52 protein-coding genes, 3 tRNA genes and 1 pseudogene (1 of these 56 running past the window's edge) are annotated in these 50,833 nt (G+C 64.7%); 32 read left to right on the forward strand and 24 right to left on the reverse strand.

Annotated elements, in window-relative coordinates; translation table 11 throughout:
• Nucleotides 1–428: the 5' end (the start) of an NAD(P)/FAD-dependent oxidoreductase gene (locus BH683_RS11490; protein WP_094647428.1), read on the reverse strand. The gene continues 1,108 nt to the left of window position 1, outside the view; the window shows 428 of its 1,536 coding nt (coding positions 1–428); its start codon is at nt 426–428; its stop codon lies beyond the left edge, outside the window.
• 185 nt (nt 429–613) lie between these two features.
• On the opposite strand from BH683_RS11490, the gene BH683_RS11495 reads away from it, so the two are divergent.
• Complete coding sequence (locus BH683_RS11495) at nt 614–1,051, forward strand: DUF4259 domain-containing protein (protein WP_168187023.1); 438 nt, start codon at nt 614–616, stop codon at nt 1,049–1,051.
• Between the two features lie 97 nt (nt 1,052–1,148).
• Here the strand turns inward: BH683_RS11495 and BH683_RS11500 are convergent, their stop codons facing one another.
• On the reverse strand, nt 1,149–2,111 hold the full coding sequence (locus BH683_RS11500) for an LLM class F420-dependent oxidoreductase (RefSeq protein ID WP_084836404.1): 963 nt from the start codon (nt 2,109–2,111) through the stop codon (nt 1,149–1,151).
• A 146-nt stretch (nt 2,112–2,257) separates the two neighbouring features.
• On the opposite strand from BH683_RS11500, the gene BH683_RS11505 reads away from it, so the two are divergent.
• The 4 genes from BH683_RS11505 (at nt 2,258) to BH683_RS11520 (ending at nt 6,610) form a co-directional block, all read left to right on the forward strand.
• Nucleotides 2,258–3,640, forward strand: coding sequence for a wax ester/triacylglycerol synthase family O-acyltransferase (locus BH683_RS11505; RefSeq protein ID WP_084836405.1), 1,383 nt, complete (start codon nt 2,258–2,260; stop codon nt 3,638–3,640).
• Between the two features lie 63 nt (nt 3,641–3,703).
• The gene (locus BH683_RS11510) at nt 3,704–4,522 is read left to right on the forward strand and encodes a cyclase family protein (protein ID WP_084836406.1); all 819 of its coding nucleotides are present in this window, start codon (nt 3,704–3,706) and stop codon (nt 4,520–4,522) included.
• A complete protein-coding gene (locus tag BH683_RS11515) occupies nt 4,519–6,186 on the forward strand; it encodes a thiamine pyrophosphate-binding protein (protein WP_084836407.1) in 1,668 nt (555 codons plus the stop codon). Before BH683_RS11510 ends, BH683_RS11515 begins: the two co-directional genes overlap by 4 nt.
• A gap of 73 nt (nt 6,187–6,259) precedes the next feature.
• Nucleotides 6,260–6,610 (forward strand): DUF2200 domain-containing protein, encoded by a 351-nt coding sequence (locus BH683_RS11520; protein ID WP_084836408.1) that lies wholly within the window; start codon nt 6,260–6,262, stop codon nt 6,608–6,610.
• Nucleotides 6,611–6,654: 44 nt separating this feature from the next.
• Here the strand turns inward: BH683_RS11520 and BH683_RS11525 are convergent, their stop codons facing one another.
• The 4 genes from BH683_RS11525 to BH683_RS11540 all read right to left on the reverse strand — a co-directional run bounded on the left by BH683_RS11525 (nt 6,655) and on the right by BH683_RS11540 (nt 11,930).
• On the reverse strand, nt 6,655–7,932 hold the full coding sequence (locus BH683_RS11525; protein ID WP_084836409.1) for a SidA/IucD/PvdA family monooxygenase: 1,278 nt from the start codon (nt 7,930–7,932) through the stop codon (nt 6,655–6,657).
• Between the two features lie 52 nt (nt 7,933–7,984).
• A complete protein-coding gene (locus BH683_RS11530) occupies nt 7,985–8,791 on the reverse strand; it encodes a GNAT family N-acyltransferase (RefSeq protein ID WP_084836410.1) in 807 nt (268 codons plus the stop codon).
• Complete coding sequence (locus tag BH683_RS11535) at nt 8,757–10,409, reverse strand: MFS transporter (RefSeq protein ID WP_094647416.1); 1,653 nt, start codon at nt 10,407–10,409, stop codon at nt 8,757–8,759. The genes BH683_RS11530 and BH683_RS11535 overlap by 35 nt, the downstream gene beginning before the upstream one ends.
• A gap of 327 nt (nt 10,410–10,736) precedes the next feature.
• Nucleotides 10,737–11,930: a lipase family protein gene (locus BH683_RS11540; protein WP_084836411.1), complete on the reverse strand. Its 1,194-nt coding sequence runs from the start codon at nt 11,928–11,930 to the stop codon at nt 10,737–10,739.
• Nucleotides 11,931–12,059: 129 nt separating this feature from the next.
• Here BH683_RS11540 and BH683_RS11545 point away from each other — a divergent pair, with 129 nt between their 5' ends.
• Nucleotides 12,060–12,491, forward strand: a complete 432-nt coding sequence (locus BH683_RS11545; RefSeq protein WP_084836412.1) for a GtrA family protein — start codon at nt 12,060–12,062, stop codon at nt 12,489–12,491.
• A 103-nt stretch (nt 12,492–12,594) separates the two neighbouring features.
• On the opposite strand, the gene BH683_RS11550 is transcribed toward BH683_RS11545, so the two are convergent.
• The gene (locus BH683_RS11550) at nt 12,595–13,245 is read right to left on the reverse strand and encodes a DUF4352 domain-containing protein (RefSeq protein ID WP_084836413.1); all 651 of its coding nucleotides are present in this window, start codon (nt 13,243–13,245) and stop codon (nt 12,595–12,597) included.
• Nucleotides 13,246–13,419: 174 nt separating this feature from the next.
• Between BH683_RS11550 and BH683_RS11555 the strand changes: the two genes are divergently transcribed.
• The gene (locus tag BH683_RS11555) at nt 13,420–14,631 is read left to right on the forward strand and encodes a histidine kinase (RefSeq protein ID WP_246833324.1); all 1,212 of its coding nucleotides are present in this window, start codon (nt 13,420–13,422) and stop codon (nt 14,629–14,631) included.
• Nucleotides 14,632–14,676: 45 nt separating this feature from the next.
• Complete coding sequence (locus BH683_RS11560; RefSeq protein WP_084836414.1) at nt 14,677–15,330, forward strand: response regulator transcription factor; 654 nt, start codon at nt 14,677–14,679, stop codon at nt 15,328–15,330.
• Between the two features lie 70 nt (nt 15,331–15,400).
• Here the strand turns inward: BH683_RS11560 and BH683_RS11565 are convergent, their stop codons facing one another.
• The 6 genes from BH683_RS11565 to BH683_RS11590 form a co-directional block, all read right to left on the reverse strand.
• Nucleotides 15,401–16,279 (reverse strand): LLM class flavin-dependent oxidoreductase, encoded by an 879-nt coding sequence (locus BH683_RS11565; RefSeq protein ID WP_084836415.1) that lies wholly within the window; start codon nt 16,277–16,279, stop codon nt 15,401–15,403.
• Between the two features lie 69 nt (nt 16,280–16,348).
• Nucleotides 16,349–17,590 (reverse strand): M23 family metallopeptidase, encoded by a 1,242-nt coding sequence (locus BH683_RS11570; RefSeq protein ID WP_084836416.1) that lies wholly within the window; start codon nt 17,588–17,590, stop codon nt 16,349–16,351.
• Nucleotides 17,591–17,634: 44 nt separating this feature from the next.
• Nucleotides 17,635–18,561: a glycosyltransferase family 2 protein gene (locus BH683_RS11575; RefSeq protein ID WP_084836417.1), complete on the reverse strand. Its 927-nt coding sequence runs from the start codon at nt 18,559–18,561 to the stop codon at nt 17,635–17,637.
• Nucleotides 18,554–19,351: an ABC transporter ATP-binding protein gene (locus BH683_RS11580; protein ID WP_084836451.1), complete on the reverse strand. Its 798-nt coding sequence runs from the start codon at nt 19,349–19,351 to the stop codon at nt 18,554–18,556. Before BH683_RS11580 ends, BH683_RS11575 begins: the two co-directional genes overlap by 8 nt.
• A 4-nt stretch (nt 19,352–19,355) precedes the next feature.
• The gene (locus BH683_RS11585) at nt 19,356–20,219 is read right to left on the reverse strand and encodes an ABC transporter permease (protein ID WP_084836452.1); all 864 of its coding nucleotides are present in this window, start codon (nt 20,217–20,219) and stop codon (nt 19,356–19,358) included.
• 31 nt (nt 20,220–20,250) lie between these two features.
• On the reverse strand, nt 20,251–20,787 hold the full coding sequence (locus BH683_RS11590; protein WP_084836418.1) for a bacterial proteasome activator family protein: 537 nt from the start codon (nt 20,785–20,787) through the stop codon (nt 20,251–20,253).
• 89 nt (nt 20,788–20,876) lie between these two features.
• Between BH683_RS11590 and BH683_RS11595 the strand changes: the two genes are divergently transcribed.
• Nucleotides 20,877–22,073 (forward strand): cysteine desulfurase-like protein, encoded by a 1,197-nt coding sequence (locus BH683_RS11595; protein ID WP_084836419.1) that lies wholly within the window; start codon nt 20,877–20,879, stop codon nt 22,071–22,073.
• Nucleotides 22,074–22,141: 68 nt separating this feature from the next.
• Here BH683_RS11595 and BH683_RS11600 read toward each other — a convergent pair whose 3' ends face one another.
• Nucleotides 22,142–23,110, reverse strand: coding sequence for an NAD(P)H-quinone oxidoreductase (locus tag BH683_RS11600; protein ID WP_084836453.1), 969 nt, complete (start codon nt 23,108–23,110; stop codon nt 22,142–22,144).
• Nucleotides 23,111–23,232: 122 nt separating this feature from the next.
• Here BH683_RS11600 and BH683_RS11605 point away from each other — a divergent pair, with 122 nt between their 5' ends.
• Together BH683_RS11605 and BH683_RS11610 are read left to right on the forward strand one after the other, a co-directional pair.
• Entirely contained in the window at nt 23,233–23,718 is a 486-nt protein-coding gene (locus tag BH683_RS11605) for a MarR family transcriptional regulator (RefSeq protein WP_084836420.1), read from the forward strand.
• 39 nt (nt 23,719–23,757) lie between these two features.
• Nucleotides 23,758–23,845: transfer RNA gene (locus BH683_RS11610), tRNA-Ser, on the forward strand.
• Between the two features lie 340 nt (nt 23,846–24,185).
• Here BH683_RS11610 and BH683_RS11615 read toward each other — a convergent pair.
• Nucleotides 24,186–25,277, reverse strand: a complete 1,092-nt coding sequence (locus BH683_RS11615) for a Fic family protein (protein ID WP_084836421.1) — start codon at nt 25,275–25,277, stop codon at nt 24,186–24,188.
• 266 nt (nt 25,278–25,543) lie between these two features.
• Here BH683_RS11615 and BH683_RS11620 point away from each other — a divergent pair, with 266 nt between their 5' ends.
• Together BH683_RS11620 and BH683_RS11625 are read left to right on the forward strand one after the other, a co-directional pair.
• Nucleotides 25,544–26,059: a MarR family winged helix-turn-helix transcriptional regulator gene (locus BH683_RS11620; RefSeq protein WP_084836454.1), complete on the forward strand. Its 516-nt coding sequence runs from the start codon at nt 25,544–25,546 to the stop codon at nt 26,057–26,059.
• Nucleotides 26,060–26,133: 74 nt separating this feature from the next.
• Complete coding sequence (locus BH683_RS11625; protein WP_084836422.1) at nt 26,134–26,487, forward strand: nuclear transport factor 2 family protein; 354 nt, start codon at nt 26,134–26,136, stop codon at nt 26,485–26,487.
• A gap of 85 nt (nt 26,488–26,572) precedes the next feature.
• Here BH683_RS11625 and BH683_RS11630 read toward each other — a convergent pair whose 3' ends face one another.
• Nucleotides 26,573–27,310, reverse strand: a complete 738-nt coding sequence (locus BH683_RS11630) for a LysR family transcriptional regulator substrate-binding protein (protein ID WP_084836423.1) — start codon at nt 27,308–27,310, stop codon at nt 26,573–26,575.
• Nucleotides 27,311–27,351: 41 nt separating this feature from the next.
• On the opposite strand from BH683_RS11630, the gene BH683_RS11635 reads away from it, so the two are divergent.
• A complete protein-coding gene (locus BH683_RS11635) occupies nt 27,352–27,726 on the forward strand; it encodes a DUF5997 family protein (protein ID WP_084836455.1) in 375 nt (124 codons plus the stop codon).
• A gap of 72 nt (nt 27,727–27,798) precedes the next feature.
• On the opposite strand, the gene BH683_RS11640 is transcribed toward BH683_RS11635, so the two are convergent.
• Nucleotides 27,799–28,854, reverse strand: coding sequence for a beta-ketoacyl-ACP synthase 3 (locus BH683_RS11640; RefSeq protein WP_084836424.1), 1,056 nt, complete (start codon nt 28,852–28,854; stop codon nt 27,799–27,801).
• A 177-nt stretch (nt 28,855–29,031) separates the two neighbouring features.
• On the opposite strand from BH683_RS11640, the gene BH683_RS11645 reads away from it, so the two are divergent.
• The 3 genes from BH683_RS11645 to BH683_RS11655 all read left to right on the forward strand — a co-directional run bounded on the left by BH683_RS11645 (nt 29,032) and on the right by BH683_RS11655 (nt 32,560).
• On the forward strand, nt 29,032–30,048 hold the full coding sequence (locus tag BH683_RS11645) for an alpha/beta hydrolase family protein (RefSeq protein ID WP_084836425.1): 1,017 nt from the start codon (nt 29,032–29,034) through the stop codon (nt 30,046–30,048).
• A gap of 72 nt (nt 30,049–30,120) precedes the next feature.
• Nucleotides 30,121–31,521 (forward strand): amidohydrolase family protein, encoded by a 1,401-nt coding sequence (locus BH683_RS11650; RefSeq protein WP_084836426.1) that lies wholly within the window; start codon nt 30,121–30,123, stop codon nt 31,519–31,521.
• An 82-nt stretch (nt 31,522–31,603) separates the two neighbouring features.
• Nucleotides 31,604–32,560 (forward strand): hypothetical protein, encoded by a 957-nt coding sequence (locus BH683_RS11655; RefSeq protein WP_084836427.1) that lies wholly within the window; start codon nt 31,604–31,606, stop codon nt 32,558–32,560.
• Between the two features lie 39 nt (nt 32,561–32,599).
• Here BH683_RS11655 and BH683_RS11660 read toward each other — a convergent pair.
• Both BH683_RS11660 and BH683_RS11665 read right to left on the reverse strand, forming a co-directional pair.
• Nucleotides 32,600–32,887 (reverse strand): annotated as a pseudogene (locus BH683_RS11660) (hypothetical protein); the annotation flags it as partial.
• A gap of 40 nt (nt 32,888–32,927) precedes the next feature.
• Nucleotides 32,928–33,236 (reverse strand): DUF3263 domain-containing protein, encoded by a 309-nt coding sequence (locus BH683_RS11665; protein ID WP_084836428.1) that lies wholly within the window; start codon nt 33,234–33,236, stop codon nt 32,928–32,930.
• 382 nt (nt 33,237–33,618) lie between these two features.
• Here BH683_RS11665 and BH683_RS11670 point away from each other — a divergent pair, with 382 nt between their 5' ends.
• Together BH683_RS11670 and BH683_RS11675 are read left to right on the forward strand one after the other, a co-directional pair.
• A complete protein-coding gene (locus BH683_RS11670) occupies nt 33,619–34,053 on the forward strand; it encodes an STAS domain-containing protein (RefSeq protein WP_084836429.1) in 435 nt (144 codons plus the stop codon).
• A 31-nt stretch (nt 34,054–34,084) separates the two neighbouring features.
• Nucleotides 34,085–34,810 carry a GAF and ANTAR domain-containing protein gene (locus BH683_RS11675; RefSeq protein ID WP_246833325.1) on the forward strand — a complete coding sequence of 242 codons (726 nt, stop codon included), beginning with the start codon at nt 34,085–34,087 and terminating at the stop codon, nt 34,808–34,810.
• On the opposite strand, the gene phoU is transcribed toward BH683_RS11675, so the two are convergent.
• Nucleotides 34,792–35,472 (reverse strand): phosphate signaling complex protein PhoU, encoded by a 681-nt coding sequence (phoU, locus tag BH683_RS11680; RefSeq protein WP_084836431.1) that lies wholly within the window; start codon nt 35,470–35,472, stop codon nt 34,792–34,794. The two genes, BH683_RS11675 and phoU, sit on opposite strands and share 19 nt — an antisense overlap.
• A 133-nt stretch (nt 35,473–35,605) precedes the next feature.
• Between phoU and BH683_RS11685 the strand changes: the two genes are divergently transcribed.
• Together BH683_RS11685 and BH683_RS11690 are read left to right on the forward strand one after the other, a co-directional pair.
• Nucleotides 35,606–36,550: an alpha/beta hydrolase gene (locus BH683_RS11685; protein ID WP_084836432.1), complete on the forward strand. Its 945-nt coding sequence runs from the start codon at nt 35,606–35,608 to the stop codon at nt 36,548–36,550.
• Between the two features lie 73 nt (nt 36,551–36,623).
• Nucleotides 36,624–37,673: a 2-oxoglutarate and iron-dependent oxygenase domain-containing protein gene (locus BH683_RS11690; RefSeq protein ID WP_084836433.1), complete on the forward strand. Its 1,050-nt coding sequence runs from the start codon at nt 36,624–36,626 to the stop codon at nt 37,671–37,673.
• Nucleotides 37,674–37,677: 4 nt separating this feature from the next.
• On the opposite strand, the gene BH683_RS11695 is transcribed toward BH683_RS11690, so the two are convergent.
• Nucleotides 37,678–38,673 (reverse strand): magnesium transporter CorA family protein, encoded by a 996-nt coding sequence (locus tag BH683_RS11695; protein WP_246833326.1) that lies wholly within the window; start codon nt 38,671–38,673, stop codon nt 37,678–37,680.
• 589 nt (nt 38,674–39,262) lie between these two features.
• Between BH683_RS11695 and BH683_RS28420 the strand changes: the two genes are divergently transcribed.
• Together BH683_RS28420 and BH683_RS11710 are read left to right on the forward strand one after the other, a co-directional pair.
• Entirely contained in the window at nt 39,263–40,477 is a 1,215-nt protein-coding gene (locus BH683_RS28420; RefSeq protein ID WP_084836456.1) for an ice-binding family protein, read from the forward strand.
• Nucleotides 40,477–41,148, forward strand: a complete 672-nt coding sequence (locus tag BH683_RS11710; RefSeq protein WP_210405195.1) for a class F sortase — start codon at nt 40,477–40,479, stop codon at nt 41,146–41,148. Before BH683_RS28420 ends, BH683_RS11710 begins: the two co-directional genes overlap by 1 nt.
• A 26-nt stretch (nt 41,149–41,174) precedes the next feature.
• Here the strand turns inward: BH683_RS11710 and BH683_RS11715 are convergent, their stop codons facing one another.
• Nucleotides 41,175–42,263: a D-alanine--D-alanine ligase family protein gene (locus BH683_RS11715; RefSeq protein WP_084836457.1), complete on the reverse strand. Its 1,089-nt coding sequence runs from the start codon at nt 42,261–42,263 to the stop codon at nt 41,175–41,177.
• Between the two features lie 117 nt (nt 42,264–42,380).
• Here BH683_RS11715 and murF point away from each other — a divergent pair, with 117 nt between their 5' ends.
• Genes murF through BH683_RS11730 form a run of 3 tightly spaced genes read left to right on the forward strand, consistent with a single transcriptional unit; the run spans nt 42,381 to nt 46,128 of the window.
• Nucleotides 42,381–43,706 carry a UDP-N-acetylmuramoyl-tripeptide--D-alanyl-D-alanine ligase gene (murF, locus tag BH683_RS11720; protein WP_084836436.1) on the forward strand — a complete coding sequence of 442 codons (1,326 nt, stop codon included), beginning with the start codon at nt 42,381–42,383 and terminating at the stop codon, nt 43,704–43,706.
• Between the two features lie 7 nt (nt 43,707–43,713).
• Nucleotides 43,714–44,850 carry an acyltransferase gene (locus BH683_RS11725; protein ID WP_084836458.1) on the forward strand — a complete coding sequence of 379 codons (1,137 nt, stop codon included), beginning with the start codon at nt 43,714–43,716 and terminating at the stop codon, nt 44,848–44,850.
• Nucleotides 44,851–44,883: 33 nt separating this feature from the next.
• Complete coding sequence (locus BH683_RS11730) at nt 44,884–46,128, forward strand: hypothetical protein (RefSeq protein ID WP_084836437.1); 1,245 nt, start codon at nt 44,884–44,886, stop codon at nt 46,126–46,128.
• A 6-nt stretch (nt 46,129–46,134) separates the two neighbouring features.
• Here the strand turns inward: BH683_RS11730 and BH683_RS11735 are convergent, their stop codons facing one another.
• Nucleotides 46,135–46,581 (reverse strand): thioesterase family protein, encoded by a 447-nt coding sequence (locus BH683_RS11735; RefSeq protein WP_084836438.1) that lies wholly within the window; start codon nt 46,579–46,581, stop codon nt 46,135–46,137.
• 211 nt (nt 46,582–46,792) lie between these two features.
• On the opposite strand from BH683_RS11735, the gene BH683_RS11740 reads away from it, so the two are divergent.
• The gene (locus BH683_RS11740) at nt 46,793–47,782 is read left to right on the forward strand and encodes an alpha/beta hydrolase family protein (protein ID WP_084836439.1); all 990 of its coding nucleotides are present in this window, start codon (nt 46,793–46,795) and stop codon (nt 47,780–47,782) included.
• A gap of 73 nt (nt 47,783–47,855) precedes the next feature.
• Nucleotides 47,856–48,839, forward strand: coding sequence for an alpha/beta hydrolase family protein (locus BH683_RS11745; RefSeq protein ID WP_246833327.1), 984 nt, complete (start codon nt 47,856–47,858; stop codon nt 48,837–48,839).
• A 34-nt stretch (nt 48,840–48,873) separates the two neighbouring features.
• Here the strand turns inward: BH683_RS11745 and hisC are convergent, their stop codons facing one another.
• A complete protein-coding gene (hisC, locus tag BH683_RS11750; protein WP_084836440.1) occupies nt 48,874–49,935 on the reverse strand; it encodes a histidinol-phosphate transaminase in 1,062 nt (353 codons plus the stop codon).
• Between the two features lie 105 nt (nt 49,936–50,040).
• On the opposite strand from hisC, the gene BH683_RS11755 reads away from it, so the two are divergent.
• From BH683_RS11755 to BH683_RS11765, 4 genes are all read left to right on the forward strand, one after another.
• A tRNA-Ser gene (locus BH683_RS11755) sits at nt 50,041–50,132 on the forward strand.
• A gap of 31 nt (nt 50,133–50,163) precedes the next feature.
• Nucleotides 50,164–50,236: transfer RNA gene (locus tag BH683_RS11760), tRNA-Arg, on the forward strand.
• A gap of 87 nt (nt 50,237–50,323) precedes the next feature.
• Nucleotides 50,324–50,455 (forward strand): hypothetical protein, encoded by a 132-nt coding sequence (locus BH683_RS29150; protein WP_272874196.1) that lies wholly within the window; start codon nt 50,324–50,326, stop codon nt 50,453–50,455.
• Between the two features lie 159 nt (nt 50,456–50,614).
• Nucleotides 50,615–50,833, forward strand: a 219-nt coding sequence (locus tag BH683_RS11765) for a Na+/H+ antiporter NhaA (RefSeq protein WP_210405196.1), incomplete at its 3' end; no start/stop codon positions are given.

Genomic DNA, 50,833 nt, shown 5'->3' on the forward strand with positions numbered 1-50,833 from the left:
ATGGTCGGGAAGACGCCTTCGGCGATCGTCGTCATGGAAGCGTAGAACCTCTGCCAGGCAGTGAAGTCCGAATCAGATCCTGTCGCGGCGTGAAAAGACGCCGCGGTCGCGGAGTCATCGGCGGTGTCGACGAGCAGCCCGCGCGTGGGATCTCCCGGGAGTGGGGTGTACGAGGAATACCGGCGCCGGATCAGGGTGATGTCGAGGCCGAGATCGGTGATGATCTGACGTGGCATCAGGGATACGAGGTACGAGTACCGCGACAGGCGGGCGTCCATGCCGGGAAACGGCCTCGCCGACACCGTCGCGCCCCCGAGATGATCGGACCGCTCCAGCACCAGCACCCTGCGACCTGCTTGTGCCAGATAGGCCGCGGCGGTCAGCCCGTTGTGGCCCGCGCCGATCACGATGTCGTCATAGGACTGCATGGTGATCATGATGCCGTCAACGGTGGCTCGATGGATCGGGTCCTGGCGGCAACGGCGATGTGGGGGCTCCGATGTCGCGATGTTCATTCTTATTCTGGTGACGTTTATTTACGAACGTCACGTTCATTTATTGCGGTGGCGTATCGTATTCATGAATGCATTGTGTCGATAAGGAGGATTGCCGAATGAGTACCTGGGGATTCGGGGCCTTCGACAACGATGACGCTGCCCGATGGGCCGCAGAGTTCGACGCATCCTCTTCTGCCGAGCGCGCGAACGTGGTGCGGGCGGCACTGCACACCGTCGTGGAGCATGATCGCACCGCCGACCAATTCGCGGCCATCGCGGCGGCGACGACGGTGGCGTCCAGTCTGCCGGGTGGGCCCCTGCTGGCCCCCGGCTATGGTCCGAATCCGCAGCTGATCGAGAACATGCACGTGGCCGATGACCTGCCTGAGCTGGCAGTTCGCGCACTGAACCGGGTCAGGGTCGCGGAGTCGGGGTGGTCGGGTCTGTGGGATCGGGCAGGGGCACTCGACGACGCGATCGCGGTGATCGATGCCATCGTCGACGAACTCGAGCTGCGGACGACACTGCCGGAGTACGCCGCGCTCAGTGCGTGACCGCGCACGCGGAAGATCGACGTCTCGGACTTTGTGGATCAGTGCGTGAGATAGTTTCGTGATATGCGGCGCGGCAGCCCCGAATGCGTAGCCTGGGTCACAGAGCGCGCAATTTATCAAGTAGCGGTTCGGCGGCCTTGGCCAGGAATTCTTCCTGACTGTCGCCGCCGATTTGAACCAGCGCGACGTCGGTGAAGCCGGCATCGAGAAAAGGCCGCACGTTCTCGGCCAGTTCGTCGAGGTCGGGTCCGCAGGCGATCGACGACTCCACGTCTTCTGGGCGGACGAACTGCGTAGCCCCGGCGAATGATGCCGTCGTCGGCAGGTCCGCGTTGACCGACCAGCCCCCGGCGAACCAGCGGAACTGATCGTGCGCGCGAGCGACCGCCGTCTTCTTGTCGGTGTCCCAGCAGATCGGGATCTGGCCGATCTTTCGCGAGGGACCCTCGTGATGGTCATCCCAGAGTGAGACCAGTGAACCCTTCGGATCGGTGGCGATCAGATGATCGGCCAACGGTGCGAGTTGCTTGACGGACTTGTCGCCCGACACCGCGATACCGATCGGGACCCCTCCGTCCGGCAGGTCCCAGATGCGAGATGAGTCGACGCGAAAGTGGTTGCCGCTGTACGTGACCAGATCCCCCGAGTGCAGAGCCCGGATGATCTCGACCGCCTCGACGAACATGTCGTGGCGTTCGTCCACCGAGGGCCACCCCTGACCGACGGTGTGCTCGTTCAGGTTTTCTCCCGACCCGAGGCCGAGGATGAAGCGGCCGTCCGCGAGGAGTTGTACGGTCGCTGCCTTCTGGGCGACCACCGCGGGGTGGTACCGGATGGTCGGTGCGGTCACATATGTCGCGAGTTCGACCCGCTCGGTGGCATGGGCAACCGCGCCGAGCACACTCCAGGCGTACGGGGCGTGGCCTTGGGACACCAGCCACGGCGAGTAGTGGTCACTCATCACCTCGAAATCGAAGCCGGACTTCTCGGCGGCCGTGGCGTAACGGACCAGATCCTTGGGCCCGCTCTGTTCCGTCATCAATGTGTATCCGAAGCGCATGTCCGGTGGAGTTCCCCGTCGGTGCCCACCCAAACCATCCGAATCCGAGGCCACCCGGCCACCGCGGGGCAAAGCTTGTAACGTGTGTCACATTGCTTCGAGACACGGGCATCCCTGCACCGACCGAGAACCCCACAGGAGTGCGCATGCCGTATATGCCGATCACCGAATCGATGTTCTTGCTGGCTGAATCGCGTGAGCATCCGATGCATGTCGGGGGACTCCAACTGTTCGAGCCGGCGGAGGGCTCGGACGATCTCGGTGAGCAGATGTTCGAGGCGTTCCAGGCACAGACCGATGTGCACAAGCTCTTCCGGAAACGACCCGCGTCGCCCGTGGGGTTGATGGGCACCGTGCGGTGGAGTTACGACTCCGACGTCGACTTCGAGTACCACGTGCGACGTACGGTGCTGCCGCGACCCGGCCGGGTCAGGGAACTGCTCCGCTATGTCTCCGCGAACCACGGCGCGATGCTGGACCGGCATCGACCCATGTGGGAGCTCCACCTCATCGAGGGGCTGGCCGACGGTCGCATCGCGCTGTACACGAAGATCCACCACTCGCTGGTTGACGGGGTGTCTGCGCTGAAGCTGCTCGAGAAGACCCTGTCCCCGGACGCTGCGGCGCGATCCGGCCGCGCCCCTTGGGATCCCGAGCTGTTCATCAGGCGCCCCAGGCTGGAGTCCGAAGCCGACGAGGTGTCGCGGAGCATCCTCTCCGAGGGCTGGAAGATCGCCGGCGAGCTTGCCGGTTTTGCTCCCGCCACCGCCCGGGTCGGGATCCGGGCCGTGCGTGACCACAATCTGAAACTGCCGCTGCAAGCGCCACGCACCATGTTCAACGTGCCGATCGGCGGGGCCCGCCGCTTTGCCGCGGAGCAGTGGTCGGTGACGCGATTGAAGGCGGTCGCCGCAGGACTCGACATCACGATGAACGACGTGGTGATGGCGATGTGCGCGGGTGCGCTGCGGTCTTACCTCATCGATCAGAATGCGCTGCCGGAGCAGCCGTTGATCGCGATGATGCCGGTGTCGATGCACGCCAAGGACAGCGATTCGTCCGAGGGCAACGCAGTGACCGCGATCCTGGCGAATCTGGCCACAGATCAGCCAGACCCCGAACGCAGACTGGCAACGCTCGTCGATTCGACGCGATCGAGTAAACAGGTCATCCGCGAACTCAGCCCGTTGCAGGCGCTCGGCTTCGGTGCCATGGTCGCGGCACCGCTGGCGCTGTCGACGGTGCCGGGGTTCGTCCGCTACACCCCACCACCGTTCAACGTCATCATCTCCAATGTTCCTGGCCCGCAGAAAGACATGTACTGGAACGGCGCCAAACTCGACGGCGTGTATCCCGCATCGATCGCGTTGGACGGTCAGGCGCTGAACATCACTGTCGCCACCAACGGAGACATGGTGAACTTCGGGCTCACCGGTGCTCGTGCCGAGGTGCCGAGCCTGCAGCGACTGCTGACCCACCTCGACACCGCCCTCGAGGAGCTCGAAAAGCTTTGCGACATCGGGGCCTAACCGGACGCTGTCTGACTCGAACGTGCACGATGGGGGACGTTCGAGTACCAACGAGAGGACTTCATGGCCACCCCGACCATCTCCGCTTTCCTCGACGCCCTGAGTTCAGGTGATCTCGAGGTCATCGACCTGACCACCCCGCTCAGTGCCGACACCCCGGCGTTGCGGTTGCCCGAGCCCTTCGTCAACCTCATCGACTTCAGCCTGGAAGAGGTGAGCGCCTACAACGAACCCGGTCCGTTCTGGCGCCACAACAACATCCACACCGGCGAGCACATCGGCACCCACATCGACGCACCGGTCCACTGGATCACGGGCCGCGACGGCGACGACGTCTCGCAGATCCCCGTCTCGCGGCTCATCGGCCCGGCGGCAGTCCTCGACCTCACCGAGAAGGTGGCCGCCGACCCCGACTACCTCCTCACCGTTGCCGACGTCGAGGAATGGGAGAACAGTTTCGGACCTCTCGCCGTCGGCGCCTGGCTGCTGCTGCGAACCGGATGGGAATCGCGCGGCCATTCGCAGGACGCGTTCCTGGGCATCGACGACACCGGCTCGCACACCCCCGGCGTCGCCGTCGAGTGCGCCGAGTGGCTGGCAGGCCGACGCGAGGTCACCGGCCTCGGCGTCGAGACCGTCGGCGTCGATGCGGGATTGGCGGGTGGTTTCGACCCCGCCTTTCCGGTGCACAACTACTTCCTCGGCAACGACAAGTACGGGCTCACCTCACTGCGCAATCTCGGCCGACTGCCTGCCACCGGCGCGATGATCGTGGTGAGCCCGCTCCCCATCGTCGGCGGCACAGGAAGTCCGTCGCGGGTGCTCGCGATCGTCGACAGCGCGCCGCCCGAAGAGATCGGCGCCGACCAGGCCGGGGTGTGAGCACCTACGGACCCACTGTCGCCGACGTCGTCGGTCGAGTCCTCGCGGATCTCGGCGCGGGCCACTGCTTCGGCGTGGTCGGCAGCGGCAACTTCGTCATGACCAATGCCCTGCGCGCGGGCGGGGTCCCGTTCACCGCCGCCCGCCACGAGGGCGGCGCCGCGACCATGGCCGATGCCTACTCGCGGATGTCGGCGCGCGTGGGGGTGGTGTCCCTGCACCAGGGCTGCGGACTCACCAACGCGATGACCGGGATCACCGAGGCCGCCAAGAGCCGCACTCCGATGGTGGTGCTCACCGCCGACAGCCCCGCCGCCGCGCTGCGCTCCAACTTCCGTATCGACCAGGACATGCTCGCGCATGGTGTCGGCGCCGTCAGTGACCGGGTCTTCTCGCCCGACACGGTGGTCGCCGACGTCACCCGCGCCTACCGCACCGCAATCACCGGGCGGCGCACCGTGGTCCTCAACGTGTCCATCGACGTGGCTGCGATGCCGGCGTCGGTGGAGGGACCCATCGTGGCGTCCTTCGAACATCCGCGGGTGCGCCCATCTGCACCGGCGGTCGACGAACTCGCCACCGCGATCACCGCGGCTCGGCGACCCGTCTTCATCGCCGGGCGGGGTGCCCGTGACGCGCGCTCGGTTCTCGTCGAACTCGCCGAGGCCGCAGGCGCTTTGGTGGCGACCTCGGCGGTGGCGAACGGACTGTTCGTCGGCGATCCGTTCAACCTCGGCATATCGGGTGGCTTCTCGTCGCCGACGACCGCGGAGCTGATCTCCGACGCCGACCTCATCGTCGGCTGGGGATGCGCGCTCAATCAGTGGACGATGCGCCACGGCCGGTTGATCGGTTCGGACACCTGCGTGGTGCAGGTCGACGACGAGGTGGATGCGATCGGCGCGCACCGGCCGGTGTCGCTCGGGGTGGTGGGTGACTGCGCGTCGACCGCGGCTGACGTACTCGCCGAGATCCGGAACCGCGGATCGGGGGATCAGGCTCGGTACCGCACCGACGAGGTGCGCGCTCGAATAGCGGAAACATCACGCTGGCAGGATGTTCCGGTCGACGACATCTCGACCGGCCGGCGCATCGACCCACGTGCGTTGTCGATCGAGCTCGACGCAATCCTGCCTGCCGACCGCGTGGTGTCGATCGACTCCGGCAATTTCATGGGCTATCCGTCGACCCACCTGGCGGTGCCCGACGAAAACGGGTTCTGCTTCACCCAGGCTTACCAATCGATCGGCCTCGGCTTGTACACCGCCATCGGAGCGGGGATTGCTCAACCGGACCGGCTCCCGGTGCTCGGGACGGGCGACGGGGGGTTCCTGATGAGCATCTCCGAACTCGACACCGCGGTGCGCCTGGGTCTGCCGTTGGTGGTGATCGTCTACAACGACTCCGCCTACGGCGCGGAGGTCCATCACTTCGTCGAGGGTGATCACGACACCGTCACCTTCCCGGACACGGACATCGCCGCCGTCGCAAGAGGATTCGGTGCCGTCGGCGTCACTGTTCGCACCATGGCAGATCTGGAGGCGGTACGCGGGTGGATCGACGACCATGGCCGGTCCGGTGCTGCGCGGCCGTTGGTGATCGACGCGAAGATTGCCGACGACGGTGGCTCCTGGTGGTTGGCGGAGGCGTTCGCCGGTCACTGATCCATGACGGGCGGCGCCTGATCCGACCCCGAGCTGGCAAGATGGCCACCAACCCGTCGAGGAGGGGAATCAGATGGCAGGACATCGGATCTTCAGCACCAGCTTGGCCAGTATCTACCCGCACTACGTGGCCAAGGCCGAGCGCAAAGACCACACGAGGGACGAAGTCGACCAGGTCGTCTGTTGGCTGACCGGCTACGACGCCGACGGGATACAGCAGGCGATCGACGAAGAGATCGATCTGCAGACCTTCTTCGCGCAAGCACCTGCTTTCAACCCCAGCGCAGAACTCATCAGGGGTGTGATCTGCGGACACCGCGTCGAGGACATCGAGGACCCGCTGATGCAGAAGATCCGCTACATGGACAAACTCGTCGACGACGTCGCCAGGGGCAAGAAGATGAGCTCGATCCTGCGGGGCTGACGTCGGCGCGGCTGCGGGACCGATGTCACCGAACGCCGCGTCGGTCAGTCCTGTGGAGCCCCGACGATCGAATCGACGATGTCGGCAGATCGGATCGCCAGGTTCGACAGCAGTGTCGCGGTGAGTCCGTGCGAATGTTCCACACCGCCGTTCAGGTACACGTTGCCCTCGTGGGCGGTGGGTCGCCGGATGCGATAGTCCCGCGCGACCTGGGGCAGTCCTGAGTCGTCGAAGCAGTATTCCTTCTCGGGTTCGGCCAGTAGGTCACGCAGGTCGATCGAACGAAAGCCCGTGGCGTACACCACCGCATCCGCGGTGAGGGTCTGGGTGGTGGTCGTCGGAAGGTGATTGATCGTGACCCGGACGCCGTCGCTGGTCTCTTCGGTTTTCTCCGAATCCAGACGCGAGGCACCGTGGACGAACAACCGGCGGTTGCCCTGAACCTTCTCCTGGTATTCGCGGGCATACAACTCGGCGATGACCTCGGAGTCGACGGCGGAGTAGTTGGTGCTCCGGTGGTAGTCCAGCAACCGCTGGCGGACCTCGATGGGGGCCTCGTGGAAGTCGTCGACCGCCTCAGGGTCGAACACCCGGTTCGCGTAGGGGCTGTCGTCGGCGGGCGTGTACCCGTATTTACCGAAGACCGCATGCACCTGTGCGTCGGGGTAGGCGTCGTGCAGGTACGTGGTGATCTCCGCGGCGCTCTGCCCAGCACCGACGACCACGAATCGATGATGGGTCAGTTCGGGGAGCTCCTCGAGCTTTCCGAGCAGACCATGGCTGTGCCACTGCCGAACCGATGGTGAGACCTGTTCGGGTAGCACGGCACTGATGCCCCCACCCACCACCACGTTGCGCGCACGGACGGTGCTCTCGGATCCCGACTGGTCTCTGGTGTGGACGAGGAACTCGTCGCCGACGGCTTCGACCTGCGTCACCGAGGTGTCGTAGGTGACCTTGTCCTCGACCTGCCCGGCCGCCCAGCCCAGATAGTCCGAGAACTCGGCCCGCGATGGGAAGAACGTCTGGTGGTTGATGAAGTCGACCAGTCGGCCCCGCGTGCACAGGTAGTTGATGAAGGTGAAACGACTCTGCGGGTTTCGCAGGGTGACAAGATCTTTGAGGAAGGAAACCTGCATCTGGGCACCCGGGAGCAGCATGTCAGGATGCCACGCGAATGAGTCCTTGTTGTCGTAGAAGTGTGCGCGGAGTGGTTCCGCGGGGTGCGTCTCGTTGTGCTCGGCGACTGTGATGGCCAGGGCGAGATTGCTGGGGCCGAAACCGATCCCGAGGAGGTCTACGGGTGAAGTGTCGAGCGACATGCTGTTCAGCCCTTCGGAGAAAGAACGAGTGGGGAGTGCGCTGATGTGTCGGTCAGCGTGCGAGCGCGGCCTCGGTCATCCGCTGCAGATAGCGGTGATTGAGCCTGGCCCTCGAGATGAGCACCACGAAGTCAGCCATGTCGAAGTCCGAGTCGTAGGACGGTGGACCGCACACAGCAGCCCCGATGCGCATGCAGCCCTGCACCATCGGGGGGATCTTCACGCGACCTGGATCGGCGATGTCATCGAGCCCTCGACCATCGACGCTGACGGGGTTCTTCGGAGTCATGCGCAGGTCGGGATCGGAAAGGTTGAGGCCGTAGGCAAAGTCCCGGACCCTGCGGACCAGTGAGCCGCGGGGCCCGCCGTCCTCCATACGGACCGAGGCACATCCGATGGCGTGCTCATGACCGGTGAGCTCCTGGTACTTCAGGACTCCGGCCCAGAGCAAACCCATCACCGCTCCGCTGCGGTGTTCGGAATGGACGGCGGCGCGGCCCAACTCGACGAGGTTGGGCCTCATGGCGTCGAAACCCTCACTGAACTCGAAGATCGTATCGGTGAAGTAACCACCCGCTGCCACGGCGCCGTGCGGAGGCAGGAGCCGGAAGGTGCCGACCACCTCCCCCGAGGACTCCGCGCGGGCCACCATGTGGTCGCAGTGACTGTCGAATTGGTCGATGTCGATCATCTCGCCGGTGTGTTCGCCGCGCACCGCGTTGGGCAGGGTGGCCCCCATCTCGTCGGCAAACAGTTTGTAGCGCAGACGTTCTGCGTGTTCGATGTCGACGGGGTCGGTGGTCAGGCTGATGGAATACCCGTTTTCAGTGGCTGCGGGAATGAGCGGGGTGATCGTCATGGATGTGCACTCCTTCGGGGGCTGTGGCTGCGGATCGTTGGCGATCGGCACGGATGAGGCCGTAGACGGCGAACGTGAACACGGTCGCGGCAGCGGCTGCCGCGAGCAGAGCCGCCTGCAATCCCGCCGCGGACGCATCGCGGACCAGTCGGGTGATCTCGGACAGTGCGGCGTTGTACTGGTCCGGGATGAACGAGAGGATCTGGAGGCCGGCGCCGGAACCCAGACCGTCGGTGATGGCGGCAGACTCCGCGGGCGGGACGTCGACGGGAACGCCCCCGACCGTCAGTGAGGCCAGATCATCCTTGGCGCTCGACGTGGCGAAGTGGGTGAACAAGGCTCCCATGCCCGCTATCCCGATGACGGTGCCGATCTGCCTCGCGGTACTGACGACGCCGGTCGCCATCCCGGCGTCGGCTTCGCGGACGAACGTCAGGGCCGCGTCCGAGGCGATGGCGCTCATCATTCCGACTCCCAGGCCGGCGACGACCATCCCCGTGATGAAGTGTGTCCACCCGGTGTCGGCGGAGATTCCCGTCATGGCCCAGAGTCCCGCCGCGATGAGCGCGGTCGAGAGCGGCACCACCTGATGCATCGGTAGCTTGCGTGTGACGATCATCCCCACCGGCGCACCGACCACACATGCGATCGTCAGCGGCAGCGCCCGGACCCCGGCCTCGAACGGGGTGAACTCCAACGTGTTCATGAAGTACAGGGCCAGGTAATTGGTTGCGGCGATGAGGGTGCCGGAGGTGATGAATGCCGCGAGCGAGACGCCCGCGAATCCCGGCCTGCGCACCACCGACAGGTCCATCAGCGGATCACTCACGCGCAGTTCCCACAGCACGAATGCAACGGCAAACAACGCGGCGAGGGCGAACAACCCGAGGATCAGCGGCGAGGTCCAGCCTTTGGCGTTTCCTTCGATGATTGCGTACACCGCGGTCACCAAGGTGATGCTGAGGGTGACGGTACCCAGGACGTCCACCCGGCGGGTCGTGTCGCCCAGTGATTCCTCGACCCGCACGAGCGCGACCACCAGTGCAACCGCGCCGATCGGGATGTTCACGAAGAAGATCGATGGCCAGCCGAACGCGTCCACGAGTGCGCCGCCGAGGAGTGGCCCGGCGGCGCTGCCTGCGCCCATCACGGCTCCGTAGACGGCGATCGCGGTGGAGCGTCCCTTGCCCACGGGGTAGACGGCCGCGATCATCGGCAGCGAGACACCCAGCATGATGGCACCGCCGAGGCCCTGCACCACGCGCACCGCGTCGAGGGTGGTGATGTTGCCCGCCATTGCACAACCGATCGAGGCGGCCACGAAGAGTGCGAGACCACTGACGTACATTCGCTTGCGGCCCAAGCGATCTCCGAGAGTCGCCGCGGTGAGCAGGAACGCGGCCATGGGTAGGGCGTAGCCGTCGACCACCCACTGCAGACCGCTGAGGTCCGCCGACAGGTCGGACTGGATGTCGGCGAGCGCCGCCGAGACGATGGTCATGTCGAGGAGCAACATGAAGACGCCGAGGCACACCACGGTCAGGGTGGTGCGGGCGTGTGGAGCGCGGGCGCCCAGCGTGGTTGCCGACGTGGTCTGTTCCGGGGCGCGGTGACTCACCGGCCGCTCGTTCCCGCGGCTACCGCCCGGTCATCAAGCGTCGGGTCGTAGATCTCGAAGAAATCGGTCAATTCGGCCACCCCCCACTTGAATTGGCGTCGGTCGCACGGTGCGTACTTCGTGGTGCTAGGAATATCCGGTCCTGAGGCATTCGAAACCCTGGAGATATCAGATGGGTCGGCAGCGGAAGTTGCCGTGAATTACTTACCGGTCATCCGTACGAGTGCGTCGTGCACCGGCGTGAACTGCGAAGATGGCGAACGGCTTCCGTGCGAGGAGTTTTCCGAACTCGCGAAATAGAGGTCGATTTTTCGCATTTTCCGGAAACTAACGCATGATCCTGTTCATGAACCTGGTGGCGTCGTCGACAGATGTCGCCATCGTCGTGAAGTGGTCGTCTTCCGGATAGACGTGGACTTCCACCGGTTCGCGGTTGGCCACCATTTCGGAGACCAACGAGGCGGGGAACGGGATCGGCACATCGATGTCTTGCAGCCCGTGCCCCAGGAACACCGGCCGGTCGTAGCCGCTTGCGGGCGTCTCCATGTGCCGGCGCAGGACGCCGTAGGCATCGGGCAGCGATGACACCGGCTTCATGAACGCCGCCCGCAGGTCGCGGCCGTCCATGAGGTTCTTGAACGAGGTAAGGCACATCGTCTCCGCGGTATCGACGAGCTGGCGGCCGAGCGGGGTGAGCAGACCGTCCACATCCAGATCTCGCCGCGCGTCGCGTAGGCCGGCCACGATGTACATCGCGTAGGTGGTCAGACCGGCGGGGAGGATCACCGGCGGAAACCCGGGTCCGCCGAACTGCACGAGCCACTCGATGTTCGCGGGGGTCCCTGTTCCTACGACGCCGCGGTAGTCGAGTCCCGATCCGGCATCGAGTTCGGTGGCGCGCCTGCCCGCGTTCAGCGCCGCTCCGGCACCCTGGGACTGACCGGTGATGGCATATTTCGGTGACAGGGGCAGCCCCATCTGATGGGCGGCCTTGACCGAGTCGATGACCGAACTCGCCTGCACCCGTGAGTTCAGGTAACTCATCAGCCCGGGTGTGCCCTGGCCCGCGTAGTCGGTGCCCACGATGGCGTATCCCTGGGCGAGCCAGTGCTCGAGCAACGCCAACACTCGCGGTCCGAGTCGGTTCGCGGACGGCGTGCAGTCGTCGCCCAGTCCGACGGTGCCGTGGGCCCACGCGATGACCGGCCAGCCCCCTGGCGGCGCCTGACCCCGGGGGACATAGACGAAAGCGGTGCTGGTCGCCCGATCGGTGTGCTGGTTGGGCGTGGAGTAGAGGATTCGGAAAGCGTCCCCGACCGGTGCCTGCACCAACTCTGGATCCAGAGGCACCGATCGGATCAGGGTGCCGGGCACATCGGGGATCGGGCCGTCGTACTGTCGGGCGTCGAGTCCGGACCACCGTGGCTGATCGTCGACAACGGGTGCGGGCGCGGCCAGAGCGGTGACAGGCACCGTCAGCAGTAACAGCGCCAGTGCGAGAACGAGAGCCCGGGCACCCACATCTCGACGTTAGGCGATCGAAGCACCGTACGTAAGGCCTCCGAGTGCAGAAGCTAGGGTGTCGGGGTGTCAGATGAGCCGGCGGAGGAACGCCGAACGCATGAGCAGTTCGGGTCGGCCCATGCGCCGATGCCGATCGAACTGCCGCTCGACGATCAAGAGGCCTCCACCGACGTCGACTTGAAGACCCAGCTCATCCGGTTCGTCATCACCGGAGCCGGTTCGGGCATTCTCGACTTCGGGCTGACGCTGCTGCTGCAATACGTCTTCGGCGCCCCTGAATGGGCAGCCAAGGCGGTTGGTTTCGTCTGCGGAACGACGATGGCCTACCTCATCAATCGGCGCTGGACGTTCCGTGCGGAGCCGAGCGCCGCACGTTTCTTCGCTGTCGCACTGCTCTATCTGGTGACGTTTGCGGTGCAGGTCGGCATCTACACGGGCCTGTCGCGGCTCTGGGATGAGCAGATCCACTGGAGCCTGCTCGCCTTTGTGATCGCTCAGGGTACTGCGACGGTCATCAATTTCGTGGTCCAGCGAGCGGTCATCTTCAAGATCCGGTAGTCCGGTCTTGGTGGGTTCTGGTGAGGGCGACCTGGCGGAGACGAAGCCGGAGGCGAAGCTCGACCAGTGTGTCGGGTCTCCAGAACCCACCATCTTCGGGGTGTCAGAGGGTGTTGACCCACGCGAGACGGTCGGACGACAGCGAGAAGGTGTCCTCGAACAGGACGACGTAGGTTCCCGCCGGTGAGCCCTGCCGGGAGTCGAAGCACACGTCGCCCGCGGTCTGCCCGCCTGGCGCGATCTCCCCGGAGTTCAGCGGCTCCCGTTCCGGGGCGAAGGTCGCATCGCGGATGGTCCCCGTCGCGTCCTGCAGACTCCAATCGATGTAGCTGTTGAAGTCGTTCTGCTTGTCGCCGACGTTCTTGATGGTGACCGTGCTGCAGAGATAATTGCCGAACGTGGTGTTGACGGGAGTCAATGGCGCGACGGTGTATTCGAGATTGTCGCGGGTGATGGTGTCGCCGCCGACCGCGACCGTGTCGTCGTCGAGCTTGCCGGGGAACTCTGGTCCGGTGGCCTCGGGAGCAGCGCTTCCGGCTTGCGATGTCTGAGATGCCTTGGTGACACTGGTGTCGCTGTCGCCACCGACGCTGGTGGCGACGATCGCGGTGCAGGCTCCGATGAGGAGTACCGGGACCCCGACGACGATCCACGGCCAGACCTTGCGCTTCTTCTTCGGGGGCGGCGAGTAGGGGCCGGCGCCGTACGGCTGGTTGTAGGGCTGATGGTCTCCGGGCTGACCTGGATTGGTCATGGCAGATCCTCCTGTTTGCGAGGTGTTCGGGGTCGAGAAACAGCACATCGCAGACCGGCACCCGGGCGCCTCGGCCGAACGGTCGGGCCGGGTCATCCTTTGGGCCGGAAGTTGCAGCGGGTCGGACCTTTCGGCCGATCACGGACCGTCGGAGTCACCCCGTAGCCTCCTACCGTGACCGCAACTTCCGGGGAGATCGTCCGCCGCCGCCTCTGGACCACCGGAGCGGTGTGCCTGAGCGTGTTCGGGTCGTTGCTCGGGGTCTCGCTCACCCAGGCGTCGGAGACGATCCCGGAGTGGAACTCCTGGGTCGGATTCCTGCTCAACCTGGGTGCGGCCGCCACGCTCGTCTGGCGGCACCGGGCACCGACCGTGGTAGTCGCTGCATGTGTTATTGCGCCATTGTTCTTCGCGACCGACGCGACTGCGGCGCTGATCGCGCTGTATGCCCTCGCGCAGTCGGAACGCGGCCTGCGGCTGGCAGCGGGAACGATTGCGGTGTATCTGGCCTCTGCGGTGTCGCTGACCTACGATGCCCATCGCACCCGCGACAACTCGCTGCTCACGATCGGATCACCCCGGGCCGAAGAAGGGATGCCCAAACCGAACTGGGATATCCCGCTGTGGATCCCGTGGATCGTTGCGGCCGTGGTGGTCGGGATCGTGTTGACGGTTGCGCTGCTACGGCACACCCAATTCCAGCTCGCCCGCGCAGAAATGAGCCGCGATCGGGCGACCAAGCAGACCGACGTGATGCGCGACGAGATGATCAGGACCGAAGAGCGGACCCGCATCGCCCGGGACATGCACGACACACTCGCGGCGAGCCTGAGCCGGATCTCATTGCTGGCGGGCGCTGTTCAAGTGGGCGGCACGGACAATCCGGAGAAGATCGTCACCAATGCCTCGATGATCCGGTCCACCGCCCATGAGGCGCTCGACGAACTCAAGAACATCGTCGGGGTGCTGCGCGGATCGTCGCCGGCCGGGCGCGGTGGCCATCAGGGGATCGACGGGGTAGCGGACCTGGTGCAATCGGCACGCGCCGCCGGGGTGCACGCCACTCTGTTCACCGACCTCGCACCCGGAACGGTCGGCACCGTGTCCGGCCACGTGACGTACCGAGTGGTGCAGGAATCCCTCACCAACGCACAGAAATACGCAAGTGATCAGACCGTCCGGATCGCAATTACCGGTGCCGACGTCCACGGCATCCGGATCAACGTCCGCAACACGTTGAGCGCCCGGCCACCGGCGGTACCCGGCGGTTCGCGCGCCGGCCTGCGCGGCCTCGCGGAGCAGGCCCACAACATCGGCGGCACGTTCCAGGGTGGCGTTCTGGGCAACGAGTTCGTCCTGGATTGCTGGCTGCCCTGGTACGCCTGATCCCGCGCAGTCGATGTCGCAGGGGCGGACTACTCTGATCCCATCATGACCGGAACCAGTGTGATCACCGTGCTGATCGCCGACGACGATCCCTTTGTGCGGCGCGGGGTCTCGGACATCTTCGCCGCCACCGATGACATCACGGTCGTCGCTGATGTCGACGACGGTGATCAAGTCGTCGGCGCCGTCCACGTCCATCGGCCGCACGTGGTGCTGATGGATTTGAAGATGAAACGAACCGGCGGCCTCGAGGCGACCCGTCAGCTGATGACCTACCCGTCGCCGCCCAGGGTGATCGCGATGACGGCCATGGATGTCGATGACCTGGTGGTGCAGGCAGTTTCGGCCGGTGCGCACAGCTTCCTGAGCAAGGACGAGGCGCCGGAGACCTTTCAGCAGTCCGTGCGGGCCGTCGCGGCAGGCAACACGTTGTTCAGTCAGGAATCGCTACGTCGGATCGTCGCGGCCGGGTCGCCGCACGCGCCTGCCCCGCCGGCGGATCTGTCCATGCTCAGTCCGCGCGAACTCGACGTCCTACGGGCGGTGGCCTGTGGGATGTCCAACGCGAACATCGCCACCGAGCTCTTTCTCAGCGAGACCACCGTCAAGACCCACATCTCGGCGGTCTTCACGAAACTCGGCACCCAGAATCGCGTGCAGGCAGCGCTTGTCGCCTTCCGCGCCGGCCTCGTCAGCTAGCCCGATCTTGGTGGGTTCTGGCGAGGCCCACCTGGGGAAACGCTCACCAGAACCCACCAAGATCGGGGTGTCAGCCGTTGACCTTGCTGATCACCGAGTCGGCGAACATGTTGAGATTGTCGATCTTCTTCTGCAGCGGCTCGGTGTCGTTGCCGACGATGTAGGGGATCCGGAAGCCGACGATGACGTCGGTGATCCCTTTGTCTTCCAGGCGCTTACAACCGTCGGGTGTATAGGCGTCATAGGAGATGACGTGGATCTCGAAGGGGTCGTTGCGCTTTCCCTCCCCCTTGCGGATGTCCTGGATCTTGTCCAGGAGTGCGTCGAGCTCTTCGGGCTGCCCGCCGCCGTGCATCCACCCGTCGCCGCGGATCACCGCGCGCTTGAGGGCCAGATCGGCGTGTCCGCCGACCAGCAGGGGGATCGGCTTGGACGGCGCCGGATTCATCTTGATCTTCGGGATGTCGTAGAACTCGCCGTGGAACTCGAAGTACTCGCCGGTGCTCAGGCCACGGATGATGTCCATGCATTCGTTCATCCGCTTGCCGCGCCGCTTGTAGTCGACGCCCATGATGTCGTAGTCCTCGGCCCACGGGCTGGTCCCGACCCCGAGGGCGAATCTGTTGTTCGTCATCACGGCCACCGACATGGCCTGTTTGGCGACAAGCGCAGGCGGCCGGATGGGCAGTTTGAGAACGAACGGGTTGAACCGGATCTTTTCGGTGACCGCACCCATGGCAGCCGCCATCACGAAGGTCTCGATGAACGCCTTGTCCTCGAGGAACTCCCGGTTGCCGTCTTCGGTGTACGGATACGTCGAGTCGGATTCCTCGGGGTAGGCGATCGAGTCCGGGATGGTGAATCCTTCGTACCCGGCCGCTTCCGCGGCCTTGGCCAGCGGCAGATAGTAACTCGGATCGGTCATCGCCTCGGCGAAGGTGAACCGCATGCAGATCCTCCTAGATTCGTCCCTTCGTGATAGTAGAACACGTTCTAGTTTCACCCGGAAACGTTTTGCTCAGTTGCCTCCGGGGAAGGTGACGACGTCGTAGGTCAGCGGCATCTCGTCTTTGCGGTCGGGACCCGAGACGGGCGGACCGAATGCGGGGGGATTGCCGGTGGTGACCATGGCGTTCACCGCGTCGTCGCCGGCGATCACGTTGTCCAACGTGAATGACTCGAAGACGAACGGCAAGCCGTTGGACGCCAGAGGATCCACGCCGTCCATGAGGTGGAAGTGCAGGTGAGGCGAATCGCTGTTGCCTGAGTTGCCCAACAGGGCGAGCTTGTCGCCGGTCTTCAATTCCTGGCCGACCTTCACAGCGACGCTTCCCGGCTGGAGATGGGCGTAGAAGGCGTAGTGGCCGTTGCCGATGTCCTGGACGACATGGTTGCCGCCGTACTGGTCGACCGTCAGGCCGGTGGGATTGGCGCCGGGGACCTGTTCCGGCAGATCGTTGACCACGGCCACCACCTTGCCGTTTGCCACGGCGTGGACGTCGGTGCCGAAGTACGCGTAGCTGGCGGTTTTGCTGATGTCACCGGTGAACAATCGGCCCTGCGGATCGAGTTGGACGAAGTCGATGGCAAAGCGTTCCGGAGCCCAGTACTTGCCGTTGAGTGGACTGACTGCCGTCCGATGCGCGGTCATCCCGCAGCACCCGTTGCCGTCGACCCAGCCGGCGCCGGTCAGGGGCGGCGCGATCGCCATTGCGGTCTTGTCCTGAACCGGAGTCGTCGAGCTGACAGTCATCGTCTTGGGCAGCAGCGGGGGTATCGCCTCGGCGATCTCGACGCTGATCTCGTTGTCGATCTGGGCCGGCGCGGCCGTGTCGGCGGGCACGGTTGCGTCCATCCAGATCTTGGCCGCCTGCCCTGGTGCCAATGTGGTGGTCTGGTCGGTCGCTCCGAACTTGAGCATCCATTGCGCGACCTCGTCAGGTCCGAGATCGACAAGGGTCTCGCCCGCTGCCTTCGCAGTCACCCCCGTGATGGTGGTCGGCTGCGACAGGGTGTTGATGACCTGCAGCTCGTATGCCATGTGCTTGCGGTTGTCGGTGCCCAGCACAGGGATGGGGTCGGCAAGTGTGGACGCGACGATCGCTGTCAGTTTCACCGGGGTCGATGTGGCCGGCGCCGGCGATGAACCGGCGGACGACGATGCGGAGCTGCTGTCGGAGTCGGAGTCGGAATCAGAACAAGAAGCAAGAGCCAGAGTGGCCACGCACGCGATACCCAAGAGTTTGACGGTCGGTCTCATTGTCTGAGATTAATGGCCCGTAGCAGGTCATGCGCATACTTTGATCAAGGTTTCCCGAAGCGTTCACGTCGGCCGAGAGTTTGCAGGTGAAGCCATTCGCGGAAGCCCGGGACGTCTCGCTGCTGAACCAGGAAATACCAGCCGAAACGGGCGTACTCCTGGGGCAGCAACTTTCGCATGCCGGGACGACTCATCAGGTACCCGCGGTTGCGGTAGGTGAAGAACCGTTTCGTCTCGTTGTCCGGGTACTGGGTGTGCATCCGGCCGCCCAGGATGGGCCGGAACTCGTCCGCGCCGTCAGGGTGCAGGTAGGCGGTGGTCAGGCAGGTCCCGAAATCAAGACCCGAGCGGACCAGTCGTCTGTGCATTTCGACCTCGTCGCCGCGGACGAACAGACGCAGGTCAGGGACGCCGACCGCGTCGATGGCGGCGGCGGAGAACAGCGCGCCGTTCATCAATGAGGCAATCCCTGGGAGCAGCTCGGAGGCCTCGCCGTCTTCGAAGAGTTCCGACCGTTTGCGGCGCCAGACCAGGCCCCGCCGTAGGGGGAAGGCGAGGGTGTCGGGATCGTCGATGTTGCAGACGACGGGGGAGACCTCCGAAAGGCCATGTGAGACGGCGCATTCGAGCAGGATCCCGAGAACCTCTGGCCCCTCGGGTCTGCCGTCGTCGTCGGCACACCAGACCCAGTCGGCGCCCAGCGCCAGCGCGTGCAGCATGCCGAGCGCAAACCCGCCTGCCCCGCCGAGGTTGTGCTTCGACCCGATGTATGTGACGGGAACCGACTGTGCAGCAACGAGTTCGGCGACCGCGGAGTCGTCGTCGTTGTCGACGACCACCAGGTGGTCGACCGGCCGGCTCTGGGAGGTGAGGACGGTCAGGGATTGGCGCAGCAGTTCGAGTCGTTTGTGGGTCACGACCACGGCGACGATCCGTGGATCGGCGGTGCCCTTCGATCCGGCGTCAGCCATCCCGTTTGACCTCGGCCATGACCTCGCGCACGTGGCGAGCGGCGTCGGGACCCTCGTAGGCGTTCACCACTTCTTCGATACCGCCGTCCATGCGAATGGTGCCGTGATCGATCCACAGGGCCCGGTCGCACAGCTGTGCCAGGAACTCGTTCGAGTGGCTGGCGAACACCAGGATTCCCGACCGTTTCACCAATTCCTCCAGCCGGACCCGGGCCTTCTTCATGAACTCGGCGTCGACGGCACCGATCCCCTCGTCGAGGATCAGGATCTCGGGATCGATCGAGGTGACCACACCGAGTGCGACACGGACCCGCATGCCGGTGGAGTAGGTACGCAGCGGCATCGCCAGATAGTCACCCAGCTCGGTGAACTCGGCGATGTCGTCCATCTTCTTGAGCATCTCGCGCCGGCTCATGCCCAGGAACATGCCGCGGATGACGATGTTCTCGTAGCCGGAGATCTCCGGGTCCATGCCGACCCCGAGGTCGAACACGGGTGCCACTCGACCGCGGATGGAGCACGAACCCCGGGTCGGTTCGTAGATGCCCGAGAGCAGGCGCAGCAGCGTCGATTTGCCGGCCCCGTTGTGGCCGACCAGGCCGATCCGGTCACCGTGTTCGAGATGCAGGTTGACCTGTTTGAGCGCCTCGACCACCACGACGTTGGACTCGTTGGCTCCGATCACACCCCCGGCGCGGCCGAGCACCGACTTCTTGATGGACCGGGTCTTGGCGTCGAAGATGGGGAAATCGACGCAGGCATCCCAGGTATCGACTCGAACTGAACTCATGACCTCACACCCAATACGCAACGCGAGCACGGTAATTACGCAGAATCATCAACGCCAGAACCCAGCCGGCAATGGTGCACGCGATGACGATCAGCCAGTGATAGAGCGCCACTGATTCACCGAGCAACGGACCGCGGGTGATCTCGAGGTAGTGGTACATCGGGTTGATCTGGACCAACTTGACGCGGCTGGAGTCGGCTCCGACGTTCTTCTCGAGATCGGTGGCACTCCAGATGATGGGCGTCATGAAGAAGACGAGTTGCACTGCGGTGGCCAGCAATTGGCCGATGTCGCGGAATCTGGTGGACAGGATGCCGAATACGATCGAGACCCACACCGCGTTCAGGACCAGAAGCGCGATGCCGGGTAGCACCAGCACAACGGTCCAGTTCACCGGCTGGGGGAAGATGATCAGCAATACCGCGTACAGCGGGATGTTGTGGGCGAAGATGATCAGCTGCCGCCAGGTGAGGCGGTACACGTGCACGCTCAGCGGGGCGGGGATCTGCTTGATCAGTCCCTCGTTGGTCGTGAAGAGCTCGGCACCCTCGAGGATCGACCCGGAGATGAAACCCCAGAAGATGAAGCCGAGCATGACGTACGGCAGGAAGCTGCTGATCTCGTTGCCGAACAGCTGGGAGTAGAGCAATCCCATCGCGACGGCCGTGACGGCGGTGGCGATGGTGATCCACAGCGGACCGAGCAGTGAGCGGCGATAGCGCTGCTTGATGTCCTGCCAGCCCAGGAGTAGCCAGAGTTCCGACTGCCGAAATCCCGACGACAGGTCGCCGAAGGCCCTGCGAAAAGTCCGTGAATTGGACTCAGCTGGTGGCGGACGCACCGGCTCGGGATCGACTGCTGTTGACACGAGAGACGACCCTACCGCGACGACCGAGGTGTCAGAGATACTGCCCGGTGCCGGGGACCCCGTGCTGCCCGGGCTGACCGCCACCGAGTTGACCCGTCGGGAGCTGCCCTTGACGCATCTGCTCGAGCTGCGCACGGGCCGCCATCTGCTGGGCGAACAGTGCGGTCTGGATGCCGTGGAACAGACCTTCGAGCCAGCCGACGAGCTGGGCCTGGGCGATTCTGAGTTCGGCGTCGGTGGGCGTGACGTCGTCGGTGAACGGCAGCGCGAGCCGTTCGAGTTCCTCGCGCAGCTCGGGGGCGAGGCCGTCCTCGAGTTCGCGGATCGAGGAGCGGTGGATCTCCTTGAGCCGGACGCGGCTCGCCTCGTCGAGCGGAGCGGCCCGCACCTCTTCCAGCAGCTGCTTGATCATGGTGCCGATCCGCATGACCTTGGCGGGCTGCTCGACCATGTCGGCGACCCCCTGCTGTTCGTCGCTGCGGGCCTGCTCGGCCTCCGCGGACGGGACGACAACGATGCCCTCGTTGCCGTCGGAGGGGGAACCTTGGCTGAAAATATCGTCGACCATGCGTCCATTGTCCAGATGCGGTGGTTTCGGATCTGCGGCAGCCCCACAACCTGGGTGCGAGGTCGGAGTGACGGTCTAAGGTGGCTGCCATGGCTTATGACGTCGCCCGGGTTCGGGGTCTGTTCCCGTCCCTCGGCGATGGTTGGATCCACCTCGATCCGCAGGCGGGCATGCAGATCCCGGATTCGGTGGCGACCACCGTGTCCAAGGCCTTTCGTGGGCTGGTCTCCGAGCCCGGCGGCATCTATCCCGCGGCCAAGCAGTCGGCGGGAATCATCGATGCGGCCCGGCAGGCAGTGGCGGACCTGGTGAACGCGGACCCCCGCGGCGTAGTGCTCGGACCATCGCGTGGACATCTGCTGAATGTGCTTGCGGAGTGTTTGAACACCCGCGTGTGGCTGGGGTCCGAGGTGGTGGTCAGTCGACTCGACGACGAGGCGAACGTACTGCCGTGGCTGCGCGCCGCGGATCGTTTCGGAGCGAAGGTGCGTTGGGCCGAGGTCGACATCGAGAACGGTGAACTCCCGGTCTGGCAGTACGAGGGGTTGGTCAGCCGCTCGACCAGCGTGGTGGCGATGCCACTGGCGTCGTCGACCATCGGCACCGTCGTCGACGTCGCGACGGCGGCAGCCACGGTGCACGCCGTCGACGGACTGCTCGTGGTGGATGCGACGAGCGCAGCTGCATATCTGTCGCTCGACATCGAGGAGCTGGGCGCCGATGTGTTGGTGGTGAGCGCGTCTCGGTGGGGCGGCCCGTCGACCGCGGCACTGGTGTTCCGGAACCCCGAACTGCTGACGCGGGTGCGATCGATGTCACTCAAACCCGACGCAGAAGGGCCGGAAAAGCTCGAGGTCGATGGCCACCAACACGCGTTGCTGGCGGGGCTCGTGGCCTCGATCGAGCATCTGGCAGGTCTGGACGAATCGGCGGCCGGCACCCGGCGCGAGCGTCTGGTGCAGTCGATGACGGGTTTGGCCGACTACTCGCAGCGGTTGCTGCAATACCTCCTGCATTCGCTGCGTCAGCTGAACCTGGTGTCCGTCGTCGGAGAAGCGGAGGCCCGGATCCCGGCGGTCAGCTTCACGGTCTCCGGTGTGACGGCGGACAAGGTGGTACGCCGGCTCGCCGACAACGGGATCTGTGCTCTCGCGGACGTCAACAGCCGGGTCCTCACCGGCATCGGGGTCGGGGACGTCGGTGGTGCCGTCACGATCGGTCTCGGGCCCTACACAACGCCCTACGAGGTTGATCAGCTCGTGCGGACCCTGGGTTCCCTCGGCTAGCCCGATTTTGGTGGGTTGTGGCGATCAAAACCCCCAGGTCGGCGTCGCCAGAACCCACCACTTCCGGGTCAGAGGGTCAGCAGAATTTTCCCGGTGACCTTGCCGGAGTCCAACAAAGCGTGGGCCTTGGCGGCGTCTCCGAGCGGAAACGTCGCTCCGACAACGGGTTTGACCCTGCCTGCCGCGATCATCGGCCAGGTGGTCGCGACCGTGTCGGCGACGATGGCGGCCTTGTCCTCCAGGTCTCGGCCCCGAAGCGCTGTCGCGTGGATCGTTCCGCGTTTCGCGAGTAGTGCGCCGAGATTCACCTCGGCCTTCACCCCGCCCTGCATGCCGATGACCACGAGCCGACCGTCTTTGGCCAGTGCAGAGACGTTGCGGGCCAGATACTTTGCGCCGATGATATCGAGGATGACGTCGGCGCCACCGTGCGACTTGATCACCTCGAGGAAGTCGTCGTCGTGGTAGTTGATGGTGATGTCGGTTCCGAGGTTGCTGCACAGTTCGAGTTTGTCCGCAGAACCAGCGGTCACGGCGACCGTCGCGCCGAGCTCTTTCGCCCACTGGATGGCATGGGTACCAATGCCACTTGCCCCGCCATGCAGGAGGATGAGCTCACCCGGCTGCAGATGGGCGGTTCGCTTGAGGTTCGAGAGCACCGTGCAGGCCACTTCGGGGAGGGCCGCGGCGTCCACCACGTCGACACCATCGGGGACCGGCAACACATGGCCCGCGGGCACGGTGACGTATTCGGCATAGCCGCCGCCGGCGAGCAGGGCGCAAACTTCTTGTCCGGGTGACCACGAGTCGACGTCGGGGCCGAGTTCGTCGATGGTTCCAGAAGCCTCCATGCCGATGATGTCGCTGGCGCCCGGCGGCGGCGGATAGTTGCCCTGCCGCTGGAGCAGGTCGGCGCGGTTCACGCCGGCGGCCGCGACCTTGATCAGGACTTCGCCCGGTCCGGGACGCGGCTTCTCCACTTCGGTGACCACCAGGTTCTCGGGTGGACCGAACTCTGTCACCGTGATCGCTCGCATTGTGCCCATGCTCCACTGATACCCCAGTTGTGACACTCTGTGTCGAATAGTGGCGTCAACCGGCTAGGTTGCGAGGAGTAACCTCAGAGTTTGTAAAACTTGATCGCCGACTGATTTGGACTATGACAGAGGACTCTGCTGTGCCGTGGCTCGACGACGCCGAACAGATCGCGTGGCGGTCCTTCATGAACGGCACCCAGCGCCTGTTCGACGCCATCAATGACTCGCTCGTCGAAACGTCCGGCCTCACGTTCGCCGATTACCGGATCCTGGTGTTGCTGTCCGAGAACGATCAGATGCGTATGAGTGCGCTGGCCGACGGTGCGTTGAGTACAAAGAGCACCATCTCGCGGCGGATCGCCCGGCTCGCTGAGGCCGGGTTCGTCGAACGCCTGGCCAAGGACCACGACAAAGATGCCCGGAACAGGGTCTGTCGCATCACCCCTGCTGGCCGCGACAAGCTGCACGAAGCGGCAAAAGGGCATGTTGTCGCAGTGCGGACCTACCTGCTTGATCACCTCGACGACCACGAACGCGAGGCCATGGGCACCACCTTTTCGAAGGTCGACAAGTGGCTGCGTGACAACCCGCAGAACCGCGTCAAGTAGTCTGCTGTCCGGACGAACAAACAGCGTTTGACGTCCGAAGGAAGCGTGGCAGAGCGGCCGAATGCACTCGCCTTGAAAGCGAGCGTGGGTGAAACCACCGGGGGTTCAAATCCCTCCGCTTCCGCCAAGTCGCCTCTCCTGTTTACTCAGGTGGGGCGTTCGTTATGCCGCTGATCGTCAGCGGCCTTGATGCTCTCTGGCCACAATCTGCCCACACCCGTCACTGAGGCTGCCTGATGCCGGGCGATTCCAGCGGCGTCGAGATCGTCGTCAAAGAGAGGCGAGTACGTTCCTGGCCCGGCTTCGTTTCGTTCTCAGGGTGAAACCGTATTTGCGCAGGTGAGACTCGCCCCGCAAGTCGGAGCCTACTGTTGAAGTGACGCATATCACTAAAATCTGTCAACAAAGTCGCAACTTTTTAGTGCTTTTCGGCGCCATGTGAAATAACTTGCTACGTCGTACGAGGGTCAGTCCAGTGGCTCGACGCGGGTGAGCAGATTAAGGAATTCACGATTGATGAACAGTCGATCGCGGCCGACCTTCAAGTCTTGCAGAAGCCCAGCATCGGCTAGTGAGCTGAGCCAGCTCGTAGCGGTCGGTCGCGACACGGCACAGCGCTCGACCACCGTGTTGATCCTGCAGTAGGGCTGCTCGAACAAGACCGACTGGAACTCGGAGTGTGCAGTTCCCTTCGAGATGGTTCGTGACCGCTGTCCGAAGTCATCCTGTAGGTCGCGGATTGCGTCAATCTTGCGGAGGGTCATCCGCGATGTCTTTTCGATGCCGCGAAGTACGTACAGAATCCACTCCTCCCAGGCGCCAGTTGCGGTGACTGCGAGCAGTAAGCGGTAGTAGTCATTTTTGGTGTCGATTATGTACCGGGAAAGGTAGAGGACCGGCATGCGGAGGAGGCCGGCCTCGACCAACATCAGGACGTTAAGAATGCGTCCCGTTCTGCCATTGCCATCGGAGAATGGGTGGATAGCTTCGAACTGGTAGTGAGCCGCGGCCATGCGAACCAAGGGGTTCACCTCGTCGGTGTGAACGAACTTGTCCCACTCGGACAGCTTTCCTTCGATGAGGTCGCGGCCCTCGGGCGGGCTGTAGATCACCTCATTGGTGTTTGGGTTCGCGATCCGCGTCCCCGGCATAGCCCGCACTTTCATCTCTCTGGCCTTGATGATGCTGCACACGGCCGCGGCAGTTGACGCCGTCAGCCCGCGTTCGTTTGTCAATCGAAATCCCCTGTGCAGCGCAGTCCGATATCGCAAAGTCTCGCGGGTGGCCGGGTCGGCCGCAGAAGTGTCTTCTCCGATGTGGCGAAACAGCTCGTCCGTCGTGGTCACGATGTTTTCTATCTCTGAGCTTGCTTGGGCTTCGAGCAGTGGGATGGAATTGATTAGCACGGTGGGGTTGGGGATCGACACCACGGCTTGATCGAGTTGGGCTAGCGCCGCGCTGGCACCGATTGCCGCTCTGAGGACATCTTTGGTCTCCAACTCGTCGGCCGCGGGGGGAGGCAGTAGCTCGTTGTTCGGCTTGTCGCATCGCCAGGTCATCGAAGAATACTTTCACCCAAGGGATGATATGTAAAGATTTAGGTCAATTTTTTATATGAACTGGGCACCTGTAAACAAACCTTTCGAAGACCCGATTGGTGCGCGGAGGGCACCCCGAAGACGGCAGGGGTGCCCTGCGCCCCAACCTGCCCACACTTATCCGCGAAACAGGGCGACTCTCACCAACCCGATGATGGGTCGTTGTGGCGGCCTCCACCTGGTGTTTTGTTCGCCACAAGGCCACATCATCGGGCAGGATGCGTGACATGTCATCTGAGTTCGACGTCCCGCCGGAATCGCCGTTCGCGCTGCTCTCCTCCCCGGAGAAGCGGGCCTGGTTCGCGTATATGAAGCTTCAGCTCAGACTGCGCTACGAGATGAACCGGCAACTGCAGGCCGACAGCGGGATCTCACTCGCGGATTTCGACGTACTCGTCGCGCTGACCAGCGAGGCCGGGGGCCGGATGAGCGTTTCCGCCTTGTCGACACGGATCGGCTGGGAGCGCAGCCGGACGTCTCATCATGCGAAGCGGATGGCCGCTCGTGGCCTCGTCGAGATGAGTAGATCAGAGCAAGACCGACGGGTCACCGAGGTCTCGCTGACCGAACACGGCTGGTCGACATTGCGAGACGCCTCGCCGGGCCATATCGGACTGGTCCGATCGTTGTTCTTCGAGAACGTGGACACCGATGAACTCGACACCCTCAGCACCACGATCGAAAAGATCTACGACACCGTGATCGAGAACGGCACCCTTCCGAGGCCCGTGGATCACCCTTGACCTCTAGCGGTTGACAGGTGCGGCCCGCGCGGGCACATTTAGGTGACTTATCACGTAATGCCGGAGGAGACCTCGTGCCGTACACGATCGCCGAACTGATGGAAGTCAACCTGCTCGGGGTGTTCGGGGAGAGAGATGACAGCAAACGCGAGGCGAAAGCCGCCGAAATCTACTCTGAGAACGTCAGTTTCGCCGACCCCGAGGGCGTGGCCACGGGACGCGAGGCGCTGACCGCGAAGGCGAAAGAACTACTCGACGGCGCACCCGGTTTCGTCTTCTCCACGGATGGACCAGTGCTACAGACGCAGGATCTCGGTCACCTTGCGTGGACGTTCGGGCCCGAGGGAGAGCCTCCGGTTGCGTCCGGCATCGACATCGCGATCGTCAAGGACGGCCAGATCGTCTCGGTGCACACACTGCTGAAGTAGCCCGAATGCCCGGAATTGGGTCGTTGTGGCGGTGCCCACCTGGCCTTTTGCTCGCCAGAACGACACATTTTCGGGGGGGCGGAAGTTACCGTTTCGGCTTGCGTGGGCCTTTGCCGGGGATCTTTCCGGCCGCTTCTCTGGAAGCGCGTTTCGCGGCGGCCTTCTCTTTGGCCGACCGTTTCGGGGCAGGTTCGGACTGACCTCGCGACGACGTCGCCTTGCGTCCGCGCACGATGCCGATGAACTCCTCGGCGAGCTCGGATGTCGGGGCCGGCCACAGCAGGCCCACCGCTCCGGTCGGGGCGTCTGTCACCGGACGATAGGCAAGATCCTTGCGATGATGCAGTCGGGCCAGGGACTGCGGGACCAGCACGAGGCCGGTGCCCGCTGCGACGAGTTCGATTGCGTCGCCGGTGGTTTCCGGTCGATGTTCCACAGCGGTTCCCGGCCGTTGACCGACCAGTAATGGTTCGTCGAGTGGCCACAGGAGATGTTCGTCCGCCAGATCGCCGATGGAAATCTCATCGACCGCGGTGAAGACGTGGTCTTTCGGCACGACCACGACCGTCGTCTCCCGGTAGAGCTCGATGGTGTGGTGTGGCCCAGGGTCGCGGTGACCCAGGGCGTCGGGCAGCCGGGTGATCGCCATCTGCACATGCCCGTCGCGGATCGCGTCGGCGCACTCGGCAACCTCGATCGGGACGAGTTCGAGCCGTACCCGCGGTAGGCGTTCGCTCCAGGTGCGTGCCCACTTTCCAGGTGTCACGCCAGGTACAAACGCCAGCTGAAACGACGAGGCATTGTCAGGCGCGGTCACGCCCACAGGCTACCGGCCGATAGTCTCGGGATATGAGTTCGCAGTCGATGAAGCCGGCCACCGCCGCCAAGAAGTTGGACGTGTACCTGCCGGCGACGCCCGCCGAGTTCCAGGAGGGCGTCATCACCCGTGCCGAACTGGAAGCCCTGCAAGCGGATCCGCCGACCTGGCTGCGTGATCTGCGCGTCAACGGACCCCACCCGAAAAACCTGGTGGCGATGAAACTCGGTATCTCGAAGGGCGCGCTGGTGCGGCACGACATCACCGAGGCACTGACCACCGCGCAGATCAACGAACTGCTGTCCGAGATGCCGGAGTGGCTCGAGGCCGAGCGTGCCACCGCGGTCGCGGTTCGCGCCGAAGCCGCCGCCGAGAAGTCAGCACCTCCTGCCGACCGGCCGCGTTCGCGCAAGCGCCGATAACCGCCCGATAGTGGTGGCTTGTGGCGAGCCCGACCTGGGGCAAACGCTCGCCAGAACCCACCAAGATCGGGTCTAGAAGCTGGCTTCGACGGGGGCAGGCGGGAGCGTGACGACCTGGCCGGCGTAGCTCAGGCCTGCGCCGAACCCGAGTAGCAGCGCGGTCTGGCCGCCCTTGGCCTTACCCGTCACCAACATCTCCTCGATGGCCAAGGGGATCGACGCCGCCGAGGTGTTGCCGGTGGTCTCGATGTCGTTGGCGACCGGAACGTCGTCGGCCAAACCGAGGTTTGCTTTCATCAACGTGTTGATGCGGGCATTGGCCTGGTGGGGGATGAAGACCTCGATGTCATCCTTGGACACCCCGGAACGTTCGATCACACTCGACAGTGCCTTCGGCAGAGTGATTGCGGCCCAGCGGAATACGCGGGTGCCCTGCATCTCGACCACCATCCGTCCGACAGGCTCGGTCTCGGGATCCCTGGTTTGGAAGGCTTCGGCGCGGTCCATGTATTCGGGGATGTCGTAGTTCTGGGAGATCGCGTCGCTGTTCTCACCGTCGCTGCCCCAGACGGTCGGTGAGATGCCGTTCTCCTCGCTCGGCCCGACGACGACGGCCCCCGCGCCGTCGCCGAAGATGAAGGCGGTGTTGCGGTCGGTCGGTTCCATGACCACAGACATCGTCTCGACGCCGACGACGAGGACGTACTCGGCCGAGCCCGCGCGGATCATGTCGGTGGCCAGTCCGAGTCCGTACCCGAAGCCGCCGCAGCCCGACGCCACGTCGAACGCCGGGATGCCGTTGATTCCCAGGTCCAATGCGACCACCGGCCCGCCGTGTGGGATCTTCGTTTTCCAGCTGCCGGTGGCCAGGATGATCGCGCCGATCTGCTCGCGATCGATACCGCTGTTCTTGATGGCCCGTTCGCCGGCGGCCACCGCCATCGATCGCGCGGTCTCGTCACCGCTGATCCAGCGTCGGCTGCGGATCCCGCTGCGCTCGAAGATCCATTCATCGGAAGAGTCGAGTACTTCGCACACCTCGGCATTGCTGACGACCCGTTGTGGTCGGTAGGCGCCGATGCCCAGCATGGAGACGTTGACGTGTCCCGTGGTTGTCGCAATGTTCATGGTTGTAGCCGACCCTTCGATCTGATCACCAGAAATTCATCAGCCCAGGACGTTACGCCTGTGACGTTGTCGAACCCAGCAGGCGGTCGGCGCGGGGGACGACTACATTTCTCTCGCGGGGGGACGCCGCGGTGCTCAGGCGCTGCCAGGACTCACCCGGAAGGCAGTACCCTCTCGATGCGCATCACCAGGACTCTTCGAGTGTTGACCTCGGTCATCCTGCTCGGACTGATCACCACCACCTACGGCGTCGGAGTCGCGACTGCCGACCCCGACACCGCGCACGTCACCAGCGTCGACAAGCTGACCGACCAGCATTGGGTGATCAACGTGTACTCGCCGGCCATGGATTCGGTGGAGGCGCTCGACGTACTGGTACCCGCAGATCGCAGCATTCCGGCCCCGACGCTGTACGCGTTGAACGGCGCCGGCCAAGGAATTCTCAAGGACTCCGGCTGGTTCGAGGCCACCGACATCGTCGACTTCTTCGCCGACAAGCAGGTCAACGTCGTCTCGCCGCGCGGCGGCAACTTCAGCTACTACGCGGATTGGATCTCCGACGACCCGGCTCTCGGCCGCAACAAGTGGGAGACCTTTCTGACAAAGGAACTGCCGCCGGTGATCGACGCCGAACTCGGTACCTCCGGCGTGAATTCGATCATGGGTATGTCGATGAGTGCCTCGTCGTCGCTCTTCCTCACCGCGGCGAGCGGCGACCTCTATCAGGGTGTCGCGTCGTTCAGCGGATGTGCTCGTACCACCGACGAGATCGGATACCAGTACATGAAGCTGGTCGTCGAGACCCGCGGCAAGGGCAAACTGGAGAACATGTGGGGCGAACGCGACAATCCGCTCTGGGCTCGACACGACATGTATCTCAACGCAGAGCAGTTGCGCGGGAAGACGATCTACCTGTCCAGTCGCACAGGCCTGCCCGGCAGGTTCGACAACAACGACAACGTGCGGCTCAACGGTGATCGGCCCTACGACCTCGCCGACCAGATCATCCTGGGTGGCGGGATCGAGGTTGCGACCGGACTGTGTACCCGGCAGGTTGCCGACCGCCTTGCGCAGCTGGGCATCCCCGCGGTCACCGATCTCGACGAACCCGGCAGCCATTCGTGGTCCTACTGGGAACAGGACATGCGCAAAGCGTGGCCCACCCTCGCCAAGTCGATGGGCATTCCGGCCTGATTCGGCGGGGCGTCATCCGTTTTTCATGCGATTCACCGCACATGAACAGCGGCAGAGTGATTAAGTTATTGCGTGAAACACGTCTATCGCGGTCAAATTTTCCATATCTCCGGATCACCGAAAGTGACCGCGGCCCACGAGGCGCTCGTCTTCGTCGAGGACGGCGCACTCGTGGTCGACGAGAACGGCATCGTCGCCTGGTGTGGTGAGTTCTCCCAGCTCCCAACCGAACACGAGCACTCGTCAGTGGTCGACTACCGCCCGGGATTCATCCTTCCGGGGTTCGTCGACACCCATATCCACTTTCCGCAGACCTACGCGGGCGACTCCTACGGCGGAGGCCAGCTGCTGGAGTGGTTGGAGCGCTGCATCTTCCCGTCGGAGTCGAAGTTCGGCGACCCGGATTTCGGGTCGATGGCGGCGGTCGAGTTCACCAATCAGCGGGTGCGGGCCGGGACGACGGCAGCGATGGTCTTCGGATCGGCGTTCCCGCACGCCCAAGACGCTCTGTTCGAAGAAACGAAGCGTCGCGGCCTGCGGCTCGTCAGCGGCCGCGGGATCCAAACTCGCGGACCGGGTTCGGCCGACCCCCTGATCACGAGTGAAGAGAAGGCCATCGAGCTGACCGCCGCGGAGGTGGACAAGTGGCACGCCGCCGACACCGGTGACGTCGACACCGCCCTGCTGCACGTCGCGCTGGTGCCCCGGTTCTCCCTGTCGGTCACACCGACGACGTTCGTGGCATTGGGGGAGTTGTACAAGGATCTGCGGTCCAAGGGCGTGTACGTCCACACCCATCTGAACGAGAACAATCGCCCGGGCACCGGTGAGGTCGACGCGACCAAGGCCGATTACCAGGTGAACTCGTACCTCGACACCTACGACGGCAAGTTTTTGCCCGGCTCCAAGGTCGGCGGGGAGTCCTTGCTCGGGCCCCGCACGATCATGGCGCATTCCGTGCACTGCCAGGACGGCGAGCTCGCCCGCATGGCCGAGACGGGCACCTCGATCTCGCACTGCCCGGTCTCCCAGTTGTTCCTCGGATCGGGCACCATGCCGTGGCTGCGCACCGTGGCGTCGGGCGTCAACATCTCACTCGGTACCGACCACGGCGGCGGCGACGAATGGCTCATCTCGCGAGTCGCCAACGACGCGTTCAAGCAGCACATCACCGAACCCGGCGACGCCGGGGTGTCGATGCATCCGGCGGAGATGCTCTTCGTGTCCACCCTCGCCGGCGCGCGGGCACTCGACCAGGAAAACCGCTTCGGAAACTTCGACACCGGCAAAGAAGCCGATTTCATCGTCATCGACCCCGAGCAGTGGCCTTCGCTGAACAACGCCGTCACGTATGGCGCACGCGCCGACGACGCCGACATGGCCCGGGATCAGATCCTGTTCGCGCTCCTGATGCAGCTTCGCGAGCCCGCGATCACCTCGGTGTACGTTCAGGGCCGCAAGATCGAGGACTGACGCCTGGAGACGAAGCGGAGCGGAGCTCGACTGGTGGGGCTGGAGACGAAGCGGAGCGGAGTTTGACCGGTGGGTGATTCAGATGCCCGATGAACCGGGCGAGGCAACAGTTCTTGTCGCCTTTCATCCGGCACCCCCTGCCGACTTCGTAGCGTGGGTCGAGGAGGTCAGCACGGCGGTCGCGACCCAGCCGGGTTTCGTACACGTGGCGGCCGCTGAACACCTGCAGCAGGCGATCTCGCTCTCGTTCACCGAAGAAGTGGCGCTGCAGACCTGGCTGGATTCACCCGGCTGGTCTGCGCTCCTCGCCTCGGGAGTTCGCAGCGGGATCAGGCGCGAGTTCAGCGACCTCGTCATCGTCGACGGCGAGGAGCCACCGATGGGCGTCGGCGTTTTCGTGCATCGGGTGGAACCGGCGAATCTGTCCGGGTTCGTCAGCGCCCAGCGCAAGCTGATGAGGTTGAGCGCTGTGGCCCCGGGTTTCGAATACTCCGTTCTGATCGGACCGAGGCTCGCCGAACCCGGCATCGAGGAGTGGACTGCGGTCGTCAAGTTCCGCAACGACAGTCTGCTGGCCGGCTGGCGCGAGTCGCCGGCGCGGGCGGGGGTGCTGGGCGAACTGCGTTCCAACCTCGAGCAGGATTTCTCGGAGTCGTTCGAGACCAACTCGTTCGGCTCGATCGTCCGGGTCACCGACGGAAAGTCCGCATCCACTCCCGAGTGGAAGGTCGGGATGATGGTGCTGCTGGTGCTCTACCCGACCGTGATGATCCTGTCCCGGTTCATCGGGCCGTCGTTCGACGACTGGGGCGCCGAGCCGTGGCTGTCGATGTGGATGAGTCAGATCTTGTCGGTGTCGCTGCTGACCTATCTGTTGATGCCGGCAGCCACCTGGGTGTTCGCATTCTGGCTCGACCCTGAACGCGGTTCATCGGCGAAGGTGTCGGTGATCGGCGCCGTGGTCGTCGCCGTCCTCTACGCCGCGACGCTGGCGATTTTCGCGTCCGTGCGGTGGCTGCAGTTCTGGGACTACGCCTGAGGCGCTGCCAGGGTCGGGTCAGTCGACCGTCGGGCCGGGTTCGTCGATGATCCGGTCCACGAGATCTTCGGACAGCTCTTCGTCGGGCGCGACCGCGACGGGGAACTCGGGCTGCTCCTCGAGAGGCACGTCGGGCTCTTCCTCGGCGATCTTCTCATCAAGAGATTCGCCCTCGAGTTCTTCTCGGGGCGTGGTCCCGAAACTGTCGGCCTCGCTCCAGTCCTCCGGTGGATCGGTCACGTCGTCGTCTGCGCCGATGCGTTGTTCGTCGGGGTCGAGGCTCTCGCTCGGGTTCAGGGTGTCGCCGGGGCCGTCTTCGATGCTCATTTTCGCAGCGTGCCCGAATGGAATGCGCCCGAAACAACCCTCAGGTGATGAACGCCTGCGGTGCCGGACGGCCGGTGGGGTCGGGGTGTTGCAGGCGGTCTGCGCAGACAGCGGCGAGTCTGGAGCGAGCAGCGGGGTTCGGCACGGCCGAGGGGTGTTCGGCGAGGAGTTGCTGGACGCGTAGAAAGAAGCGCTGCGACGAAATGCCGAAGCTCGTGAAGATGTCTTCCGCGTCTCCGCCACCGAACGGTGCCCAGCGACGTGCAAAGTCGAGCATTCGCACCGCCTCGGCTGTCAAAGTTTCTTCGCTGTGCTCGCCGGCTGGCGACGATGGGTGCAAACCCGGCATGGCGACTCCTCGGGTGATCCGATCTGGCCGCGATGATCCCGCGGCAACGGAAGAGCCGGCCGGGCGACGCACGACCAACGGTTACAGAAGCCGTGCGGCACTGAGGGATTGGCTGCTCGTTGCTTGAGCGACACGCGGCAACGGTGGGGTGACCTCGCAGCCGACGCGTACAACGAGATTAACCTCGGGGGCCCCACGATTCAAGGATTTGGCGGATCGGTGCGGTTCGGACCGTACGGGTGGCGCGAACTCGCCTTTCGTCGGTGTCGGCAGTCACAGCCGGTGTGAGAGTATGGAGGAGTCGGTTTAGACGAAGCCGCGCCCGCGCGCTGGCACATCTGGATGCTGAAGTGCTTTTGCACCGACGAGTTAGGGGTCTTCTATGGCGCCGAATAAAAGAAAACCGAGTTCCGTCGCAGATACTGCCGATCTGACCGGCGATGGCCTGACCATCGCGACAGTGGGCCACGGCGACATCTCAGTCCTCACGGTGTGGGGAAGTATTGATCTGTTGACCGTTTCGCAGCTGACTACAGCTGTCGAGGATGCGGTCTCCGCCCGGCCTGCAGGCCTGATCATCGATCTCACCTACACCGATTTCCTGTCCTCCGTAGGAATGTCCGCGCTGGTGCGGGCGCAAGAAGCGATCGGAACGGAACGGCGGTTCGCAGTGGTGGCCGATGGCCCGTCAACGTCGCGCCCGATCAAGTTGGTCGGATTGGACCGGACTCTGGCGTTGTACGCGACCATGGATTCGGCACTGGCCGAGATGACGGCCACCGACCTGCCCGAACATGAGGGCCGAGCGACCGCGTAGGTGCGCGGCCGAAACAGTGGAAGGCGACGGTGTGATCGAAGGCAGCAATACAGGCATTCATCTGACCATCGCGAATCTTGTTCGAGACATGCATGACTCGCTGAAAAGCAGCGATCTGGACGCAATTCTCACCTCGATCACCGCGGGGGCCGTCGAGTACGTCGACGGTGCGCAGTATGCGGGGATCATCCTGGTCGACAAACGGAAGAAGACGACCGAATCGGTGGCTGTCACCGATCCGGTCGTCGAACTCCTCGATGGCATCCAGACGCGCGTCGGCGAGGGCCCATGCCTGGAGGCAGCATGGGAACACGACACCGTGCGCCTCAACAACTTCGCCGATGAGCCTCGCTGGCCTGCATTTGTTGCGGAAACCCTTGCGCGTACGTCCGTGGTGTCGAGCCTGAGCTTCGAGCTCCACAGCAGCGACAGCACTCTCGGGGCGCTCAATCTTTTCTCCGAGCGCGAGAATGCTTTCTCTGCCGAGGCCGAAGAGGTGGGCCGGGTCTATGCGACGCATGCTGCGCTGGTCCTGCAACGCGCGCGCGAGAAGGAGCACTTCAACAGCGCTCTTGCCAGCCGCGATGTGATCGGGCAGGCCAAGGGCATCATCATGGAACGTTTCGATATCGACAGCATTGCCGCCTTCGAACTGATGCGGCGGTTGTCCCAGGACACCAACACTCCGGTGGTGGAGCTGGCGAGGCAGCTCGTGCGACGCGACCAGCCTCGGGATGGTCAACCCGGCAAGAATTGAGTCGGGGACTCGATCGAGCGGTCCGGCGGGTGACCGGTGGCCTGGAATACCACGCGGTGACCGATGAGGACCGCATGATCGGCGAAACGTTCGTAGTAGCGGCCCAGCAGGGTCACGTCCACTCCCGCGCCGATTCCGTGGTCCCATGTCCGGTCGCTCAGCACGGTGAACAGGTGCTCGTGAAGCGCATCCATCGCATCGTCGTCGACTTGCAGGCGGCGAGCGTCGTCCACGTTTTGACTGGTCAGCGCTGCAGCGGCGTTTCCTGCCATGGCAACGGCCAGGGCCCCCATGTCGGCGAAATAGCCTTCGACCTCCGGTGGCAACGCATGCATCGGGTGCCTGCGGCGCGCGACTTTGGCGACATGCAGGGCCAGAGCGCCCATGCGCTCGATGTCGGCGACGACCTGGAACGTCGTGACGATGGATCGCAGGTCGCCGGCCACGGGTGCCTGCCGCGCAAGCAAACCGAAAGCGCGTTCCTCGGCCACCCCTGACATTCGTTGGATGTGCTCATGGTCGCTGATGACCTGTTCCGCCACAGCGAGATTCGCGGACAGGAGCGCAGCTGTCGAGCGCTCCATCGCGGTGCCTGAGAGTTCACACAGGCGCGCGAGCAGCGTGTTCAGCTCCGCCATCTGCGCATAGTAGGCAGTTCGCATCGTTCAGCCGCGCCGCATCGAGACAATAGAGGCCGTGGTCAAGGCTGCTCCCTGGGTCTGTGTACGTCTGCCGGTCAACGCGGGTTTACCCAGGACAGGGGCCTTCTACACCTGATGTGGGTATCGTTTGACGATGGCACTCGACGACGCGACCATGGCGCTGCTGGCCGAGTTGGGCAAGGACGCCGGCCCGCCCATCCATGAACTCTCCATCGAAGAAGCCCGCGCCATCGGTGGCGCGCTGGCCGGTCTGAGTGGCGCCGGTCCCGATCTGCACGCCGTGCGCGAGGACACCGTCCCCGCGGACGACGGATACCCGATTCCGGTGCGGGTCTTCATCCCGTCCGAGAACTCCAGCGGAGTCCTGGTCTACTTCCACGGCGGCGGGTGGGTGATCGGTTCGATGGCGGACTACGACACGTTGGCGCGAAAGCTTGCCGCCGAGACGAATTGCGTTGTGGTGCTGCCAGATTACCGGCTCGCTCCGGAATATGCGTACCCGACTGCAGCCCGTGACGCCTGGGATGTGACGAACTGGACCGCGGCGAGTTGGCCGACTGAGCCCTTGGTCGTCGCGGGCGACAGCGCGGGAGGCAATCTCGCCGCCGTGGTCGCCCAGCAAGCCGTGGCCCGAGGTGGGCCCGCGATGGTCCTGCAGATCCTCTGTTACCCGGTGACCGATCACCACCTCGACACCGTGAGCTACCTCGACCCCGCGAACCAGCTACTGCTGGACCGCGATCTGATGATCTGGTTCTGGGACCAGTACGCACCCGATCCGGCCACGAGGGCGAATCCGGATGCCTCACCGCTGCAAGGTCGATTGGCCGGAACCCCACGGGCTCTGGTGCTCCTGGCCGAGCACGATGTCCTGCGCGACGAGGGGGAGGCGTACGCCAGGGCGCTCGCCGAATCAGGAGTTCCCGTGACAATGACCATCTTTGACGGCCAGATGCATGGATTCTTCCAGCTGGTCAATGTGCTCCCGGGCGCAGAACTGGCGGTGCGGACGGTTGGGAACGAGGTGCGTTCGGTGATCGGTGGCCCCGTGGTCGACATGCAGCCACCTCTTGTGTGACCTAAAGTAGGCCTGCAGCGGAACGCGTCCACAACTGACTTGCCGTCGACACGCGTCTCGCGAGGAGTCACCCATGTCAACCCCATCGTTTGCTGTTCCCATCGTGGACATCTCGCCTTACGTCGAAGAGGCCGGCGATGCGGCCCGTGCCGAGGTCGCAGCTCGCATCGACGCCGCCTGCTCCGAGGTCGGATTCATCCAGATCTTGGGCCACGGCATCCCTGAGACCGTTCTCGACGATTTCACCGCAGCCATGGACGCTTTCTTCGCGCTGCCACTGGAGACGAAGAAGAATTACCGCACGCCGCCCCGGATCAACCGTGGATACGCCCCACCCAAGACGGAGTCACTGTCGCTGAGCCTGGGCATCGAATCAGCGAACCGGATGAACGACTTCTTCGAGGCGTTCAACGTCGGTGTGCGTGCTGCGGACTATCCAGACCACGCCCTGCCGGCCGATGACTACGCCGAAAACCTGTGGCCTACTGAGGTATCAGGCTTTCGGTTAGGAGTGGCGGGGTACTTCGCGGAGGTCGCCAGGGTGGCTCGCACGTTGACGCGGATCTTCGCTGACGCACTGGACCTCAGTCCACGGTACTTCGACGGATTCACCGACCACTCGCTCGACGTGCTCAGGATGAACAACTACGCATTGCCGCCCGGTGAGATCGAGATCGACGGTGAGTTGACCGGGATGGGTGCGCACACGGACTACGGCATCGTCACGGTGCTCTGGGCCGATCAGGTGGCGGGCCTACAGGTTCTCGGGCATGACGGCAGCTGGAACGACGTGTCGCCGGTCGATGGTGCGCTTCTGGTCAATCTCGGTGACCTGATGGCGCGGTGGACGAACGAGCGCTGGATGTCGACCGTGCATCGGGTCAAGCCGCCTATCGTCGATGGCAGTATCAAACGGCGTAGGTCGGCAGCCTACTTCCATGACGGCAACATCGACGCGACCATCGCGACGCTGCCCTCGTGTGTGGGGGCTGGCAGCAAGTACCCACCCGTGACCGTCGCCGATCACATCGCCGGAAAGCTGGCGGGTTCCCGTGCTGGAGTTGCCAATTCATCCGCGAAGCGCGAGGCCGAGCGGGTCAGGACCGCTGCTGCCGACGCCTGATCGGTCAGAGCCACTCACGGCGCTTGAAGACGAGGTACAGCGTCGTCACGGTCACGACGATGATGATGGAACTGGAGATGAATCCGCCGCTGTGCTCGAAACCCGGGAACGGGACATTTTGGCCGTAGAAGCCGGTGACGGCGGTCGGCACCGCGATGATCGCCGCCCATCCGGTGAGTTTCTTCATCACCGTGTTGAGCCGGGCGTCCTGCAGGGACAGGTTTGTCTCGAACAGCGAGGTGATCATGTCGCGTAGGGATTCGGTCCACTCGGTGGCTCGCAACACGTGGTCGTACAGGTCGGTGAAGTTGGGATCGAGTTCACTGGGGGCCTTGTTCTCGAGCCGGCTGCGCTGAATCATCGACACCACTTCGCGCATCGGCATCACCACGCGGCGGAGCGCCACCAGATCCTTGCGGAGTTGATACGTGCGCTGTTGGAGTTCGCTTCCTCTGCGTCTGTCGTCGAAGAGCAGGCTTTCCAGTTTCTCGATGCTGTCGTCGAGTTCTTGCACGGCATCGAAGTGTCCGTCGACCACCACATCGAGCAGGCCGTGCGTCAGTGCGCCAACGCCGTGTTGCTGCCCGCCCATCTGGTCCCAGCGCTCGAGGACCTGGTTCATGTCGAACTCGTCGGAGAGGCGGACGGTGATCAGCGCGTTGTGCTTGATGAACATGGAGATCCGGTGCGTGTGGATCGCGTCGCCGCGCTGCGGCTCGCCGGCATCGGGGTCCATGTCGACCGCGTAGACGGTGATGAACTTGTGCGTCGGGTATGACGTGGCCTTCACCCGTTCGGCGGCTGCGAGGGCGTCTTCTACCGCGAAGGTGTTCAAGTCGAGCTCTGATGCGAGTTCGGTGAGGGCCTCGTGGCTGGGATTGACCAGGTCAGCCCACACGAGAAGGTCTTTGTCGTCAATGCAGTCCGAGACCATGCCGAGGTTGAAATCGTCCTGTAATTCACCATGTCGCCAGATGCGGCCCTGCACGTTTTCGATCACCGTCCCATGGTGCCACCGGATGCGCCGCTGAGCCCTACCCCGGCAGATACGCAGCCTTGGCTGCCCGAGTGAGCCGGTGGCTTTGTCCCGAGTGGCAGACACCAAGCGCATCGAAAGAATGTCCAATATCTTTTCGGGTTCAGTGAGCATTCGAGTCGCCTGTCTGGCACGGCCGTGGTGCGAGATGGAGCAGGTTCATGAAAGCTCGGCGAGCACAGGAGCATTCGTAGCCCTCGCGAATTCGGATGGGGCGTTTCTTGGATCTTGTCTCAATGTACATGTTTTGGCGAATATTGCTGATGCGGCGACAGTAGCGAATGATATTTAAACGTTGACATTGACTATTTTTAAGGGTTCAATTCGAATCAGCGGCCTGTAGTGACGCAAAGTACCCGACCCGGGAAAGTCATTACAGTTCAGGCAATTCAGGCCCGCGGGGTTTCCTCAATTTGCTGGGATGGACGTGAACGGTGGCTGGCCGACCGACGGCGCAGTCATTGATCTCCTGAGCACAGATTGGCGTGGTTGCCGCATGCGACAAGCCCTGCAAGTTCATCGATTTTCCGAATCAAACCGACGAAGACGAGGCATGCAGGCGATATCGGCCGCGGCTGTCCTCGCAGTATGTGTCGGGGGCGCCGTCGTAGGAAGCGGCACCTCTTCTGCAGAGCCACTCGACCCGGGTCTGGCCACAGCGGGCAGTTTCGGGGTGCTCGCGGCGGCGTCCATCACGAACACCGGCGCCACCACGGTCACCGGTGATATCGGGACGTCGCCGGGCACCGCGATCGACGGCGGCATCGGCTACAGCGGCGAGCGGTATTCCGCAGGCCCAGTGGCTTTGCTCGCGCAGAACGACGCGCGGACCGCCTACACCAACCTTGCCGGCCAAGAGCCGAAGCAGGCGAAACCCACCGAATTGGGCGGTTTGACCCTGAAGTCGGGCGTCTACAACAACGCCACCAGTTTCGAGATCACCGGGACACTCACCCTCGACGCCGAGGGCGACCCCAACAAGGTCTTTGTCTTCCAGGCCGGCACCTCGACCCTGATCACCGCATCCGGTAGCAGGGTGTCGATGATCAACGGCGCGCAAGCGTGCAACGTTTTCTGGCAGGTCGGCACCTCGGCCACCCTCGGAACCGACTCGGTCTTCGTCGGTAACTTGCTGGCTCAGGCCTCCATCGCTGCGCAGGCGCGAGCGGTCATCGACGGGCGACTGATCGCGCTCGGAGCAGGCATCACCCTCAACACCAACACGATCACCCGATCGGCGTGTGAGACGGGGCCGACGACAACGACGACCGTCCCGACGACGACGGTGCCGACCACGACGACTCCCCCCACCACGTCGCCGACGGTTCCGACCGTCGTCACCCCGCCGGGTCCGGTGATCCCGGGGCTTCCGAGTATTCCGGGACTGCCCAGTATTCCGGGGCTCCCGGGTCAGCCAGGCGGACCGGGTCAGCCGGGTACTCCGGGAGGACCGGGAACCCCGGGTCAGCCGGGCACCCCAGGCCAGCCGGGTACTCCGGGAGGACCGGGAACCCCGGGTCAGCCGGGCACCCCAGGCCAGCCGGGGACTCCGGGTCAGCCGGGCACCCCTGAGGCACCGGGCGAAGAAGGACCCCAAGGGCAGGGTGGTGGAGGCAAGGAAGGCCCCATCACCACGCCGCAGGCTCCGTCGCCGGGCAACCAGGTTCCTGATGTACCCCGCGGATCGGTCGACACCGGTGACGGCAGTACAGCACTCAGTGCCTCATGGTCTCGGCAGTTGAGCTTCGCCGTCTCGACGTCGGCATAGTGACATTGCTTCAGGTCCCCGTCGCCCGTACCGGGCGGCGGGGACGTCGGCAACTCCTGGCGTTCTGCGCCGCGCTCGCCGCGATGTCGTTGCTGCTCATCGGCTGTGGCGGCCAAGAGCAGCTCGCGGGCAGTGCGCCGGCGCCGACCTCAGAGAACCCCGCAGCCGCGTCGCCCATGTCGTCGTCGCAAGTCGGCACCTCGAATCCCACTGCTCTGATCAAGTCCACTCCCACCCGCATCGAGATCCCTTCGATCGGAGTGGATTCGACGCTGATGGGGCTCGGACTCGATCAGACCGGCGCCATGCAGGTGCCGCCCGGTGGATTTCCCGCCGGCTGGTACACGGGTGCCCCGACCCCCGGTGAAGACGGCCCCGCTGTCATTGCCGGACACGTGGATTGGGACGGTGAGCCGGGCGTCTTCTTCGACCTCCGCAACGTGAAAGACGGTGCCGCGATCGCTGTCACCCGACAAGACGGCACCGTCGCAAAGTTCGAGGTGACTCGCGTGTCCGCGTTTGCCAAGGCGGAGTTCCCGACCGAACTGATCTACGGCAGCCTCGATTACCCGGGGCTGCGTCTGATCACCTGTGGTGGTTCGTTCGACGAGAGTGCCGACAGCTACGACGACAACATCGTCGCGTTCGCAACACTGGTCGGAAGTAGTTGAGGTTCGGCCGTTTTCTCCGTTGATCGTCAGTGGTCGACGGAGAAGCCCGACCGGATCGCGTGTCGCTCGGACGCGAGTTCGACGAGGCGATCGATCAGTGCGGGGTAACTCAGTCCGGAGGCCTCCCACAGTTTGGGGTACATCGACGCCGGGGTGAAACCGGGAATCGTGTTGACCTCGTTGAGGAGCCAGCCGCGGCCGCCTTCTTCGTAGAAGAAGTCGACCCGGGCCATGCCTGAGCACCGCAACGTGCTGAAGATGGTGGTGGCCAGCTCCCGGACCCGATCGGACTCCGCGGGAGGTAGTTCGGCCGGGATGACCAGCGCCGCAGCACCGTTGACGTACTTGTCTTCGTAATCGTAGAACTCTGATCCCGGCCGGATCTCGCCGGCGACGGACGCCTCCGGGAAGAGGTTGCCGAGCACCGCCACCTCGACCTCGCGGGCGGTCACGGCTTCCTCGATCACCAACACCTCGTCGTACCGCAGTGCGAACTCGATGGCCTCGGCGAGTTCGGCAGCGTCGTGCGCCTTCGAGATACCCACCGACGAACCGAGATTGGCCGGTTTGACGAACACGGGCAAGCCGAGCTCAGTAATGGTGCGTTCGACGAGCGAGGCGGTCTCACCGGTACCGGCGCGGAACTCGATCCAGCGGCACTGAGGAATACCGGCCTGGGCGGCGACGATCTTGGCCATCGCCTTGTCCATGCACAGCGCCGACGAGAGCACCCCACTGCCCACGTAGGGCACATCGGCCAACTCCAGCATTCCCTGGACGGTGCCGTCCTCGCCGTGCGGGCCGTGCAGCAGCGGCAACACGACCGTCGGCCGATCGCCGCCGCCGGCGATCTCCGCCAACGGCTCCACCTCGGTGCCCGCGGGTTCGAGGGAGTCGGGCAATGCGGGTGTCGCCTCGGCGAGTGCGGCGATCGCCTTGTCGTTGCGGATCCACGTCCCGCCGGTGGTGATGCCCACCGGGATCAGCTCGTACTTGGTCCGATCCGCTGCCGCGAGCACGTGAGCTGCGGTAACGCACGACACATCGTGCTCGGCGGACGCGCCACCGAAGAGGACCAGGAGCCGCAGACGGCCATCATGTGCGGGTTCTGACATGCCGACACGATACCGAACCTCTGATGTGCGGATCACCGATGGGATTTCAGGCTGTGCAGGTCAGCGCTGAAAGGGTTCGGGGTGTGCGCCGCACGGCGATGCCGGTAGCGTCGACGCGTGCGATTCAAGGCGAGCGACGTGGCAGCGGCAACCGGTGGTTCTCTGGCAGGCCCGGATCTGGACATCGACGGCGCCAGTATCGACTCGCGCAGCGTCCGGCCGGGGCAGCTGTTCGTGCCGATCGTCGCCGAGCGCGACGGCCACGACTTCATTCTCAAGGCCCTGGAACAGGGCGTAACGGCCTTTCTGACCGACCGCAGCGGTATCGATCGCGGCGGCGACGTGGCTGCGATCGAGGTACCCGACACCGCGCTCGCCCTTGCCGACCTGGGGCGGGCCGCACGCAACCGCGTGGGCGGACCCGTCGTCGGGGTCACCGGATCGGTCGGGAAGACCTCCACCAAGGACCTGTTGGCCGGCGTCCTGGCCACCACCCTGAAGACGACCGCGAACGAGCGATCCTTCAACAACGAACTGGGTCTGCCGTTGACCCTGCTGGGCGCCGCGGACGACACCGAGGCGGTTGTCGTCGAGATGGGCGCTCGAGGAGTGGGGCACATCGCGCTGTTGTGCGGCATCGCCCGTCCGACGGTCGGCATCGTGACCAGAGTCGAAGGTGTGCACCTCGAGTTGTTCGGTGATCTCGAGTCGGTGGCGCGAGCCAAGGGTGAGTTGATCGAGGCCTTGCCGGACGACGGTCTTGCCGTGCTCAACGCCGACCATCCGGTGGTCGCCGCGATGGCATCGCGGACAAGCGCCGGGGTACTGCGGTTCGGGCTGTCTGCTGATGCCGACGTTCGTGCCGAGAACATCAGCATGGATGACGAGCTCCGAGCCAGTTTCTCGCTGCGTACCCCGTGGGGTTCGGCAGAGGTGAACCTCGCCGCCCGGGGGGAACACCAGGTGGCCAATGCACTCGCAGCCGCCGCAGCGGCCGGCGGCATCGGGGTCGGTGTCGAGGCGATAGCAGCAGGGCTGGCCGGCGCCGCCATCTCCGGGCTGCGCATGGAACTGACCCGCACCGCCGGGGGAGTGCTCGTCCTCAACGACGCATACAACGCCAACCCGACATCCATGGTGGCCGCCCTCGACTCTCTCGCCGCCCTCGCAGCAGGTCGCCGGATCGCGGTACTGGGTGTGATGGCAGAACTCGGCGCATCCGCGCCCGCCGAGCACCTCGCCATCACGGCCCGGGCGCGGGAGCTCGGGATCGACGTGATCGCGGTCGCCGCGGACGACTACGGACCCGACGCGGTGCACGTCGCGGACGTCGACGAAGCGGTTGCCGCTTTGTCCGATCTGCACGCCGGAGATGCGGTGCTGGTCAAGGGTTCCCGTGTCGCAGCGCTGGAGCGGGTCGCGGCTGCGCTCGCAGGGGCCTGACCCGACCATGACGCCCGGTCCAGCCACGAATGCTCCCGGGCGCCGCACCGACTCCCTGACCGGGATACGCGCGCTGGCGATGATGCTGGTGTGCGCAACACATGCCGGCTTCTGGACCGGCAAGTACACCGACGACTTCGAGGGCTGGTTTTTTGCGCGACTCGAGGTCGGGGTCGCGATCTTCTTCGTGTTGTCGGGTTATCTGCTGTTCTCGCCCTGGGTGCGGGCGCTGCGCGAGGACGGGCCGAAACCGGATGTCCAGCAGTATTTCTGGCACCGCGCACGACGAATCCTGCCGGCCTACTGGCTGACGGTTCTCGGGGTGTACGCGATCTTTCTGTGGCGCGAGGACACCTCGACCCTCGGGCACGGCGTCGGCGGATTGCTGCGCAATCTCACGCTCACCCAGATCTATGGGTTCGGTCACCTGCATTCCGGGCTGACCCAGATGTGGTCGCTGGCAACCGAGGTCGTCTTCTATCTGCTGCTACCGGTGTTCGCATGGTTGATCTGCCGGGTGATCTGCCGCGGGCGGTGGCGACCGGGCCGGATGATCGGCGCGGTGTCTGTGTTGATGTTGATCACCCCGGCCTGGGCGGTCCTCACACACGAGTCAGCAGACATCGACGTCACGGCGCGACTCTGGGCACCGGCGTTCCTGGCCTGGTTCGCGGGCGGCATGTTGCTGGCGATCATCGCGCAACTCGTGCGCAGCTGGCATCCGTCGCTGTCCATTCTGGTGGCGATCCTCGCGTTCCAGATCTCGTGCACGTCGCTGGCGGGCGAGCCGACGATCACACCGAACTCGATGTCGGCGACCATCGTCAAATCAGTGCTGTACCTGGTCATCGGCTTCTGTCTGATCGCACCGCTTGCCATCGGTCCGGCGGGCAATTGGTGGGACAGGGCGATGTCGCGGCCGGTGGTGGTGTGGTTCGGTGAGATCTCGTACGAGTTCTTCCTGGTGCATGTCATCGTGATGGAACTCGTCATGGACCTGCTCGACTACCCGATTTTCACCGGCTCGGTGGTCGGGGTGTTCATCGTCACGGTGGTGCTGTCGACGCCGGTCGCCTGGGCGCTGCACCGGATCACGGCACCGCTCTGGCATCGCAAAACGGCCCCGGTCGCCGCTGTCCGGTAATACTGGATGAAAGCCCCATTTTCGGAGGACCCCATGGCCCAGCACTCTGCATCCACCGCCGGCGGCGGCGCCGCGCAGATCCGCGGGTGGTGCGATCGGGCGAGGATCCCGGGTAAGCACCCCGATCTCTCGGACCCGGCGGCCATCCTGATCGCCTCCGGCTTCCTCTCGGACCAGGCCCGCGCGGTCCTGGTCCGGCGCAGCACCGCCGGGCTCCCCGTGCCTGCCATCGGCGGTTTCGGTGAACTCCGCAGGTTGCAGCGGGAGATCGGTCAACTCGAGGACCAGTTGCGCAACCCACGGCTGCCCAAGGTCGCAGCCATCATCGTGAAGTCGCGGGTCGTGGCCCTCGGGCGCCGTCGCGACACCGCACGCAATCTGGTGACCGCGTCCAAGCCGGTCTTCGCCGGATCGGTTCGGGGTATCCGGCGCGAACGTCGCGAAGGCCTGCACCTGGACTTCAGCGAGCGCGAGCGATTGTTCAACGGTCTGCTGTTCACACCCGCGCCGAACAGTCTCGACGGCAACTACCTGCGCCGCGCCGGTGCGATGGCGGCGAGCACGGCGGCAGGGGTACTCGGGCAGTTGTCAGACGGACGTTCGCGCGCCGGGCAGTGGGTCGCGGACAAGGCGGCCGTCATCGACGGCTCCGATGTCGAGGGCACCGCGACCGCGAAGTTCGTCGACGGTTACGAGACCATGCTCTACATCGCCGGCAACGCCTATGACCGGATCGTCCGCTCCGCGGCCTGGCGCAGCGACCATTTCGCTGTCCAGCGGTCGCAGATCAACGTGCACGCCGAATTGGCCGAGATCGCGGCCGACGTGATCAACCTCCGCACCGTCCGGATCGAACTGGACCGGGTCCGCATCGTCGCGGACTCCGACGCGCGTCTGGCCGAGCAGTTGCGCTCGCGGGAGGCCGAACTGCGACCGGTGTGGTCGCAGCTGATCGATCGGGTCGGGGCGCTGTGGGACGTCGCCGACGCCGTTGCCGCCGCGGCGCAGGAACTGCAGATACTCGACCAGGTGAATTACGCCGGGACAATCGATCTCAGGATCGACCAGCTGATCGCGAGGTCGGGGGAGCGGGAGATGTCCGCCGAGAACACCCGCCGGCTGGGCGAGCAGCTGGGTGCCGGGCGATCTCACCTCCGGGACTACCGAAATATCCTGCAGGGCAACGTCACCGGCATTCTTGGAGAGCCCGTTGAGAATTCGGTCCCGCCCGCCCCTGCCCGGGGTAGGCCGCAGCTGGGCAAAGAGACGGAAGGCTGACGGGGTTCAGTCTCGGCGCCACTGCCGTAGATAACCCTTTTCCAGGTCGGTCAGTCGCCGTAGGCTCTGCTTCTCTATGTCGACCACCGCCATCTGCGTGCTCGCAACGCATGCGGGTCTGGAGTCCGGCGCCGCGCCGGCGCCGCGGATCTCGTAGCCGATTGTGAAGTCCACAGAGCGAAAAGCTTTGATCCACATGGCGATAGCAAGAGGACCGTCTGTGTGGCGCAGTTGGGCCTGATACCTGACCTCCACGGTCACGATCATCGCGCTCTTGATCAACGGCGCGTATTGCTCGCCGGCGCTGACGAGCCAGGCCACCCGCGCTTCTTCCATCAGGGTGATCATGCGGGCATGGTTGATGTGCCCGAAGGCGTCCATATCCGACCATCGCACCGGTACCTGGGCGACAAACGCGAACGAATCTCCGGAAGCGTCTGTCTCGTTGTGCATATGCCGGATTCTCCGTGTTCGTTGGCGGATATGGGGGTCGGTACGCTCGAGATTAGCCCCCTGTCCTGGGCCTTCGTCGGATAGGGCAACGCGCTCGGACCGCGGGCGAATCGGACGTCGTCTGTGAGTTGGTTAAGAGGACTTTCCCTCCGGTCACTGCCGTCGGTAGCCTTCGCGTTCTACTCGTCCCACAATCCCAGGAGTTCATTTGATGCTGCGTTCCTCAGGCGTGTTCCGGGTTCTCGGCACGTTCGCCGCATGCGGCGCACTGCTCGTGTCAGGTGCGGGCGTAGCCCTGGCCGAACCCACGCCTCGGACGGCGCAGATCGAGAAGACCACCGAGGTGTCGCCGCAGCGACACGACTTGATCGTCTCCTCGCCCGCGATGGGCGGCAAGGTCCAGATCAGTGTGCTCACCCCCGCCGATCTGAGCTATTCGCGCGGCACGCTCTACCTGCTCGACGGAGCCGGAGCCGAGGACAAGGTCAGCGACTGGCTCACCAAGGGCGGCGCCGAGGACTACTTCGCCGACAAGGACGTCACCGTGGTCCTGCCGTCGGGCAAGGGCGCTTTCTACACCGACTGGCAACAGCGTGACGCGGCGGTCGGCAAACCACAGTGGGAGACGTTCCTGACCAGGGAACTGCCGCCGCTGATCAACTCCACGTTCAACGGGAACGGCAACAATGCGATCGCCGGGCTGTCGATGGGCGGCCAGGCTGCGTACGCGTTGGCCGCGCGGCACCCTGGGCTCTACACAGGGGCGGGATCGCTCAGCGGCTGTCCTCCGGTGACGGGCTTGGCCAACGAGGGCTACGTACGGACGACGATGGCCAAGGACGGCGGCGACGCGACCAACATGTGGGGTCCGTTCGGGTCGCCGGGCTGGGCCGCCCACGACCCGTCGAAGCGGCTCGACGCGCTCCGGGGCAAGAACCTCTACATCTCGGCGGGGTCGGGACTGCCCGGACCGCTGGATCAGACGACCGAACTCGACGACGGCATGAGCCGGGAGCAGACGATCGCCGCCGGGGCCGCACTCGAGATCGGTGCGTACCGCTGCTCGGTGGAGTTCGCCGTGGTGATGCGGGCCCGCGGGGTCGGCGCGACGGAGAATTTCCACCTCATCGGCACCCACGCCTGGCCGTACTGGGCCGAGGACCTCAAGGCCATGTACCCGGTGCTCGCCAGAGGTTTGTAGGACTTCGCTCGCCGCACCCGGGCGCTCGGGTAGGTTCCCAGATCGGGGCGGCGACGAGAGCAGGGATTTCTTGGTGAGACGAGGACCGCGCGCCGTGCGCCGGTTGGGTGTCGCCGCGTTCGCGGCCGTGGCGATGATCTCGGGTTCTTTCGCACCGGCGGCGGCGCATCCGGTGACCGCATCCGTCGACCGTGTCGACGTCGTCGGTCCGCAGCGTCACGACCTGCTGATCAATTCACCCGCGATGGGCCACCCGGTCCAGATCACCGTCCTGTTCCCGCAGACCTCGCAGGCGCGTGGCAGTCTCTACCTGCTCGACGGCGGTGGTAGGAAAACCGGCGTCAGTGATTGGATCAACGAGGCGGACGCGGAGAAGTTCTTCTCCGACAAGAACGTCAACGTGGTGCTGCCCGCCGGCCAGGGTGCGTACTACACCGACTGGGAGCGCACCGACCCGGCCTTCGGCCGCCCGCGGTGGGAGACCTTCCTCACCGACGAACTGCCACCGCTGATCGACGAGCTCTACAACGGCAACGGAAACAACGCGATCGCCGGGCTGTCGATGGGCGGGCAGGCCGCCTACACCCTCGCGACGCGCAACCCGGACCGCTACACCGGTGTGGGTTCGGTGAGCGGCTGCCCGCCGACGACAGGCGCCGGCAACGAGGCGCAGATCAGGGCAGTCGTCGCCAGGGACGGTGGCGACGCCTCCAACATGTGGGGTGGCTGGGGCGGCCAGGGCTGGGTGGACCACGACCCGGCGCGCCGACTCGACGCACTTCGTGACATGAACATCTTCATCGCCGCCGGATCCGGCGTACCCGGACCGCTGGACCAGAAAACACGCCTGGATCCCGGGCGCAGCCGCCTCGAGAAGATCGCGACGGGGTCGGTGCTCGAAATCGGGGCGCGTGAATGCTCGGAGAAGTTCGCCGAGCTCATGCGTGCCGACGGTCTCCGGCCCACCGAGCACTTCCGCTCGACAGGTACCCACGCGTGGCCTTACTGGGCCGAGGATCTGAAGGTGATGTACCCGGTGCTCGCCAGAGGTTTGTAGGCGTCCCAGATCCTCGCCGGGTGGGTGGACGGCTCTAGCGGGCGGCGCGAGCTTCCGCGAAATCCAGGAACGTGTTGTTCTCGTGCGCCTCGGTCACCGTCACCCGAGCGCCCTCGCCGGCGAACGGCCGGATGATGACCCCGGCCTCGGTGGCATCGCGCGCGAAAGCGAGCGCGTCCTCGCCTAGATCGAGCCAGATGAAGTTGGCCTGACTCGGCGGGACCGAGTACCCGGCCTGCCGAAGTCGTCCGGTGACGCGCTCACGCTCGATCGCTATCGCGTCGGTGCGGGCGAGGAGTTCGGGCGCGGCATGCAGGCTGGCGATCGCCGCGGCCTGGGCCAATGAGTTGACGCTGAACGGGACGTGGACCTTCAGCAGCGCGTTGGTCACCGCCGGGTCTGCGACCGCGTAACCCACCCGCAGCCCGGCGAGTCCGTAGGCCTTGGAGAACGTCCTCAGCACGACCAGGTTCGGGTACCGGCGGGTGAGCTCGATCGCGTCGAACCGCTGCGCCTCAGAGGGCCTCAGATACTCGACGTAGGCCTCGTCCAACGCGACCAGCACGTCGGCGGGAACTCTTGCGAGAAAGGCTTCCAGGGCGTCGGCATCGACCACTGTGCCCGTGGGGTTGTTCGGGTTGCACACGAAGATCAGCCGGGTGCGATCGGTGATCGCGTCGGCCATCGCGGGCAGGTCGTGGACGCGACCGTCGGTCAGCGGCACCTGAACGGGGGTGGCGCCCGCCACCCGGGTCGCCAGCGGGTAGGTCTCGAACGAGCGCCACGCGAAGAGGACCTCGTCGCCGGGCCGCGTCGCGATGGTGATCAGGTTCTGACACAACGTGACCGACCCGCACCCGGTCTGCACGTTCTCCGGCGCGACGTCGAGGTGTTTGGCGAGCTCACTCGTCAGCTCGACTGCGCCGTTGTCGGGGTAGCGATTGATCGCGGCGGCCGCCTCGGCGATCGCGGTCGCGACGCTGGGCAGCGGACCGAAGGTCGTCTCGTTGCTGGCCAACTTCAGCGCGCCGGGGATGTTCTTACCGGGTACGTAGGCCGGGACGTCGGCGAGGTCGGGGCGGATGTGCGGTGTCACCTGACCCAATCTAGGCCACGGCAAAAGGCCCCCGACAAGCCGGTTTGCTCCGGCCGCTATCTGCTGTGTACTGTTTTGCTTCGGCAGTTCGAAAGGACTCCACCAGGAGGCGTGCCAGAGCGGCCGAATGGGACTCACTGCTAATGAGTTGTCTCGCTAAAACGAGACCGGAGGTTCAAATCCTCTCGCCTCCGCCAGAGCACCAGCCTGACGAAAATTTAAAAGCACGCGCCCGTAGCTCAACGGATAGAGCACCTGACTACGGATCAGGAGGTTAGGGGTTCGAATCCCTTCGGGCGCACAAAAGTACGGTCCGGATCTGCATTCACGTGCGGTCCGGGCCGTATTTGTTTGGGCAGTCACGACACCGGTGAGGTATTTTCGGTGGGTGAGGCATACGCAGTGCACCCAAGGTATGGCGTTCGCGCCGACGTTGTGGGTCCTGCCGCATCCGGGCACCAATGGCTACCTGTCGACGTGGGGTGCTGTTCTTGCGGGCTATCCGCCGCGAGAGCGCTGACTTCTTCCGCCAGTCCACCCGAGACCGTGCCTCTGAGCTATTTACCGCAACCGTCAACACGATCGAGTCCTGAACGCGCTACCGTCTCTCGACCGCGGATCGCACGGAGCGCCCAGGTAACGGTTCTCGTCAACATGGAACGATCCGAGGAGAATTCCCATGCGTGACAACAGCAACCGACCCGGACCCCTCGCGCTCTTCGCGCGTGGTTCTTGGGCCGAGACATCCCGTGTGTCGAGCATCCTGCGCAAAGAGACCGTTGGCGGCGCGTTGCTGCTGGTGGCGACTGTGATCGCCCTGGTGTGGGCCAACTCGCCGTGGTCGGAGGCGTACACGAGTCTGGGGGAGTTGACGGTCGGTACCGACGCCTTGGGTGTG

The sequence above is a fragment of the Williamsia sp. 1138 genome, from assembly GCF_002095435.2.
Taxonomy (GTDB): Bacteria; Actinomycetota; Actinomycetes; order Mycobacteriales; family Mycobacteriaceae; genus Williamsia.

Bases quoted from the DNA above. Each gene is read 5' to 3' on its own strand.
- BH683_RS11495 (WP_168187023.1), top strand. From the start codon at position 614: ATGAGTACCTGGGGATTCGGGGCCTTCGACAACGATGACGCTGCCCGA.
- BH683_RS11500 (WP_084836404.1), bottom strand. From the start codon at position 2,111: ATGCGCTTCGGATACACATTGATGACGGAACAGAGCGGGCCCAAGGAT.
- BH683_RS11505 (WP_084836405.1), top strand. From the start codon at position 2,258: ATGCCGTATATGCCGATCACCGAATCGATGTTCTTGCTGGCTGAATCG.
- BH683_RS11510 (WP_084836406.1), top strand. From the start codon at position 3,704: ATGGCCACCCCGACCATCTCCGCTTTCCTCGACGCCCTGAGTTCAGGT.
- BH683_RS11520 (WP_084836408.1), top strand. From the start codon at position 6,260: ATGGCAGGACATCGGATCTTCAGCACCAGCTTGGCCAGTATCTACCCG.
- BH683_RS11525 (WP_084836409.1), bottom strand. From the start codon at position 7,932: ATGTCGCTCGACACTTCACCCGTAGACCTCCTCGGGATCGGTTTCGGC.
- BH683_RS11530 (WP_084836410.1), bottom strand. From the start codon at position 8,791: ATGACGATCACCCCGCTCATTCCCGCAGCCACTGAAAACGGGTATTCC.
- BH683_RS11545 (WP_084836412.1), top strand. From the start codon at position 12,060: ATGCCGATCGAACTGCCGCTCGACGATCAAGAGGCCTCCACCGACGTC.
- BH683_RS11550 (WP_084836413.1), bottom strand. From the start codon at position 13,245: ATGACCAATCCAGGTCAGCCCGGAGACCATCAGCCCTACAACCAGCCG.
- BH683_RS11560 (WP_084836414.1), top strand. From the start codon at position 14,677: ATGACCGGAACCAGTGTGATCACCGTGCTGATCGCCGACGACGATCCC.
- BH683_RS11565 (WP_084836415.1), bottom strand. From the start codon at position 16,279: ATGCGGTTCACCTTCGCCGAGGCGATGACCGATCCGAGTTACTATCTG.
- BH683_RS11570 (WP_084836416.1), bottom strand. From the start codon at position 17,590: ATGAGACCGACCGTCAAACTCTTGGGTATCGCGTGCGTGGCCACTCTG.
- BH683_RS11575 (WP_084836417.1), bottom strand. From the start codon at position 18,561: ATGGCTGACGCCGGATCGAAGGGCACCGCCGATCCACGGATCGTCGCC.
- BH683_RS11580 (WP_084836451.1), bottom strand. From the start codon at position 19,351: ATGAGTTCAGTTCGAGTCGATACCTGGGATGCCTGCGTCGATTTCCCC.
- BH683_RS11590 (WP_084836418.1), bottom strand. From the start codon at position 20,787: ATGGTCGACGATATTTTCAGCCAAGGTTCCCCCTCCGACGGCAACGAG.
- BH683_RS11595 (WP_084836419.1), top strand. From the start codon at position 20,877: ATGGCTTATGACGTCGCCCGGGTTCGGGGTCTGTTCCCGTCCCTCGGC.
- BH683_RS11600 (WP_084836453.1), bottom strand. From the start codon at position 23,110: ATGCGAGCGATCACGGTGACAGAGTTCGGTCCACCCGAGAACCTGGTG.
- BH683_RS11605 (WP_084836420.1), top strand. From the start codon at position 23,233: ATGACAGAGGACTCTGCTGTGCCGTGGCTCGACGACGCCGAACAGATC.
- BH683_RS11615 (WP_084836421.1), bottom strand. From the start codon at position 25,277: ATGACCTGGCGATGCGACAAGCCGAACAACGAGCTACTGCCTCCCCCC.
- BH683_RS11620 (WP_084836454.1), top strand. From the start codon at position 25,544: ATGTCATCTGAGTTCGACGTCCCGCCGGAATCGCCGTTCGCGCTGCTC.
- BH683_RS11635 (WP_084836455.1), top strand. From the start codon at position 27,352: ATGAAGCCGGCCACCGCCGCCAAGAAGTTGGACGTGTACCTGCCGGCG.
- BH683_RS11640 (WP_084836424.1), bottom strand. From the start codon at position 28,854: ATGAACATTGCGACAACCACGGGACACGTCAACGTCTCCATGCTGGGC.
- BH683_RS11645 (WP_084836425.1), top strand. From the start codon at position 29,032: ATGCGCATCACCAGGACTCTTCGAGTGTTGACCTCGGTCATCCTGCTC.
- BH683_RS11655 (WP_084836427.1), top strand. From the start codon at position 31,604: ATGCCCGATGAACCGGGCGAGGCAACAGTTCTTGTCGCCTTTCATCCG.
- BH683_RS11665 (WP_084836428.1), bottom strand. From the start codon at position 33,236: ATGCCGGGTTTGCACCCATCGTCGCCAGCCGGCGAGCACAGCGAAGAA.
- BH683_RS11670 (WP_084836429.1), top strand. From the start codon at position 33,619: ATGGCGCCGAATAAAAGAAAACCGAGTTCCGTCGCAGATACTGCCGAT.
- phoU (WP_084836431.1), bottom strand. From the start codon at position 35,472: ATGCGAACTGCCTACTATGCGCAGATGGCGGAGCTGAACACGCTGCTC.
- BH683_RS11685 (WP_084836432.1), top strand. From the start codon at position 35,606: ATGGCACTCGACGACGCGACCATGGCGCTGCTGGCCGAGTTGGGCAAG.
- BH683_RS11690 (WP_084836433.1), top strand. From the start codon at position 36,624: ATGTCAACCCCATCGTTTGCTGTTCCCATCGTGGACATCTCGCCTTAC.
- BH683_RS28420 (WP_084836456.1), top strand. From the start codon at position 39,263: ATGCAGGCGATATCGGCCGCGGCTGTCCTCGCAGTATGTGTCGGGGGC.
- BH683_RS11715 (WP_084836457.1), bottom strand. From the start codon at position 42,263: ATGTCAGAACCCGCACATGATGGCCGTCTGCGGCTCCTGGTCCTCTTC.
- BH683_RS11725 (WP_084836458.1), top strand. From the start codon at position 43,714: ATGACGCCCGGTCCAGCCACGAATGCTCCCGGGCGCCGCACCGACTCC.
- BH683_RS11730 (WP_084836437.1), top strand. From the start codon at position 44,884: ATGGCCCAGCACTCTGCATCCACCGCCGGCGGCGGCGCCGCGCAGATC.
- BH683_RS11735 (WP_084836438.1), bottom strand. From the start codon at position 46,581: ATGCACAACGAGACAGACGCTTCCGGAGATTCGTTCGCGTTTGTCGCC.
- BH683_RS11740 (WP_084836439.1), top strand. From the start codon at position 46,793: ATGCTGCGTTCCTCAGGCGTGTTCCGGGTTCTCGGCACGTTCGCCGCA.